The organism is Macrococcus sp. CoH-51_TC_04 (genome assembly GCF_058188655.1).
On record NZ_JBVGOY010000002.1, the window covers coordinates 1 to 49,059 of the forward strand.

Below are 49,059 nucleotides of genomic sequence, written 5' to 3' on the forward strand. Positions count from 1 at the left end.
AGACTCCTGTAGAATACAGAAATCTTGCTTTAATGAAAGTAGCTTAATAAAAAGTTCAACTTTTTGGGTTCACTACAAATTTATGCAGTTTTTTAATTTTAGTAATATTTTATTTTTTAAAGATACATATAAAGTATCAGTCCTCCAAGACATATCAAAATCCATATTGCAGAAATTCTCCAGACAAATTTCAGCCACTTATTATATGGAATACCAGCGACTGCTAATAAGCCCATAAGACTGGCACTTGTCGGAATGATATTGTTGCTGATTGCATCCCCATATTGGAATGCCATAACGGCAACCTGTCGATTAATCCCCAGAAGGTCACTGATAGGCACCATAATCGGCATTGTAGTCATCGCCTGGCCTGAACCAGAAGGGATAAAGAAGTTCAATATAAGCTGTGTCAGGAACATTGCGACTACTGAAAAGGCAGCGGGTAGATGGTCTATAAAATCTGTCATATGAAAAACAATTGTATCAATAATCTTACCAGAAGTGAGTACGACAACAATAGCCTTAGCAAAACCGACAATCATGGCACCAAACAGAATATCCTTCATACCTTCAAGCAATGCATCGAATGTCCCGTTAACCCCGAGTCCTCCAATGATTCCGACAACAATACCCATAATTAGAAAGTTTGCACTCATCTGTGTTAAAAACCAGCCAAACTTGAATATACCATAAACATTGATAATTATCGTTGCAGCTAGAATCACTAAGATAACAGCATGACGCTTTTTAAAAGAATCAAATTTAGTATCGAGCACATCATCACTCATTGTTCTTCTCTCTTCTACGTTCACATCATATAATAAACTTTTTTCGGGATGCGCCTTAACTTTCTTAGCATAATGCATTACATAAAGAATGCCAGTAAATAAGACAAGTAGATAGATCAAAGTACGATAGCCCCAACCAGAAAATAACGGTACTTCCGCTATACTTTGTGCGATTCCGACCGTGAATGGATTAATCATGCCACCTAAGAATCCAATCCCTGCACCTAGAGCGATCATTGCAGCTCCAACCATGGCATCATATCCTAGTGCTGTCGCTAATGCAATTCCAATGGGTACAAATATAATTGTCTCTTCACTAAGACCAATTGAAAACCCAAGAATACTAAACATAGTCATCGTAATCGGAATCAGCCATCTTCCATGACGACCGACACGTTCCATTAATGCGTTAACGCCAGTAGTAATGGCATCGGTGCGATGGATAATACCGAAAGCTCCACCGACGATAAATATATAGAAGATAATCTCTCCACCTTCTATTAGACCGTTCGGAATAGACCTAAATATCTCAATTGGTGCAACTGGTGATTGCGTTACATGATGATAGGAACCATTGATAACTTCTGTTCGGTCTTCTACTTTCTGACGTTCAAATTCTCCAGCAGGTATGATATATGTCATGAAAGCTGCGAGACAGACAATTATAAGCAGTAGTAAATATGTATGCGGCATCTTTAATTTAAAATTCATACAATTCCCCCTTTTTGTTAGCATTCCCTAATTTATAAAGTACATTCAAAAATTTCAGATTTTAAATGCATTTATTCTTCAGAATACAAAAAACTTTCGGCAATGTACGAATCTCTTAATTCCTACATTTTCCGAAAGTTTATTTTTTTAACAAAATTTATTGTCTTAATTTATCTTTAACGGCACTAATAAAATACAGGCTTCCTGTTACAAGCAGTACATCACCTTCATAGTTTCTGATAAAATCTGCGTAATCTTTTACCTTAATTCGTTTATCATGTTCGACATGTTCATATAAAGTGTCGAGCGGCAGCGCTTTAGGAAAATCAAATGTTGTCACATAGAAATGCTCGCTTATTTCTTCAAGCGACTTTAACATGCGACCGATTGGTTTTCCATCGATTGCGGAGAACAACACATCAATCTTATGACCTGCATAATGAGATTTCATCGTATCGACTAATACTTCAATTGATTCAAGATTATGTGCGCCATCCAATATAATTGTCGGATCCTCCTGAATTTTCTCTATACGACCAGTCCACGTTGTATCTTCAATGGCTTGAATCATTTTATTAAAGTCCAGAAGAAGCATACCTCTATCGTACATTTCAAGCAATGTAGCAATCGCGAGCGCTGCATTTTCCTGCTGATGCGCGCCGATCATCTTCAGTTCAATCGCCTCAAGTTCGTAAGATTTATATCGGAATGTAAATTCATTTCCATTTTGAATGAGTTGAATGTCACAACCAAGCTTAATCCCTTTGATATGCTTTTCAGCGACGACACCATCGATATACTCCTGTGCATCTTCATTCTTTGCCGCATAGACTAACGGTACGCCAACTTTAATGACACCCGCTTTTTCTTTAGCGATATCTAAATAAGTATCTCCGATGATATTTGTATGATCTAACCCAATCGATGTTAATATCGACATGACCGGTGTAAATACATTTGTAGAGTCATTCTTTGCTCCCAGTCCTGCTTCAACAATTACAAAGTCTACAGGATGAACTTCACCAAAATAGACAAACATCATCATCGTAATAATCTCGAATTCTGTTGCAGTACCAAGATCTGTTTCTACTTCCAGCTGTTCGCTTACTGGCTTCACAATGTCAACGAGTTGCACGATTTCCTCATCAGATATCGGCTGACCGTTTAAACTGATACGCTCGTTAAACGTTTCAATATATGGACTTGTAAATGTACCGACTTCATAATGGTTAGCTATAAGTGCATCTTTAAGATAGCTTACAGTCGACCCTTTTCCATTCGTACCTACAACATGAATACCTTTTATCTTGTGCTGAGGATTATCGAGTTTGTCGAGCATCCATTCCATTCGTTTTACACCAGGTTTAATACCGAATTTATAGCGTTCATGTATCCAATATAAACTCTCTAAATAATTCATAGTCATTACTTCCTATTCAATTGGTTTAGACGTTCCTGAACACTATTATATTTCTCTGTATATAGTGCCTGCTTTTCTTTTTCTTCATTGATAATTTTCTCTGGCGCTTTAGCGACAAACTTTTCATTACTTAGCTTCTTATCGACACGTTCTAGTTCTTTCTGCCATTTTTCAAGTTCTTTTTCAAGGCGTGCAATTTCTTTTTCCATATCAATCAGACCTTCTAATGGCAGAATGACAGAACCTCCTGTCACCGCAGTTGTGATTACTTCTTCTGGAATTTCTACATCCGTTGAAATCGTTAATGTAGATGGATTACAGAATCGCTCAATAAATGGACGTTCTGTTTCTAGACGATTTGAAATGGCTTCAGAATTTGTCTTAATCATCATCGGAATTTGTTTACTCATCGGCGTATTCACTTCGCTACGCGTATTACGCACAGCACGAATAATTTCCATCAACTGCTCCATATCACGTTTAGATTGTTCATTTGATAGTTCAGGTTTCACCACTGGCCAGCTTGCAGTAACAATTGAATCACCTGTTACCGGTAAGTTCTGCCAGATATGTTCAGTTACAAACGGCATAAACGGATGTAACATACGCATGATTGAATCTAACGTATATGCTAATACTGATCGCGTCATTTGTTTTTGTACTTCATCCTCACCGTTCATCGGAATCTTACTCATTTCGATGTACCAGTCACAGAATTCATCCCAGATAAAGTTATACAGTACACGACCTACTTCACCGAATTCATACTTCTCAGCAAGACGCGTAACGTCTGCAATAGTTTCATTTAAGCGTGTTAAAATCCACTCATCAGCTAGTGATTTCTTACCAGATAAGTCAATATGTTCAGCTTTAAAATCATCACCAATATTCATTAAGCTAAAGCGTGAAGCATTCCAGATTTTGTTGATGAAGTTCCATGCCGCTTCAACCTTTTCAGTTGAGTAACGTAAATCTTGTCCTGGTGAAGAACCTGTCGCTAAGAAATAACGTAAGCTATCTGCACCGTACTGATCGATAACATCCATTGGATCAACGCCATTACCTAGAGACTTACTCATTTTGCGACCATCTTCTGCACGTACTAATCCATGGATTAACACATCATCAAATGGACGTTTTCCTGTGAATTCTAATCCTTGGAAGATCATACGTGCTACCCAGAAGAATATAATATCATATCCCGTTACGAGGACATTCGTCGGATAAAACGTTTTATAGTCAATCGTCTCAGTATCTGGCCAGCCAAGTGTTGAAAATGGCCAAAGCGCACTTGAGAACCATGTATCTAGTACGTCTTCATCCTGTGTCCAGTTCTCTATGTCTGCAGGCGCTTCTTTACCTACGTAAAGTTCACCTGTTTCTTTATGATACCATGCTGGAATTTGATGTCCCCACCATAACTGACGAGAAATACACCAATCATGAATGCCTTCCATCCAGCGGTTAAATGTGCCTTCGAAACGATTCGGAACGAATTCAATGCGTCCCTCTGTTTTCTGGTTGTTTAATGCCTGCTCAGCAAGCGGTGCCATCTTAACAAACCATTGCGTTGAAAGATAAGGCTCTACAACTGCGCCACTACGTTCAGAATGGCCGACTTGATGCATATGACGTTCCACTTTCACAAGTTCTCCGCTTTCCTTCAAGTCAGCGATAAGCTGTTTGCGGCATTCGAAACGGTCCAATCCTTCATATTTACCACCTAACTTATTAATCGAGCCATCAGTATTCATCACATTGATGCGCTCTAAATTATGGCGGTTCCCGATCTCAAAGTCATTTGGATCATGTGCAGGGGTAACTTTCATTGCTCCAGTACCAAAGTCCATCTCAACATACTCATCTGCAAGTACAGGAATTTCTCGATTCATAATCGGTAAGATTACATTTTTACCAATCATTTCTTTATAACGTTCATCTTCTGGATGTACCACAACCGCAGTATCACCTAACATCGTCTCAGGACGTGTCGTCGCAATTTCGATAAATCCTGAACCATCAGCTAAAGGATAGTTAATATGATAGAACGCACCTTCAACTTCTTCATGAATAACTTCAATATCACTTAATGCTGTACGTGCTGCAGGGTCCCAGTTAATGATACGTTCCCCACGATAGATTAAACCTTTTTCGTACATCTTAACGAACACTTCTTTAACCGCTTCACTTAATCCTTCGTCTAATGTAAAGCGCTCACGTGAATAGTCTAGTCCAAGACCGAGCTTTGCCCACTGTTGACGAATAAATCCTGCATATTCTTCCTTCCATTCCATCGTATGCTCTAAAAATTTAGTACGTCCGATGTCGTGACGACTGACACCTTCTTCACGTAATTTTGCTTCTACCTTCGCCTGCGTCGCAATACCGGCATGGTCCATTCCAGGTAAATATAACGTATTATAACCTTGCATACGTTTCATACGTGTAATGATATCCTGTAATGTTGTATCCCACGCGTGTCCGATATGTAGTTTTCCTGTTACGTTTGGTGGTGGAATCACAATTGTATACGGTTTTTTGTCGCTTTTACTTTCTGCTTTAAATAATTCTTTCTCAACCCACTCTTTATATCTACCTGTTTCAACTGTATTTGGATTATATTTCGTTTCCATTATTATACCTCCACTCAATAATTTCAAATAAAAAAATCCATCCTATAACTATAGGACGGATTTACCGCGGTACCACCTAAATTCAGTATTGCTACTGCACTCAAAAGATTAACGCTCTTACACGTATTAACCTACTTTATTCAGCAAATAAACGCTCCAGGCTACCTTCACAAAATTGCATTATGCATTCTCACCAACCATGCACTCTCTATAAATACGCATCCGCTACTCTTCCTGATATAATATGAACTTAAAATAATTGTATTAGATTCATGATATATTGTCAATTTATATTCAAATATGACGTGCTCTATATTTAAGGTAGATGGATAGTAATGGTGTTACCACCAGCAAAATAATAAAAATCCTAAAAATATGATAACTTGAAATCATCGCTACGTTCGCTCCTGTTTCCAGTCCGACAATAATAATCTGAGCCATACCGCCTGGCGCTGCACTTAAAAAAAGATCATTAAAACTCTCATGCATAAAAAGATTCATTAAATACACAATTATAAATGTCCCTATAATCAATAGTAAATTCTGAATCAGCACGCCAATAAATAGCTGTCGATTAATTTGATAAGAAAGGTCATAGAGCTGTAATCCAATACGAATGCCAAAAAACATTTGAGCCAGAATAATTAGCGGTGTAGGAATCATGAAATTTATTCCGGTCGTTAAATTCCAGATCATCAGGACAGTTATCGGACCCATCATATCCGGTACAGGAAAATGTATGCGTCTATAAAGATAACCTGCAATTACCATCGCACCTATTAACAACAACATGGTTTGCAGATTTATAGCCTCCATCATGGAAGGCGTCTGGGATATTGTCGCATGATGCCCGCCTTCTGGAAGCAAAGAAGAAATGAAAGGTACAATCAACACAACAATCAGTATTCGCGAAGTCTGTGCTAATGTGACGACCAATAGATTGGCATGTTTATTCTCTTCTGCCATCACGATCATTTGATTAAGTGCACCTGGTATCGACGCTAAAATTGCTGTTTCGAGAGAACAGTTTAAAAAATGCTTTAACACAAAAGATATCATTATAGCTAACAAAATAACGAAGATACTTATTAATATGATGTACATTAATTCATCGTGAATATCAGCTACAATTTCTTTCGTAAAAGATGCTCCAATCTGAGCTCCTAGAATATATAGTCCGATTTCGCTTAACCACTTCGGCCATTGATATTCTCTTGAAGTAAACTTTCTCAGTAGCACTGTGGCAATAATCGGACCGAATAACCATGGTAAAATAAGATGAACAGTACTTAGGATCAGCCCCATGAGTAAGCTCACGATAAAAATAATGATGTAATTCAAAGGATCACCTGCCTTCTTCATACAAATCATACCATATTTAGGTATAATAATTATACTAACACGCTCAAAAAAAGTCTAAGACATATGTCTTAGACTTTAAGCAACATTTTTAAGCTACTAAATCAAAGTTGACGATTGATGCTAAATCAAATGATTTTACTTGTGCATCAGACGTTTTTTCTTCTGTAGCTTTTTCTGTTGTAGGAGCTTCAGTTGTTGCTTTTTCTTCTGTCTTTACATCTTCTTCAGCATCTTTATTATCATTACAGAACTTAAATAATAAAGGTATTAAAATCAGAAGAAGTAATAAAGGTAAGATCCATTTCAACGGATTACTTTTCTTCTCATGGTCTACATTATCTCGGTCTCCAATCACTTTATCGTGATGTTCACCTTCACGAACTTTTTGACCGTTTTTGTATGTATCTCCATCTGCTTGATGGGTTACATTTTCATGTCTATTCTTAGATGAATCATAGATGACTTCATTTTCTTTGTCGTTGCTGTTGCTGTTTTTGTTGTTTGTCATAATAACGACCTCCAGATTAGATTATGCAGCTTATTTCATCTACATATCAATCTATATCCTATTAATCACAACTCGAAACATTATTTTAATTTTTATTTTATAAAATGACAGTTAAAGATTTATCAAAAGCATTGATTGTTCTCTGAATATCTTCTTCAGTATGTTCAGTCGACAGGAACATCCCTTCGAATTGTGAAGGAGGTAGGAACACACCATTATTGGCCATCTCTTTGTACATAGCTGCAAATAGTTTTAAGTCAGACTTAGAAGCAATTTCAAAATTTGTCACTTTTTCTTCATTTAAGAAAAATCCTATCATACTACCAGCACGATTAATCGTGATCGGTACGTTATGTTTTGCAAATACATCCGTTAAGCCTGCTTCTAACATATCCCCTAAATGGTTAAAGTATTCATAACTTTCAGGTGTTAGTTGACTTAATGTATAGTAACCACCAGTCATCGCAAGCGGATTTCCACTTAATGTTCCTGCCTGATATACCGGACCACTTGGCGCAATACGTTCCATAATGTCTTTGCGCCCACCAAATGCACCTACTGGTAATCCACCACCGATAACTTTACCTAAACACGTTAAATCCGGAGTAACGCCGAAGTAACCTTGAGCACAGTTATAACCTACACGGAAACCTGTCATTACTTCATCAAATATTAATAATGCACCGTATTCAGATGTAATCTCACGTAAACCTTCTAAAAACCCTTCAACTGGAGGTACTACTCCCATATTGCCAGCCACAGGTTCTACAATGACACCAGCGATATCATCACCAAATTGTTCAAATGCAAGCTTAACAGCATCTAAATCATTATAGTGAACCGTAATCGTGTTCTCTGCAGTACCTTTAGGAACTCCAGGAGAATCTGGTAATCCTAACGTAGCCACACCACTCCCTGCTTTTATTAATAATGAGTCACTATGCCCGTGGTAACATCCGATGAATTTTAAAATTTTATTCTTACCTGTAAATCCTCTTGCTAAGCGAAGTGCTGCTAGTGTTGCCTCAGTACCACTTGAAACCATACGAACCATTTCAATTGAAGGTACACGTTCAATTACAAGTTCTGCCATTTTGTTCTCAAGTTCTGTAGGCGCACCAAAGCTTGTACCATTTAGTACAGCTTTATTTAACGCGCCCGTTACAGTGTCGTTTGCATGACCTAAAATTAACGGCCCCCAGCTTAGAACGTAATCGATGTATTCATTGCCATCAATATCATATATTTTAGAACCTTTCCCACGCTCCATAAATATAGGATCCATGTCTACACTTTTGAATGCGCGAACCGGACTATTTACACCACCTGGCATCAAATTGACTGCTTCATTAAATGCTTGCTTTGATTTTGAATAATCCATTAGTATTCTCCTTCGTCTAAGTATTTACAAATGTCTTTTGCAAAGTACGTTATAATCATATCTGCACCTGCACGCTTCATAGAAAGCATCTGTTCCATTACGATACGCTCTTCATCAACCCAGCCATTCATACTAGCTGCTTTTGTCATTGAATATTCACCACTAACATTATATGCTACAATCGGTACATTTGAGTTGTTACGCACATCACGAATAATATCTAAATAAGATAGTGCGGGCTTAACGATCATCATATCGCAGCCTTCTTTTAAATCACTTTCAAGTTCAAGCATTGCTTCAAGACGATTCGCCGGATCCATTTGATAGCTCTTACGGTCACCATGACTCGGTGCACTTTCTGCTGCATCACGGAAAGGTCCATAGAATGCTGAAGCGTACTTAATACCATAACTCATAATTGGGACATTAACAAAACCTGCCTCATCTAATCCTTTACGTATTTCTGTAACAAAGCCATCCATCATGTTGCTTGGTGCAATAATATCGGCACCCGCTTTTGCTTGAGAAACTGCAGTTTGAACGAGTAATGGTAGCGTTTCATCATTGATGACATCATGTGTATGTTCATCTAATACACCACAATGACCATGATCTGTGTATTCACATAGACATGTATCAGCAAGTACAAGCATATCTGGATATAGAGATTTTACCTTACGGGTTGCTTTTTGAATGATTCCTTCATCATCATAAGCACCTGTTCCGCATGCATCCTTACGGTTAGGAATACCAAACAGAATAACAGCGCGGATTCCGAGCTTGTATGCTTCGTGCACTTCTTCATCCATAATATTAAGGCTCAGTTGATAGATACCTGGCATAGACGAGATTTCTTTCTTTACATCATCTTTTTCTATTACAAATATCGGATAAATAAGGTCACGTTTATGTAACGCTGTTTCTCTAACCATATTACGCATATTGACTGAGCTTCTTAATCTTCTGTGACGATCAAAATTCATTATTTATACCTGCCTTTAATTTAATTTTTTAATTGTTTCATACATAGCGTACAATGTTTCTTGCTCACTAATTACGTGGGACACATTGTACTTTTGTAACGCTTCACTCGTAACTTGTCCAATCGCCATAACACGTACATCTTCCGATAAAGAAAAGTGCTGAAAATATGCATGAACAGATGATGGACTTAAAAACAATATCCAGTCGATAGTTCTGCTACGAATCATCTGATGAACACACATGACATTATCAAGATGCGGCTGTGGTTCATATAATTCTATTTTATCGACAGTAGCGATATTTTTCAAAGTTTCAAACATCAAGGGCCTTGCTTTTTTTGAAATGGGTAGACAAACTGTTTTATCTTGAAAGCGCGTGTCCATATCTTCTAAGAAATATTCCTGCTGAAAGCGACTCGGAACATAATCTACCTTAATATTCAGATTGGAAAGAGCCTCTTCTGTTTTCGTCCCTATCGCTGCAACTTGTTTATATTTTATATATGGATACATTTCAAAGAATAAAGTAACCGCATTTTTACTCGTAAAAATAAGCCAGTCATATTGTGCACGGATCGTTTCATCTAAAGGCAGCGCACAAATTTTAATCAATGGTTTATGCAGTACTGTCAATCCTTTATATGTTTCATTACGACTTCCTGTGTTCAATACAACCGGCTTCATTTTAATCAATCCTTTTTATACGTCTTGATTCAAAGTTTCAATAATTGCTTTTGCTCCGTTTTGTTCCATCGCTTTTGCCACCTGGGTACCGATTTCTACCGGATTACTGCCACTATGTGTAACTTTGTATTTTTCTTTCCCGTCTGGACTCATGATAAGACCTGTAAATTCAATTGACTCGCCAACCATCGTTGCATGACCTGCAATTGGTACTTGGCAACTACCATCCATCAATCTCAAGAATGTTCTTTCAGCTTCTGTGCAGATTTCAGTCTCTTCATCATGCACTGATTTTAATAATGCTAAAACTTCTGCATCATCACTTCTGCATTCAATACCTAATGCACCTTGGCCAATCGCAGGTAACATCAGTTCAGGATTTAGATATTCAGTAACAATCGACTTATCCCATCCCATTCGGTTAAGTCCTGCTGCAGCTAAAATAATTGCATCATAGTCTTCATCACGAAGTTTTGCAAGGCGTGTATCAATATTGCCTCTTATCCATTTAATTTCTAGATGTGGATATTGATCTAACAATTGGGCACCACGTCTTAAAGAAGATGTCCCTACAATACTTCCCGGCTTTAATTCATGTAACGGAATATGGTTCTTTGCAATATATGCATCACGCGCATCTTCTCGTACTGGAATACAGCCTAGTGTTAACCCTTCAGGTAACACACTTGGAACATCTTTCAGTGAATGAATCGCAAAATCGATTGTACCATCATAAAGTGCCTGTTCAATTTCTTTAACGAACAAACCTTTACCTCCAACTTTAGAGAGCTGAACATTCACAATCTGATCTCCTTTAGTCACAATCTCCTTAATCTCTATTTCAAGATTCGGATGCTTGCGCTTTAACTGATCAATAAATTGCTGACTTTGTGTCAGTGCTAGTTTACTTCTTCTTGAACCCACAATAATTTTTCTCATAACTGCCTCCTAATAGAATAGCTGATGAAAACCAGAAAATCTTGAAGCGACCATATAATTGATTAGCAACATCAAAAAAAGCATAACATTGATGTCCATCAGCAAGCGCATCTGCAGGAGTGTTTGCTGATGGAGATAAATATAGATAAAGTATCCAGTCAGTAATATAAGAGAGCCGATCACTTTCGAATCATACCATATGGCATTACCTTCAAAGGATAACCCCCAGTAGATGCCTAATATTAAAGAAATCAGCAAAAGGACCGAACCAATAATTGCAAACAAAAACGCCAGTTGGCTTAGGCTTGAAAGATCACTAATTCTAAAGAATTTCTGATTAAACTTCTTCTTCTTTAAATAGTTCATCTGCACAATATATAGTACTGCATGTAAAGATGAAACTAAAAACATTACATAGCTGATAATTGCAAGCGTGACATGTATCCATAAGAGTTCATTCATCATATGTGAGACCGTCGTATCTTGATAGAATTCAGCTGGATGAAACGTATGGATCATCATAAAGATAAAACCAATTAAGTTCATCATAAACACAAAAAATTCCGTTTTGATGAAACGTGAAAGTATGATAGAAAGTAATATAATCAGCCACGTGTAAAAATAAAAACCTTCTGTTAAAGTTTCAAAAGGCATCCGCCCTACGACGACTCTAAACAATAAAATTGAGCCTGTTTGCAGGACGAATACTAGCCATAAAAGTATGTAGCCTATTTGTTTAATCCGATTTGATTTCTGGACGAAATCAAGGAAATAACAAGCAATACTTATCATATAGATGATAAGTATTGCTTCGTGCATACGCATTAATAGTAATTCACTCATTCCATCACCTATTGCTCGGGATTAAAGACAAAACTGTTTTTTGAACGACGAACTTCCGGTTCATTGTTCTTTATACTTTCAACTTCATTCGTAATATTGAAAATCTCCTGGAAGAACTGCAGTTCCGCTGCTCTGTTCTCAGAACCACTCACTTCTTTTGCCTGTGAAATTGGATCTTTAAGAATCTGGTTAATTATACTCTTCATATGCTTTGAGATTACCTTACGATCGCGCTCAGAAAGGTCAGGCATCTTACGGTCGATACTCTCCATCGTTGTTTCCTGAATTCTTAATGCTTTCTCACGTAAAGCAGTAATAACAGGTACGACACCCAGCATATTGATCCAGTCTACAAAAGACATCACTTGTTTATCAATCATCGTATAGATTACTTGCGCTGCACGTTCACGTTCTGCTAGATTGGCATCGACTAGACCCTTTAGGTCATCTACATCATAATTAAAGATAAGATCGATATCATTTACTTTAGGATCAATATCACGTGGTACTGCGATATCAATTAAGACGAGCGACTTATTCTTACGTAACTTCATAATATCCTGCATCATCGGTTTCGTGATAATAAATTCCTGTGAACTCGTTGAAGAGATGACGATATCACTTTCAATAAGCGCACATTGAAGTTCTTGCAACGATACTTGACGACCGCCATACTGATCTGCAAGTGATTTCGCTTTCTCAGCTGTACGGTTGATGACCGTAATATCTGTTGCTCCCGAGCCGACTAAGTTTTGTAGTGCCAGCTCAGCCATTTCACCCGCACCAACAATCAATATTTTCTTATTTTCAAGCTTACCTAATATTTTCTTACTTAATTCCACAGCTGCATAACTTACCGATACTGCTTTTGAAGAAATATCTGTCTCAGCATGTGCACGCTTTGCAAGCGTAATTGCATCTTTAAATAACTTATTAAAAACAGTTCCGGTCGTACCTTCACTTTGTGCAAGCAGAAAACTATCTCGAATTTGTCCAAGAATCTGTGTTTCACCAAGTACAATTGAATCCAGTCCTGTGATCACTTTGAAAAGGTGATGGATTGCTTCATTGCCAACCTTTACATCCGTCACAGACTTAATCGTTTCGATATCAACATCAAACCATTCAGACATAAATGATTTTACGTAGTATCTACCTGTATGAACCTGGTCAGTAACAGCATAGATTTCTGTGCGGTTACATGTAGAAAGAATGACACCTTCTAGTATTGATTTTTGATTAATCAAAGCAGATAATGCCTGCTGAATTGATGATTCACTAAATGCCAGCTTCTCCCTCAAGCTGACATCTGCTGTCTTGTGATTAACACTCACAACAACAATATGCATATTAACGCCCCCATTTTTGCCATTGTTACTATTATAACATTTCGTTCCCTTTATGCTTTAATTCTGCCCGATTTCATAAAAAATTCACATTTATAGATATTTCTCGATTGCATTAAAAATCATCGGATTTTTATCTTTACTTAAAGCTGTATAGCTGATTAACGTATCTGATGGATCCATATCGAGATCCTGTTTGATTACCTTTAGATGTTTTTGAATTTTACCTTTAGGTATTTTATCTTCTTTAGTCGCAATGACGATTGTCGGTATATCATAATGCTTCAAAAAGTCATACATCAAACGATCATCTTCAGTAGGATTATGACGTATATCCACAAGCTGTATCACACATGCAAGATTATCACGAGTAGTAATATACGTCTCGATCATCTTGCCCCAGCGTTCTCTTTCCGTTTTAGAAACTTTGGCATAACCATACCCTGGTACATCTACAAAAACAAGTTGTTCATCAATATTAAAGAAGTTTAACGTCTGAGTCTTACCAGGCTTTGAAGAAATTCTCGCCATACTCTTTCGACCGATCATCGTATTGATAAACGATGACTTCCCAACATTTGAGCGTCCCGCTAATGCAACCTCTTTCAATCCTGTATCAGGATATTGGTCAGGTTTCACCGCACTAATAATTATTTCTACATTATTTGGATTTATATTCATTGTCGTCTCCTCTTCTTTCATCTCATCTATTATACATGAAATCATACAAAAAAGAGAATGTACTGTTTACATTCTCTTCATTGTTTATGCTGACGTAACTTCGATATTTATAAGTTCATCTTCAGTATTATAAAGTTCTGGAGACGCGCCATCTTCTATTGTCTCTTTAGTAATAACTACTTTTTTGACATCTGTTCTTGACGGAATACTGAACATAACTTCAAGCATACTTTCTTCGATAATCGATCTTAAACCACGTGCACCAGTCTTACGCTCGATTGCAAGTTCGCTGATTGCAGTTAATGCTTCATCTGTAAACTCCAGGGAAACCCCATCAATTTCAAGCATCTTCTTATATTGTTTGACTAATGCATTTTTAGGCTGAGTCAATATATTCTTCAGTGCATCAACATCTAACTGCTCTAGATTCGCAACAACTGGTATACGACCAATGAACTCCGGAATAAGACCATAGCTTTGTAAGTCTTCAGGTTTTATCTGTGATAACAGCGTCGCCTCGTCAATACCTTGTTCTTTAATACCAGTAAAACCAATTACTTTTTCCCCTAAGCGACGCTTAATCACTTCGTCGATACCATCAAATGCGCCACCTAAAATAAACAGAATATTCGTTGTATCAATTTGTATGAACTCCTGATTTGGATGCTTTCTTCCACCTTGTGGCGGTACACTTGCAACAGTACCTTCTAAAATTTTCAGCAATGCTTGTTGTACCCCTTCACCACTGACATCACGTGTGATGGATGTATTTTCAGATTTACGGGCAATCTTATCGATCTCATCGACATAGATAATACCTTTTTCTGCGCGTTCAACATCAAAGTCAGCTGCCTGAATTAAGCGCAGTAAGATGTTCTCTACATCTTCACCTACATAACCTGCTTCTGTAAGACTGGTTGCATCTGCAATTGCAAATGGTACATTAAGAGAACGTGCTAGCGTTTGAGCAAGTAAAGTCTTTCCGCTACCTGTTGGTCCGATTAATGCGATATTACTCTTTTGTATTTCCACACCATCTTCATCATTCAATGGATTAAATATACGTTTGTAATGATTATAAACCGCCACTGCCAGGGCTTTTTTCGCTTTGTCTTGTCCAATAACATAAGCATCCAGTAACGCCATCATTTCGTGTGGTTTTGGAATTTCAGTAATCTCTTCGTGTTCAACAGTCTTTAGCTCTTCAGCTACAATCTCTGAGCATAATTCAATACATTCATTACATATATATACGCCACTTCCTGCGACTAATTTCTTAACCTGATCTTGATCTTTTCCGCAGAAAGAACATTTTAAGTTTTCTTCTTCATTATTATACACTCTTAACACCCCTATTCTTAAAAGAATATACTAAACATTTACAATGATTGCAAATGATTAAACTAAAATTAAAAAACACGGACGAAATTCCTTAAAAGCAGGAGTCGCCGTGTCTTTTAACGGTAATGTATCACTTTACAATTTATTTCTCTTTTGATTCTTTAACAAGAACATCGATTGCTTTTTGGATACGTAAGTCGTCTTTTAAAACTTCACCGTTACCAAGAGCAGCTTTAATGTCATCTACTGATAATCCGAACTGTTCGCTCATCTTAGAAAGTTCAGCATCTACATCTGCATCAGATATTTCGATGTTTTCAGCCTTAGCAATTGCTGCTAATGTTAAGTTAGTTTTAACACGTGCTTCAGCATCAGCTTTCATGCTTTCTTTAAGTTGCTCTTCAGTTTGACCTGAGAATTGATAGTAAAGTTCTAAGTTTAAACCTTGTTGCGCAATACGTTGTTCAAACTCCTGCATCATACGGTCTAATTCTGTATTGATCATCGCTTCAGGAATATCAACTTTAGCATTTTCAACAGCTTGAGCAATTAAACTCTCTTTCATGTTGTTTTCTGCTTGTAATGTTTTTTGTTCTTGAAGATCTTTTTTGTATTTCTCTTTGTAAGCATCTACTGAATCAACTGACTCATCTAGTTCTTTCGCCATTTCATCATCTAATTCAGGTACTTCTTTAGATTTTACTTCGTTGATTTTCACTTTAAATACTGCTTCTTTACCAGCTAATTCTTCAGCGTGGTATTCTTCAGGGAACGTTACTGTAACATCTTTTTCGTCACCAACTTTAGTTCCTGCTAATTGTTCTTCAAACCCAGGGATGAATTGACCTGATCCGATTTCAAGATCGTATCCTTCAGCTTTTCCACCTTCAAATGCTTCATCATTAACATAACCATCAAAGTCTAAGTTAACAACGTCGCCTTCAGCAACTTCGCCATCTTCTTTAACGACTAATTCAGCTTTACGTGCTAAATCAGCTTCGATTGCTTTATTTAAATCTTCTTCAGTTACTTCTGTATCTTCTTTTTCCACTTCAAGACCTTTGTAATCTCCAAGTTCTACTTCAGGTTCAACTGTAACTTTAGCAGTAAAGATTAATTCTTTACCCTTTTCCATTTGCTCGATATCGATTTCTGGGCGATCAACCGGGTTGATTCCAGCTTCTTCAACAGCTGCAGCATATGCATCTGGTAAGATGAAATCTAATGCATCCTGGTATAATGCTTCTGCACCGAAACGTTGTTCGAACATTGGACGTGGCATTTTCCCTTTACGGAAACCTGGTACGTTTACTTGTTTAACAACTTTCTTAAATGCTTTATCTAATCCTGCATTAACTTCTTCAGCTGGAACTGTTACTGTTAATACACCTTCGTTACCTTCTTGTTTTTCCCATTTTACTGACATGTGATATTCCTCCACGAATTTCTAATTTTTTCAACTCTCTCATTATAACATAATACATGATAGCTTCAACAATCTACAACTATTATTTTTTATCGGTTATACTTTTCAAGTTGATTTATTTTGTTCATTATATCAATTGTATGTTGATTACCCAAATCATCCGTCTTATTGTCTGTAAACAACTGCAGAAAATAATGCGCATACGTCTGTATAATTAAATCCAGCTGCTGTTTATCAAAATATTCGAATTCCAGTGGGTATAGTAAAAGATGGTGCTGCTTCATTAATAACACTGCATGATCTGCAGCTGATGGCATTTCACGCTGCAGATAAGAATAAACTCCATCGATTACTTCTTGAAATTCTGATGTTTCAAGACGCGGTAGTTTTGATACCTCTATTTGCATGGTGAGGTTAAATTTCGTTATCGTCACATGCTTATCGCACTGCGCCATCAGCAAATACTGCAGAATGAATGAAATGACTTTTGGATGTAATGTATTCGATTCTAATATATGTACAAACGACATCTGATAGGCGAAGTCGCCTTCATCAATCAACTTTAAGATTAATTCACATTGTGCATTGCTATCAGAACTTTGGAACGTCACGATAAAATTTCTGCTCACACGTCTTTTCATTTCTAAAGCTTGGGCTGCTTCATCATACAATGGCATAAGCGTTATCAATAATTTCTGATCGACATTTTCTTGACGGAGCCTCTCTATTAATTCTACAACTGTCTGATATTGCTTATAATACATTAAACTTTCCAAAAAATAAGGAATAATCTCGTTATACGCCTGATGCCCTTGGTTCAGAAGAATACTTGATTCTTCTTTAAGCTCAAGGAAGCTTTCAAGCTGATAGAGACATTCAAGCTTTAACAACTGCTCATCAGCACTCAGTTCAAAGTGCCTTTCGAATGTCATAAATACATCGTATGCATCTTCATAGCGACTACTTTTCATTGCATGACGAATTTGACGGCTTAAATTTTCCTTTAGTTTCGGGAAGATTATGATATCTGACATATTAATGACCTACGTTATAAATAGACTCGATAATTAACCTGGACCATGATTCATATTCTGCGTTCTGCATCAGTGTATGTTCTTTCTTCCAGTCAATTTTAAGGGTATCTGTTTCATTTACAAATACATCAGAAGAAGCAACTTTCAATTTGAACACAAGCCCGATATGCACACGGCCAACTTCTGTGTCATCATCATTAATAAATCCAATGAGCTGCAATACATTTGCTGAAACATCACGAACACCTACTTCTTCCTCCAGTTCACGACCTGCGTTCTCAAGTAGAACATCTTCAATTTGTGCGTTATCGATACGATTCATATGGCCGCCGATTCCGATAGAAGATAGACCGTGGAGTCTCCCTTCGCCCCCACCAGCAAGACGTTCATACACTAAAATTTCATCGTTTTCATTTTCCAGGATACAATATGAAATCAACTGTTTATATCGTTCATCTTCTTCCATATCTCCGCGGCGTTTCACTTCATACTTCGTTAGTGTCTCATATATTTCAAGCGCACGTTGATCTTCCATCGAGATAAAACCATTGAAATGATTCTTCTCATGACTAAATATCGTTTCACGATCAACGACGATTATTTGCTCATCCAATTTATTCATAGTATTTCTCCTCACAACAGATTTATAGGTTACTTTGATTTTATCGAAATCAGACAATGCTTTCAATCGATATTTTCTGTACAAGTGATGATTATAATCTAAATTCATTTATTGTGCAAAGGAGGTAAAACAATATTTTAATATCCGTATTCGAACATGTTAAAATAGAAGAACGACGGATAACAAGGAGTAATTGACAATGGAGAAAATTAGTATGCTTGAAAAAGCAATAAAAAAGAGCGAAAAAATAGTATTTTTCGGAGGTGCAGGAGTATCAACTGAAAGCGGGATCCCTGACTTTAGAAGCGCTGATGGAATCTTCATGCAGGAAACTAGCATTGAACATTCACCAGAAGAAATTATTTCTATTGATTTCTTTAACAAATATCCAAAACAATATTTCAAGTTTCACTTTGATAAACTCGTGTATCCACATGCACAGCCGAATATTGCTCATCGTTTTATCACGAAACTCGAACAACAAGGCAAAGATGTGACCGTCGTAACACAAAATATCGATGGACTACACCAATCAGCCGGCAACAGTAAAGTACTAGAATTGCACGGCAACGTTCAGACAAATTATTGCACACACTGCAAGAAAGTATTTCAATTAGAAGAACTTTCAATGGATAAAGACGGTATACCCAGATGTCCACACGATGATCATATCGTACGCCCTGATATCGTGATGTATGGAGAAGCACTTAAATCATCGGTAATTACAGAAGCAATCACTGTCATACAGAATGCTGATATGATGATTATCGCCGGGACATCGCTAGTCGTATATCCTGCATCAACCTTTGTAGATTTCTTTAATGGTGAAACACTTGCAGTAATCAACAAAACATCGCTACGAACAGTACGCAGCGATGCATTAATCTTTGAAGATTATATTGGAGAAGTCCTCAATGCTATAAAATTATAAAAAGAACATTTAAGTTCTCATCTCATTAGCGTCCTGGGAGGGAATATTGTCACTATTTATATAGAAGAAACTAATACTATTTACGCTAAAAATAAGGAAGTACAACATATCTAAACATATCTAAATAAAACTCATTTGACACATGAGTGACACATAAAAGCACCCTACTTAATGGTAAGGTGCTTTTTAAGTATAAAAAACTTAACTTATAGTAAAATATAGGTATAAACGAAAGAGAGGTTTTGACAATGACTAACAAAAGCGCAAGAGAAATCTTATCTGAGAATTTACAGAACGCACTAAAAAGAAGTGGTATGGATCAAAAAGATTTAGCATTAAAAATTGGGGTTTCTCCAGCATCTGTTACGAATTGGTTAAAAGGAATTAAATATCCAAGAATCGATAAAATTCAAGCGATTGCCGATGCTTTAAATATTAGTCAAAGCGAATTAACCACTGACAAAGATGCAAAAAACGAAATAAAAAATAACATCGAAACACTTGCAACACATATCGATGGTGATGTAACTGATGAAGAAATGAAAGAAATACTAGCATTTATCAAATGTATTAAGGCTAGTAAAAAATAGTTTAATCGAACCCACACCAAAAATCTTATAGTGCAATTAGCGTAAAGGAGGCTGGTATTATAAGCAAACTCGAAGAACTAACACAACTGTCATCTGAATGTTTATTGATTGAGAAGAAAATTCCTAACAAAAAAATTAAAGGCTTATACTTCGACAATATAATAGTCATCGACAAATCTGTTAAAGGTAAAGAATATAATGAGGTTCTCGCAGAAGAAATCGGTCATCATTATACGTCTGTAGGTAATATACTCGATTACAAAAAAGCAAAAAATATTAAGCAAGAAGTAAAAGCGAGATGGTATGGATGCGAACTTATTGTTACGCTTGATGGACTTATTGAAGCCTGGGGACTAGGATTACACAATTTATATGAAGTGGCTGAACATTTCGAAGTTAGACAATCATATGTACTTGATGCCTTGCAACATTACAAAGTCAAGTATAATAACGTTACTATACACGACGGATATAGAATTACATTTGATCCATTGAATGTTATGATTTATCAAGAGATTAAATAAAGGGAATGACAGCATGGCCAGAAAGAAGTTCGAAGAAATAGAAGTAAATGAAATAAACAAAAAATGATTTGATGAAATTGAAGTGTTGCAAGCACAATTGGAAGAAACAGAAGTGCCTAAAGAACGCATAAAGATTGAGAAGTCTATAAATAAATTCAAGAAGATGATAGAGAAGTCGGAATTTTGGGGAAAATTAGCAGAGAAAACAACAACGACAGGCGAGAAACTACAACGCCCAGGTAATTCAATGACTAGAGTGGGACTAAAAACAACCGCCGCTGTATGGACACCTGCTGTGTTCGGCACATATAAAGTCGGCAAAGCATTAAAGGACAAACCGAAAGAGGACGATTTAATCACAGTTATTAAAGAATGGCAGCAAGCGCATAAAGATGGAAAGATTACAGAGGACGAAATGAAGCAGCACATCTTAGAATTTACAAATAATTATTATAAGTAAGGTTACATTTTGGGGTGTTCTGATTCTTAATCGTTAAATAAAGGAGATGGCAAAATGAACTACAAATCGTTAGCAGGACTTACAATCGCATCAACACTATTATTAGGTGCGTGTGGAGAAAAAGAAAATAAAGAAGAAACAAAAACAAAAGAGGAAAAAACTACTACAGAAAAACCAACGACTGAGAAACAAACGACTGAGAAACCAACAACAGAACATCCAACAACAGAAAAGCCTACTACCGAAGCACCAACGACAGAAACACCTACAACAGAAACGCCAGTAACTGCAAACATTAACAACGTAACTTCTAGATCACAATTAGAAAATATTCTGTATAACAATTCTATATCTGAAATAGATAAGATTGCAGCATATAACAGTGCTGTGCGTAATGGAGTTATCCCTCAAGGAAATGTAATGGAAGGTCCAGCTTTAGCCGCATATCAAAGTTCTTTAAGAGTAGAATCTGGTGCAGAAAAATCTGTCTATGAAAAAAACACACAACCTAATACTGATGTTCAAACAAACCAGCAATCAGAGTTTTCTACTGAAGAATCACTAGAAAATGCATATCCATACCCTATCGGAGAATACGATACAAACAGTCCAACTTACGAAGAAGATGAAAACGGGAATTGGGTTGAAGTTAAATAATTGAATAATAAGGGTGTCTTTAACACACTCTTTTTTTGTACATTTCAAGTACAAAAGGCGGAAAGATAAATAATAATTTTATAGGTAAGATAGGTTGTCGTCTATGTCGTAAGAATGCACAGAAAATATTAATGGGGGGGTTTTATGAGAAGATTAACTGCATTAGAGTTATTGGTTATGCATTATATTGATAATAAATCTCAAGGTACTGTATTAAATCAAAATTTTTGGACAGACATTTATTCTACTAATCCAATGAAAATTTTGAGAAAATTGATTGATGATGGAGTTATTGTTGAAAAATCTGATTATAATTTAACTTTATCTAAATTAAAAAACCCAAAATTAAAAGAAATATTAAAAGATAACGGTTTAAAAGTTGCAGGTAATAAGCCTGAACTAGTTAAAAGATTGATTGAAAATAATGTTGACCTATCGGAATTATACCTGCCATCTGTATACATTATTAATGATGATTATAAAGAAATATTTGATGAAACTTCATTTTTAACAGAGTTTGTACATGGATATGATGTTACACTTGATGATGCATATCATTATTATCTTTCTCATCCAAGTAAAGATGAACTAGAAATATTGACTGGTATTTATATAGATAAACTGCAGTCTTTAATGCAGTCTAATAATGAAAGAGCGATATATTCGATTCATTCAGTAAGCGACAGTATCGCAAGATACTACTTTAAGTATCACGAAATAGATAAAGGATTCTATTATTTCAATCTAGCTAATGTTATAAATACAATTTTAGCCTTTAATCATTATCTTAAATACTACGAATATAGCGATATAACTCTTAGAGCCCACATTCCCCCATACGACTTAATAAAATACCGATCTGCGTTAAATAATAATCAGTTTACTATTTCGCAACTTGAAAAAAATTTATATAATACTGCTAATCTTTTAGATTATAGTGAATCTCTTAAAGATAGCGCTGTAAAATTTATGATTGCCTTCATTCAAGATGAGTTTGTTGATCCAAAAATTTTTGTAAATAATCTTCTAAAGACTTAGAAAAAGAAAAAATCTGATTATTTTAATATTCACAACTAAAAAATAAGGGTGTACTCACTATGCCCTTATTTTTTATACCTAAATTGAAAAAAGGAGCTTGAACATAGCTATATTTACAGTATATAAAAGAACGAATAAGAGTGGTTTTTCGTGGCAGTATGATGTGAAAGACCCGTTACTCAAGAATGGTAAAAAACGTAAAGCGGGATTTAAAACTAAAGCAGATGCAACGAATGCAGCACTTGAGTTGATTAAACAGATTGATGATGGCAATCATATTCAGGATAATAAATGCTTTAAAGATTATTACAATGATTGGTTAGAAATCAACGGTAAACTTGATTTGTCAGATAAGCAGGTCTATTGGTATAACCGAGCATTAACTTTATTTTTAGATCATTTCGGAGAAAATATACTTGTTAAGAATATCACTCGTTCAGAGTATCAGAAATTTATCACTAATTACTCAAAAGGTCATGTGACTGAAACAGTACTTAAAGTGAATAACTTGTTAAAAGCATGTCTGCGTGATGCAGTATATGATGGTTATCTGAAAAAAGACCCTACTCATAAAATCAATTTTAAGGGTGCTGTAGAAGCAAAGAAGGAACAGGCGAAGTTATATGTCTATCGAGCAATACGAAGCTGTTATAGACTATCTAAAAGGCAAACATGAAAGAAGTTCAATATCACTTTATATTCTAGCAATCACAGGCACACGATTTTCAGAAGTGAATAATTTAAGTTATGAAGATATTAGCGTTAAAGACAGTACCATTCATCTACATTGCACTAAGACGGAAAATGCAGATAGAGTTGTGGAGATTTCAAAGAATGATGTTATTTTAATCAACAAGCACCTTTTAAAGCATCCTAAAAGGATGGACGGTAAAATCTTCATGTTATCCCATACTGCTGTAAATAAGGTATTTAAAAAGCTAAAAACACATATAGGCATTTCAGATGAGATTCCACCATATGCATTAAGGCATACACACATTTACTTGATGAACATAAAAAATACAGGGTCAACGAGTGAGAGAATTATTCTCTTGACACTCATTTGACACCTGCACTCTTGAAACGTTGTAATATCAACGTATTGGTACGTCCTGGGAGGGATTCGAACCCCCGACCGACGGCTTAGAAGGCCGTTGCTCTATCCAGCTGAGCTACCAGGACAATATTTAACACAAGATTAATTATAATCAACTTTAAGAGGTAAAGTCAACAACAATCGGAAAATAAATTGACTAATAATCACATCAATAATTTCTAATTACACAATAAAAAGATAAATACATTATAAAGCAGAGTCCTATCCAAGTACTCTGCCTTATTCTTTTACAATAAAATGATTTCTTTATCTGTAATTTCATGATTCTGATTATAATACGTTATCATCTGATTCTCTTCTTCAACCGTTAATACTGCATAGGTCTCCGTGTACTCACTTCTTGACTGAGCAATCGATCCAGGGTTGATACATACGACACCTTGCACTGTTTCAATATGCTTGACGTGAGTATGTCCATAGAAAGCAAGGTTACAATTTGCTTCAGCTGCTGCTTCTGCAAGTTTCACAAGACTTCTACCAACATCATATAAATGCCCGTGTGTTACAAAGGCATTTATATGATGCATCTGTATTCGTGTAGAAGATTTGAATTGATGACCATAATCACAGTTGCCTGCGACTCTGATATACGGCTTTAATTCAGGGTCACTATAATCAAATTCAGAATCACCGAGATGGATAAATATATCTGCATCGTCATGAACAGATACAATATCCGTCAAAATGCCTTTCATACGATGATTATCACTTACGATTACCCACTTCATAAGAACACCCCTTATATGATTTGTGAATCAAGTAATTGTTCAATTGCTTTACCACGATGTGAGATTCTTGCTTTTTCTTCACCTGTAAGCTCAGCTGTTGTTTTCCCGAGTTCTGGAACATAGAAGATTGGATCATATCCAAAGCCCTTATTTCCACGACGTTCAGTCAGTAATTCACCTTCAACTTCACCTCTGAAAGTTTTCGTCTTTTCTCCAGGGATGCTCACTGCAATCACGCATACAAAACGTGCCTTTCGATTGTTCTGACCTTCCATCTGCTGCAGAACAAGATCCAGATTTGATTCATCAGTAGCATCTTCTCCAGAATAACGTGCTGAATATATTCCCGGTGCATTATTCAATGCCTCTACTTCTAATCCGGAGTCATCACTTATCACGATCTTGTTCAGTAATTGACAGGCATGTTCTGACTTTAATGCTGCATTCTCTTCAAATGTCGTTCCGGTCTCTTCAACATCAAAATCTTTTATTAATTCTTTAATTCCAATCACTTTATGTGATTTAAAAATATGCTTAAAGTCATTGATCTTTCCTTTGTTTCCAGTAGCGATTACGATTTCTTTCATATATCCTCCAGTTGAATTGATTCGACATGTATATCTGGGTCTTTTAACCATTCTCTTGCAATCTCAGTAAAATGTTCTGCATCACCATTAACAAAGAAACGGTGTGCTGTAGCAGCAGGCTGTGTCACATGATCATTTCTAAACGTAAGAAGCGCACTCACCTCACGTGCCGTTTCTAGTCCTGATGAAATCACTTTCTTCTGATCATTGAAAAATCGATTGATATATTCCTGTAATAACGGATAATGTGTGCAACCGAGAATTACAGTATCACTTTTATGCGTCTTGAATTCCTGCAAAGCCTGAGAGATGATTCGCATACTTTCTGCTTCATCCTTATATCTTCTGCTTTCTACTAATGGTACGAATTCCGGACAACTTTTCCCAGCGACTTCAATATGAGGATTGATCATATGTATCTTCTCTTTATATGCATGCGAGCGTATTGTTCCTTCTGTTCCCAGCACAAGCACGTGATTATTTTCAGTCGTCATAATCGCTGTTCTGGCTCCGGGTTCGATTACACCGATAATCGGTATGTCAAATGTCGCACGCAGAGACTCAAGCGCGGCGGCAGTTGCAGTGTTACAAGCAATGACAAGCATCTTTATATGTTTATTAATAAGGAATTCTGCCAGCTGTACTGTGAATCGTCTTACTTCCTCCTGTGTACGCGGACCATAGGGGCAACGCGCCTCATCACCAAGGTAGTAGATCGTTTCATTTGGAAGCTGTCGCATAATTTCTTTCGCTACAGTTAATCCACCAACGCCTGAATCAATTACTCCTATCGCTTGATTCAATACGTTCACCTTCTTCTGTTTCTTTATATAAAGCATGGGTGTGTTTGTAGTAATCTTTAACACTGTATTCGGACGCTTTAACGAGTGACTGCAGATAACGCTGACGTTTAATAATGACATCGTCAATAAGCTGCTGTCCACGCTCCGTTAGATGAATATTCACTTTACGTTTATCCTCATCATCCTTTCTGCGCACAGCAAACTCTTTCTGAACGAGCTGATCCACTAGTTCTGATGTAGAAGATATAGCGAGATTCAGATGTTTAGACAATGCGCCAATCGTCATCGCGTCCGTCTCTTTAATCCACTGAACAGCTATAAACTGGACATCAGAGATGTTATACGCTATCAATTCTTGCCGACCTTCATTCTTAATGATATCTGCAAGTCTCCTAAGTTCATATTCTAAAGCAATAATATCCTGGTTCATAGGCGTCTCCTTTTACATATATACTCTTATCATAACAAATAATTACCCTAAGTTTCAGTAAATATATAATTCAAATATATTATTTTAAAAAAATAGCTTTCAGAAATTTAAATTTCTGAAAGCTATCATCTTACAAATTATTGAACTTGGTGGTCAGAACCAAAGAATGATTTGAACATCTGGAATGTTGTTTCACGGTTCATTGCCGCGATAGATGTTGTTAAAGGAATACCTTTAGGGCATGCTGTCACACAGTTTTGTGAGTTTCCACATTCAGCAAGACCACCTTCTCCCATCAGTGCATGGAGTCTCTCATCCTTGTTCATACTTCCTGTTGGATGTAAGTTAAACAAACGCACCTGAGAAATTGGCTGAGCACCCATAAACTTAGAATTTTTGTTCACATTAGGACATACTTCTAAGCAGACACCACACGTCATACATTTCGATAATTCATATGCAGTTTGACGTTTCTTTTCTGGCATACGCGGCCCAGCACCTAAGTCGTATGTGCCGTCAATCGGTACCCAAGCTTTTACACGTTTCAAGTTGTCGAACATCTTTGTACGGTCAACCTGTAAGTCACGAATAATCGGGAATGTAGCCATTGGTTCTAAACGAATTGGCTGCTCCAGCGTATCAATAATCGCTGAACATGATTGACGTGCTTTCCCATTAATCACCATAGAGCATGCGCCACACACTTCCTCAAGACAATTCATATCCCAGGTTACCGGCGTTGTCTTTTCACCTTTGTCATTGATTGGATTACGCTGAATTTCCATTAATGCAGCAATCACATTCATATTCGGGCGATAAGGAATCACGAAAGTTTCATCATAAGGTGCACTATTTGCATCTTTTTGACGTTTAATAATCAGTTTGATTGATTTTTCTGCCATGATTATTTACCTCCTTTACTTGATTTAGAGTAGTCACGAACACGTGGCGGGATTAAAGATACGTCCACTGGCTCATATGAAAATTCGGGCGCCTCTTTCGGACCCCTGTACTTCGCCATCGTTGTCTTTAACCACTCTTCATCGTTACGCTCAGGGAATTCCGGTTTATAATGGGCGCCACGAGATTCATTACGATTGTATGCACCAATGGTCATGACACGTGCTAACACTAACATATTCCAAAGCTGGCGCGTAAAGAAGACAGCCTGGTTGCTCCACAATGCTGTATCCTCCATATCAATATCATGATAACGTCCCATAAGCTCAACGATCTTCTTATCTGTTTCAAGCAGACGATCGTTATGACGCACTACAGTAACGTTGGCCGTCATGATTTCTCCAAGTTCTTTGTGCAGTTTATACGCATTTTCAGTTCCTTTCATATTCAGCAATGCATCAAAGCGTTTCTGTTCTTTTTCAACATGCTGCGTATAAATTTCTTCTGATACGTCTTCATATGATTTTTCTAGACCTTTAATATATTTAATTGCGTTAGGTCCGGCAACCATACCGCCGTAAATTGCAGATAGTAATGAGTTCGCACCTAAACGGTTACCCCCGTGCTGTGAGTAATCACATTCACCAGCTGCAAATAATCCAGGAATGTTGGTCATCTGATCGTAGTCGACCCATAATCCACCCATTGAGTAATGTACTGCCGGGAAGATCTTCATTGGCACTTTGCGTGGATCATCCCCTGTAAATTTCTCATAAATCTCAATAATACCACCAAGTTTAACATCAAGTTCATGAGCATCCTTATGTGATAGATCAAGGTACACCATATTTTCTCCGTTAATACCAAGCTTCTGGTTGACACATACGTCGAAGATTTCACGCGTTGCGATATCACGAGGTACTAAGTTGCCATAGTCAGGATATTTTTCTTCTAAGAAGTACCAAGGTTTACCATCTTTATACGTCCATACACGTCCACCTTCACCACGAGCTGATTCACTCATCAGACGTAGTTTATCGTCTCCAGGAATCGCTGTTGGATGAATCTGGATGAATTCGCCATTTGCGTAGATTGCACCTTGCTGATAAACAACAGACGCCGCTGAACCTGTGTTGATCATAGAGTTTGTTGATTTACCAAAGATAATTCCAGGACCACCTGTCGCCATAATTACAGCATCAGATTTGAATGACTTAATTTCAGATGTTGTTAAGTTCTGCGCAATGATACCACGCGCAGCACCTTCATCATCAATAACCGCACCAAGGAATTCCCATCCTTCATACTTCGTAACTAAACCTTCTACTTCAAATTTACGTACTTGTTCATCTAATGCATATAATAATTGCTGACCAGTTGTCGCACCTGCATATGCAGTACGGTGGTGTAAAGTGCCACCGAAACGACGGAAATCAAGTAGGCCTTCAGGTGTTCTGTTGAACATCACACCCATACGGTCTAATAAATGAATGATTCCAGGTGCCGCTTCTGTCATTGCTTTAACTGGAGGTTGATTCGCTAAGAAATCCCCTCCGTAAACTGTATCGTCAAAGTGAATATATGGTGAGTCACCTTCACCTTTTGTATTAACTGCCCCATTAATACCGCCTTGTGCACAAACAGAGTGTGAACGCTTCACCGGTACAAGTGAGAATAGATCAACCGGTGTACCTGATTCTGCCGCTTTAATTGTTGCCATAAGACCGGCTAGTCCCCCACCGACAACGATAACGTTACTTTTTGCCATTGATATGTCACTCCCCTAAATATCTATAAATTATACGAATGCGAATAACGCTCTTAAACCGATAAACGTAACGACGATAAACACTAATAATGACACGTATGCCATAACGTTCTGTGACTTCTGAGATTGTGTAATACCCCAGCTCACTGCAAACGACCATAGTCCATTAGCAAAGTGGAAGATTACGCTTACAATTCCAATTACATATAAGATTAACGTAATCGGATTACTAAATAAATCCGCCATCATATCATAATTAACATGATGTCCAAGTGCTGCCTGAACACGCGTCTGCCAAACGTGTACCGCGATAAAGATAAATGCAATAACCCCCGTTACACGCTGCAATAAAAACATCCAATTACGGAATGTTGAATAACGCTGTACATTATTTTTCGCAGTAAAAGCAATGAAAACACCATAAATTGCATGGAATAGAATCGGTAAATAGATTACCAAAGTTTCTAATACAATCTTAAATGGTAAATTCCACATAAAGTCAGAAGCTTTATTGAAACTTTCCGGCCCTGCTACTGCAAAATGGTTGATGACTAAATGCTGAATCAAAAAGACACCGAGCGGAATTACACCAAGTAATGAATGTAGTCTGCGTAGTGCAAAAGATTTGTCTGAACTTGCCAAGTGAGGTCCCCCCTATAAACTATTAGTAATTTCACAAATTCAATAATACGCCTCTTATGTATCGAAATCAAGAAACCGATTACATTTAATATTAAAAAAAAGTTTGTGAAATCAATTGTTGTTCTTATTGTATCATTTATTCATACGTTTTGGGATATGAAAATGATTCTCAATTATATGATTTCACAAACATTTAAAACGATTTATTCAAGATTTAATTTTGTCTTTACTTCAATTGCAAGCTTCTCCGGCAATCCAGCAGCACTAATTTCTTCAACCGAAGCTTCTTTGATGCGCTTAACAGAACCGAAATGTTTCATCAGCTTCTGCTTGCGTTTTGGACCCATACCTTCTATTTGATCGAGCTGTGAAGATAGGCCTGTCTTACGTCTAGTATTGCGATGAAAACTGATTGCAAAACGATGCACTTCATCTTGAATACGCTGTAGTAAATAGAAGCTCTGACTCTTCTTATTCAGTGGAATGATATTAAAATCATCACCATAGATGAGTTCACTTGTCATATGTTTATCATTCTTCTTAAGACCTGCAACTGGAATATCAAGATTAAGCTCATTGATAAGAACATCCTGAACACTTGTCATATGGCCTTTCCCGCCATCGACGATAATCAAGTCTGGTAACGGCAGATTTTCTTTAAGCACCCTCGTGTAACGACGTCGGACAACTTCTCGCATACTTGCATAATCATCTGGTCCGGACACCGTCTTAATCTTATACTTACGATAATCACGTTTACTTGGTCTGCCATCAACAAAAGTAATCATCGCCGCAACGGGATCCACACCTTGAATATTTGAGTTATCGAAAGCTTCAATTCTAATCGGTGTTTCAATACCCATTGCATTCCCAAGCTCTTCTATCGCTTTTATCGTTCTAGATTCGTCACGCTCGATTATGTCAAATTTATTTGCCAATGCAATTGTCGCATTTTTCACTGCCAGGTCGACCATCTCTTTTTTCTTGCCTTTTTTAGGCTGAATCACTTTGGTGTCTACAACTGAGCGGACCATCTCTATATCCAATCCCAGGGGTATATGCACTTCACCTGGCAATATATTCTCTTCTAATTGGTAGAACTGTCCAATAAAATTATAAAAGTGACTCTTCGCGTCATCCATCAACGGAATCATCTGCACCTTACGCTCAATTAAGTTTCCTTGACGGATAAAGAATACTTGTACACACATCCAGCCTTTATCTACATTGAAACCGAATATATCACGTGTCGTCATATCACTGGTCATCATCTTCTGTTTAAACATCAATGATTCTACATGCTGTATGAGATCCCGATATTCTTTTGCCTCTTCAAACTCAAGATTTTCTGCTTTCTCATTCATCTTCTCTTTAAGTTCTTCGACAATGGTCGTATCCTGTCCGTTTAAAAAATTAGTAACAATCTGTATGTATCTCTGATATTCTGCTTGATCAACATCATACACGCACGGACCGAGGCACTGACCGATATGGTAATATAGACACAATTTATCAGGCAGGTGCGTGCATTTTCTAAACGGAATAATTCTATCCAGCAGCTTCTTCGTTTCATGAGCAGCATACGCATTTGGATACGGACCGAAATATTTTCCGCTATTTTTCTTTACTGTTCTTGTAACAAGAAGTCTCGGATGCTTTTCATTTGTAATCTTGATAAATGGGTAACTCTTATCATCTTTCAGTAAGATATTATATCTTGGATAGTGCTTTTTAATGAGTGTCAGTTCGAGCAATAATGACTCAATCTCTGTACTAGTCACAATATATTCAAAATCACGTATTTCCATTACAAGACGCGTCGTCTTCTCATCGTGACTCCCCGTAAAATAACTGCGTACACGGTTTCTTAAGTTCTTTGCCTTGCCGACATAGATGACTTGGTTATTCCTGTCTTTCATCAAGTAACATCCAGGTTCAGATGGTAACACGGATAATTTATTCTTTATTTGTATTTCATAATCTTCCACGACATTCACCACACATTCATTCAGTCATAAAAAAAAGGGCAGAGACTAGAGTCCCGCCCGCAAGTATTATTGATTAGTAATGTTTCGCAAGCACAGCTTGTAATTGTTCTTTAGGTTGGAACCCTACAACTTTGTCTACTGCTTGACCATCTTTAAATACGATTAAAGTTGGGATGCTCATCACTTCAAATTTAGCTGCTGTTGCCTGGTTTTCATCAACATCAACTTTAACGATGTTTGCTTTACCTTCGATGTCTTTTGCTAAATCTTCTAATACAGGTGCAATCATTTTACAAGGCCCACACCATGGTGCCCAGAAGTCTACTAAAGTCACACCTTCTTTAATATTATCTTCAAAGTTACTATCAGTTGCATTAATTAAAGCCATAATTTATTCCTCCATATCTATTTCATTTATAAAAGGAGTATATCAAATAAATATCTGATGGTCATTCCTTTTGCTCATTTATTAAACTACAAATAAATAAATGATGCCACCTAAAAGCATCAGTACTGAAATTACAATCAGCACCTTTGCGAGCTTATACATATCGAAATTATCCATAGCTCCTCCTTACTTCAGTTCAGCAACTGTAACGCCAAATCCACCTTCTGAAGGTGTACCTCCACGGAAACTTGATACAGCTTTTGAACGTCTTAAATATTGTTGCACTCCTTTTTGAAGGGCACCGGTCCCTTTACCGTGAATGATTGTCACCTGTTCATAATTACTGAGAAGCGCCTGATCCAGATATTGCTCTAGTTTTATTAGTGCATCTTCATAGCGTTCACCGCGCAGGTCCAGTTCCATCTTAATTGTCTGACGATTACTTCGCGGTACTACACGAATCTTATCCTCTTTAGGCGGTGCTTCTTTTTCGAGTTCATCAAGCGGTAATTTCATCTTGATAATTCCCATCTGTACAATTGCTTCCTTGCCATCTACGTCAAGAATGACTCCTTTTTGACCGTAGCTTAACACTTTTACGTGGTCACCTTTTTCTATCACTTCATTCTTCGTTGATTTTTTATCTGCTTTAATCTTTGTTTCATGATACATTTTACCGAGTTTTGAACGTTTTTCAATCAATTCGTTTTCTTTTATATCTGCATTTGATTTTAAGTTACGTAATGTTTTTAATAGTTCATCCGCTTCTTTTTCAGCATCTTTAACAATCTTATTCGCATCTTGTTTCGCACGTTCAATTAAGTTTTCTTTTTGTGCTAAATAACTATCAAAGTTCTTCTTTAAGTCACTATGCAATGACTGAACTTCTAACTTCAGCTGTTCTGTGAAGATGCGATCATCTTCCATCTGCTTTGCATTACTTTCTAAGCTTTTGATCATATTATCTATCTCAACATCATCCATTTGAATCATTTGTCGTGCATGCTTTATGATCGAAGGACTCAGTCCTAACTTCTTCGCGATATCAAACGCATTACTTTTACCTGGTACTCCCATCAGCAAGCGATAAGTTGGACTTAATGTTTCAATGTCAAACTCCACGCTCGCATTCATAACACGATCACGATTATAACTATAAGCTTTGAGTTCTGGATAATGCGTTGTCGCCATCGTCATAATGTTCTGCTCGAGACACTTATCTAATATACTCATCGCCAGTGCTGCACCTTCACTCGGATCTGTTCCTGCACCAAGTTCATCAAACATAACGAAACTGTTACTTGTCATATCTGTTAATATCGATACAATATTTGTCATATGGCTTGAGAACGTTGACAGTGACTGCTCAATTGACTGTTCATCTCCGATATCACAGAATACTTCATCAAAGATACTGATCGCTGCACCTTCAGCAGCAGGTATCATCATACCACTTTGTGTCATCAAGATAATCAGCCCAGTTGTTTTTAATGTTACTGTCTTACCACCTGTATTTGGTCCAGTAATGATGACGGTCTGTGTGTCACCGATAAAACTAATATTATTTTTTACGACCGTATCAGCTGGTAATAATGGATGCCATGCCCCTGGTAAATCTACAGTACGTGCTTTTACAACATTCGGCATGACCATCTTGTTACGGTTTCCATATTTCGCTTTAGCCATAAGTACGTCTAAATCAGATAACACATCCGTCGAATATGTCAGTGCATTATCATATTCTGCGACTTCATTCATCAGTTCATACAGAATACGCTCAACTTCTTCTTGTTCACGATGCGTTACTGCACTCAGTTCTGTTGATAACTGTACAATACTGTTAGGTTCAATGTAAAATGTCTGGCCGCTACTCGATGTATCATGAACGATACCAGGAAAATCCTGTTTATATTCACTGCGCACCGGAATTACTTGTCGTCCATTACGAATCGTCACAATCGCATCTGATAACTTCTTCTGGTTATTCGAGCTGCGAACGATGCTTTCTAATCGCTCTTTTATACGACGGTTGATACGGTTCATCTCTTGACGTATCTCCGAGAGTTTTGGAGACGCATGGTCAAACAATGTCGTTTCATCACACTTAGACTGTATACTTTCAGCAAGTTCCGTCACTTGAGGTAACTTTTGGAACTTATGATATGTCACCGGAATTTCCAGTTCACGCTCTTCATATAAGTTCGCGATATATGTTTTATAACGATTGACGACTTTAATATTGTTCTTAATTTTATTTAATTCAACAACCGAAAGTACTGATCCGATTACTGCACGGCGTACGAGCGACTGAATATCGCTCAGCATACTCATGCCAGGTTCTGTTTGTGTCATTTCTATTAGACGTGCTTCTTCAAGATGTGCAAGCATGCTATCTATTTCAGCTTTGTCGCTGATAGGTTGTGTCATCCTCACTTTTTGGCTTGAAAGTTCATTTTGAGTAAATGCGTCAACACGCTCAATAATTTTGTTATATTCTAATATATTTAATGCTTTTTTATTCATATGATTACTTCCCATTCTGTATCCAAGATTTAAAGGCTTCACGTGGCAAAGTATTTATTACCTGTTCTTTTTTCACATAGCCTTTTATTGCTGTACTCACACCATATTTCATTAAATCAAGCTGATCGATTGCATGCGCGTCTGTATTGATCACAAGTTTAATATCTGAGTATTGCTTTAATACGTCACTCGATAAGTCAAGACGCATCGGATGCGCGTTAATTTCAAGGATGGTATTTGTCTTCTGTGCAGTTTCGATGAGCTTTGACATGTTTACATGATAACCATTACGGCGACCAATCAACCTGCCCGTTGGATGAGCAATATGTCTGACGTATGGGTTGTTACAGGCATTGATCAGGCGTTTCATAATCTCATCTTCACTTTGATTCAACGACTGATGAATAGCACCGATACAATAGTCAAGCTGTGCTAGTACATCATTGCTGTAATCCATTTCACCATCTGCTAGTATATCCATCTCAACGCCTGAATAAATATCAATTTCTGAATATTGTTCATTCAAGGCTTTAATACGTGCATGCTGTTCTAACAAACGTTCTTCTGACAATCCATTTGCGACATGTAAACTTTTCGAGTGATCCGTAATCATCATATATTCGTATCCTTTAGCGATACATGCTTCGATCATCTGTTCTAACGTATGCGCACCATCACTATATGTAGTATGCATATGTATATCACCACGAATGTCTTCAGGCTGAATAATCTCACCAAATTCTTTAAATTCAAATTCGGAACCGTCCTGGCGCATTTCAGGAGGAATAAATGTTTGATCAAAATGTTGATAAATTTCAGCTTCTGATTGCATCTGAATCAGATTTCCATCATCAGTTGTAATGCCATATTCACTTATCTTCTCATTTCTTTCTTTTGCAAGCTGACGAATTCTAATGTTATGTTCCTTACTCCCAGTGAAATGCTGTAACATATGCGCATAGCCGTCGGAATCTGTAAACCTGAAATCAACCGTCGTAATTAAATCTTCTCTTTCAGCCTGTATCGTAACTTTCTCATCACCAGCAAGTTCAACTTTCTTGATAAAAGGTAGTGCTGTTAACTGTGCTTTTACAGTTTCACGATCACTTGTTTCAACAATATAGTCAATATCCTTCGAAAATTCATTGCGGCGTCTAAAGCTGCCAGCTACACTGAAACGGTTGATTTCCTCAATTTGAGCGAGCGCTGCATCAATCATCTGCGTAAACTGATGCACTTGATAAATACTGAGTTTCTCTGTCATCGTTAACATTTCTTCTATACCTGACAGTATATTCTCTTCAGACTTTTTACCAAATCCCGCAAGGGCACTGATTTCATTATTCAGACACGCCGCTTTTAATTCATCGACAGTTGTAATTCCAAGAGCATCATTAATCTTCACAATCTTTTTAGCACCTAGATTACGAATCTTCAGCATCTGTATAAATCCTTCAGGAACTTGTTCCTTTAACGTTTTAAGTAGCGATGATTCATGATGAGCTCTAATATCTTCCAGCACTTCAGCAACACCTTTACCGATGCCTTTAATTTGTGTGAAATCAGATACTGCGTTGATGTCGTCTTCGAATGTCTCTAGATTCGCTGCTGCTTTACGATATGCAGAAACTTTGAATGGATTCTCAGCTGAAAGTTCAAGTAATGTCGCAATACGTTCTAACTGCTTTATATAATCTTTTTTTGTAATACTCATAATACCCTCCAAAATAAAAGCCATAGACAAGTAGCCTATGACTTTATTAAATGATAAACCCTGCATATTCAAACAGATGTTTCGCAAAATTACTTAATACCGGGGTATGGTTCGCAATTAAATTTGCAATAATGCTTCCTTCTAATTTCGTTTGTATTGCTGTTATCGGAATCATTGACAATAGAAATAGCACGATAAATATGAGAAGATGCGACTCAATAAATCCTAATATCGCTCCAAACAAACGATTGAACTGTTTCAGTAATGGTAGCTGTGCAATATAATCAAAAACAGTTGCAATAAATTGAAGGATTACCTTACTCAATAAAAATAATATTACAAAACTTACAACGTTATAAAATGTCATTTCATTAGTGATCATATTCAAAAACTTCGACTCATAATTTCCTTCTGTCGATGGAAACGGAATCATAAGCACGAGCTTTTGTGCCAGGTCCTTATAAAATAGCTGTGCAATAATGAACGATCCGAGTGTACCGATCAAATGTAGTGATTGTAAGATCAATCCTCTTCTAAAACCGATAATCGTTCCTAGACACAAAAAGAATATCAATAAAATATTAATCATGACTGTTATTACCCTCTAGACGATTCAACTTATCTAACAGTAAATCGTGTTCTTCCTTTAGTTTCACATAATCATCCATCACGTTAACTGCTGCAAGCACAGCCTTTCGTGAAGTGTCGAGACCTGCATTGTACTTCGCAATCTCCCGAATACGTTCATCAACAAGACTCGCAACGTGACGGATATGGCTCGGCTCTTCTTCGCCGAGAATAGTATAGAACTGATCATATATGTTTACAGTAATACGATTCTTAAACTCTCCCATATCAACACTCCGACATCGTCATTTATTTTAGTTTATGTTACCATTTTTATAGGATAATTAACAATAAAAACATACTATTATGTAAGAAAGCAGGCAAAAATGAGCAATAAAGTATACCTATTAAATGCTGAACAAGCAAAAAGAATAGAAGATATATTACCTGTATCCAGTACTACAAGCCTTCCACAAGGTACGAAATATCGAACAAAACTATCCGGTCATACAGTAACACTCTACAACTCCAATAAGTTGATGATTCAAGGTTCAAATAGTGAAGTAATCGGTGAACAAATTCTTTCTAAAGCTGGTATTCAACTCACTCAGCAACTTCCAGACAGTAATTCTACCTCTAAGCATAACGTATCCATTGAAAGTATCCAGTATGATCATTTCAACTGTATCGGTAGCGATGAAGCAGGTTCTGGGGATTACTTCGGACCGATGACCGTTGTCGCGAGCTATGTATCAAAGAAAAATGCTGAAATTCTGAAAGTGCTTGGTGTCATGGACTCTAAGAATCTCAAAGACAGACAAATTATAGAACTTGCAGAACAAATCATCCCGATAATCCCACATTCACTGCTCGTCCTAGATAACATCAAATATAATGAACGTAAACAGATGGGCTGGTCACAAGTTAAGATGAAGGCGGTGCTGCATAATGAAGCGATTAAAAACGTGCTGAACAAAATAGATGAACCTGTGGATTACATTGTAATCGACCAGTTTGCAGTTCAAGGTGTATATGAAAATTATGCACTCGGCGCAATACCTGAGCGCAATAAAACTAAGTTCGAAACGAAAGGCGAATCCAAAGCGATTGCCATCGCCGCAAGCTCCATTATTGCAAGATATGCGTTTGTAAAACATTTCGAACAAATAATTAAAGAAACCGGCATCTCAATCACAAAAGGAGCAGGCGCTAAAGTAGATGCTGAAGCTGCAAAAATTATTAAACTTAGAGGCATTGATTATTTAGATACGATAACGAAAAAAGACTTTAAAAACAGAGAAAAAGCATTGAAGCTCATAAAAAAATAAGCTGACGATTGTCAGCTTATTTTTTAACCTCTAAGTTTAGCGCCAATTGACTCTAATCTTTCAATAACCGCATCGTATATCGGTTTAATCTCTTCATCTGTCAGCGTCTGTTCCGGATTCAGGAATTCCATTCGAATCGCTACCGATTTCTTATCCTGTGCAATATGCTCACCTTTGTATACGTCGAATACTTCAGCTGACTTCAAGTACTTAGAATCCACTTTAAGAATTTCTGCAATCAGTTCGCCCGTATCCTGTTTACGTTCAACTTCAAGTGCGATATCACGGCTAGTTCCAGGGAACTTCGGAATCATATTGTAGATAATCTGACCTTGCTGAATTGAAAGCAAGACTTTTAAATCTAATTCAAACACATACGTTTCCTTTAAGTCATTTGCTTTCTCTACTGTCGGGTGCAATTGACCAATGATGCCGATCTTCGTTTCATTCACATAGATATCTGCACTGCGACCAGGATGCAACATCGACTCATCACTTCTAACATATCGGAACACTAGACCTAATCTTTCACTTAACGCCTCCACTATCCCTTTCACATGGAAAAAGTCAACTTGCTCCTTTTTCCCTTGATGCATCGTTGGTGTGACAAGTCCAGTAATAATCCCAGCAACATGTTCTTCTTCTGAAGGTAATAAGTCTTCTTGTTTAAAGAATGTATTTCCAATTTCATAGAACGCGACATCTTTCATTTGACGTGCATTATTATAGCTTACGACATCAATTAAGTGAGGCAATAATGATTGACGTAGCACTGCATGATCTTCACTCATCGGCATTAAGAGCGCTGTCGTTTCAGCTTCTTTTAGTGCGAACTGTTTCGATTTTTCATTTGAGACAAGTGCATAGGTGATTGCCTGATTTAATCCTAACCCTTGAAGCAACGCCTTCACTGCACGACGTTTCGCCTGATAATCAGTCAGTCCTACTTGTTTGTTCGTCTTCGTTTCTGGTAATGTCGCAGGTAGTGCATCATAACCATAAATACGCGCAACTTCTTCGACTAAATCTTCTTTAATAGTAATGTCACCACGACGAGATGGTACGATGACGTTGAATGAATCACCATCTATCTTCGTTTCAAAGCCAAGACGTTCGAATATGTTTTTAATTTCTGTATTAGAGATATCAAATCCAATCAATCGATTAATATCATCCGTTGTAATTTGAACGTTCGTTGTAAACTCTGGTAATGCCCCAGCTGAAGCAACACCACTTAATACTTCTCCTTGCGCATTTTCCTGCAGGAGATATGCTGCACGGTCTAATGCATCAAGTACAAATTCTGCTGCAACACCTTTTTCAAAGCGACTTGATGATTCAGAGCGCAAGTTCAGACGGTTCGCAGTTTTACGTATGTTTAGCGGCGCAAACATCGCAGACTCAATCAGTACATTCACTGTACTATCCGTTACTTCAGAGAAATCTCCTCCCATCACCCCAGCAAGCGCTACTGGTGTTGTACCGTTTGTAATCACGATATCTTCTGCAGTTAATGTGCGCTCTTTATCGTCTAATGTTGTCATCTTTTCGCCATCAGTTGCTGGACGAACTTTAATTGTTGTGCTGCCAATCTTATCATAGTCAAACATATGCAGCGGCTGTCCATATTCCAGCATAACGTAATTCGATACGTCAACAACGTTATTAATCGGGCGGATACCCGCTTTAATTAAGCGGCCTTGAATATGTGCAGGTGAAGGTCCGATCTTTACGTTCTTCACGATACGTGCAGCATAATACGGTGATAACGTCGCTTCTTCAATTTCAATACTGATTAAGTCTGATACTTGTTCACTCATTTCATTAATATGCGTTGCAGGTAGCTTCAATGGTTCTTCATATAATGCACTTGTCTCAAATGCAGAACCAATCATGCTCATACAGTCGCTTCGATTAGGTGTTAGACCGAATTCCATCACGGCATCATCTAGCGATAATGCAGCAAGTGCATCTGTACCTGGCGCGATAGCTTCTTCAAATACGTATATCCCTTTTTCGTACGCTTCTGGAATCAAGTTTGAAGAGATACCTAGTTCACCTAACGAACAAATCATACCGTTAGATTCTACTCCGCGTAGTTTCGCTTTTTTTATCTTAACACCACCAGGCAGACGTCCACCAGGTAAGCAGACGATTACTGTCTGACCAGCTGCGACGTTCGGTGCACCACAGACAATTTGTTTCACTTCTTCGCCAACATTCACCTGGCAGACATTTAATTTATCTGCATCAGGATGCTTCTCGATCGATTCTACATGTCCAACCACTAAGTTCTTAATATCTTTTGTATAATCGATAATTTCTTCAATCTCAATTCCGCTTCTTGTAATCTTCTCAGCAAGCGCTTCTACCGAAACATCAACTTTTACATATTCATCTAACCATTCTTTACTTACTAACATTCGGTTCTCCTCCATCTTCTAAACGTAAAAACTGACGAATAAATCTTAGATCATTCGTATAGAAATGACGAATATCTTCAATACCATACTTTAACATCGCAATACGATCTGGTCCCATACCGAATGCGAATCCAGAATATTTATTAGAATCAAAACCAGCCATCTCTAAAACATTCGGATGTACCATACCGGCACCGAGAATTTCAATCCATCCTGTCCCTTTACAAACGTTGCAGCCTTTACCTTTACATTTGAAGCATGAAATATCCACTTCTACAGAAGGCTCAGTAAACGGGAAGAAACTTGGACGCAGACGAATCTCACGATCTTCACCGAACATCTTCTTCGCAAAGTATTCAAGCGTTCCTTTAAGGTCGCTCATTTTAATATTCTCATCAACAACTAATCCTTCGATTTGTGTAAACTGATGTGAATGCGTCGCATCATCAGAATCACGACGGTAGACTTTACCTGGACAAATAATTTTTACAGGTCCTTCACCTTTACGTGATTCCAACGTACGAGCTTGAACAGGAGATGTATGCGTACGCATTAATACTTCTTCAGAAATGTAGAAACTATCCTGCATATCACGTGCAGGATGAGATTTTGGAAGATTTAACGCTTCAAAGTTATAATGATCGCTTTCTACTTCGAATCCTTCTACAATTTCATAGCCCAAACCGATGAATAAATCTTCAATATCCTCAACGATACGGTCGAGCGGATGACTGCTCCCTGAACTTAACTTTTTACCTGGTAAAGTAATATCTATTGTTTCACTTTCAAGTCGTTTGTTCACAAGTTCCGCTTCAATACGAACTTCAACTTCTGCAATTGCACTTTCTACGGTTTGTTTGGCATCATTAACAAGCTGACCAAACATCGGTTTCTCTTCGTTTGGCAGAGATTTCATCTCTTTCATCAGACCAGTGATCACACCTTTTTTACCGATGTAAGAAACTTTGATATCTTGTAATGCTTTCTTATCTGTAATCTGACTTACTTTGTCCACTGCCTCAGACTTTAACGCCTGTAATCTTTCTTTAAGTTCCATGTTCTTCCTCCTTAATTTTAAACAATAAAAAAAGCCTTCATTCCCTATACAAGGGACGAAAGACTCCGCGGTACCACCCAAATTTGTGCATATGCACACAGCTCATTAAGCGATAACGGAACAACCGGTCTAACTTCTTATTAGACTGCCTGTCAGCTGAAAAGATAAGCATCTGAAGATTTCACTCTCACCAATGTGAAACTCTCTTGACAACACATACATATCCCGGCTGATAAACGGCGATGTATTTCATTATTTTAATTATATAGAATGTATGCACGTTATTCAAGTCCATAGATCATAGTATGTATATACATAAATCAATATATCAGAAAAACTTTAAGTAAAAATATAGATAAAAATTGTCATATGTATTATCATTTAAATTAAGTACCTTATTATTATTTATTATACTAAAATATATTAACTAAGGAGTCTTATCATGAAAAATAAAAAAATTTTGACGATGGTATTTGCAACTTCCTTCTTTATCGTTCCTGCACAAGCATTTGCTAATACATCCGAAACTTCAAAAATCGATTTAATTAAGCCTCAAATCGAATCAAGCAAAAGCGAAATTAAGGAGAATGTTAATACAATAACTGAGGAAGCTAAAATAAAAAAAGAAGAGATCCAAACCTTAAGAGATGATGCAGCAGAAGTACGTGATAAAGTGACTGAGAAAACTAAAATAAAAAAAGAAGAGATTCAAACCTTAAGAGATGACTCAGCAAAAGTGCGTGATACAATTTCAACTCAACTTCAGGAAGTTAAATCATCAGAAAGTGCAGTAAACTTTAATGAAGCGCCTAAAAATAGTGTAACAGCACCTTTAGATGATACCGAAAAGAGCAGCGCCGAGAAACAACACATCAATCTAAATAATATTTCACCTGAAATAGACGGGAAAGCAATCTCTCTTTCTGATAAATGGCTGAACAAAGAAAATATCGATACACTATTAAAATTAGAAACTTTAAAGTATAAACAGGAAATCAGCGAGTTAGAATATAAAACCAAAGTACTTAAAATACTTAATGAGACACTAAGCAACTATCTGAATCAGACAGATCGCTTACATTTTAACTTTGACGACCTGCTGGCACATGATTTTAACACAGATGAGCTTACTCAGAAATATCAATCAAGATTAAATGATCTCTCATCTTTAAAAGATGCCGGCCAATTTACACAGCATGAATATAACGGAAAAGTTTTCGACCTCCTTCACGACCATCTTCAGGAAGGAAATCAAAAACTCGCCACACTCAATAATAAAATTGGAACTAATGATATTAAGGACTCGCTTGCTAGCGGATTTGTCGACAACTTATCAGCTCCTGTAAAAGCAGAACCTATGAGCATGAAATCAAGCACAAACACGCTACCTGAATCAGGTGAAGCAGCTAGCAAACCCTTGATGGTAGCTGCAATTGTTGTACTCATTGTTGGTGCATTGATACTATATCGTTCACGTAAAAGAAAATAACTCAAATAATAAAACACATCATTAAATTGATGTGTTTTATTACTGTAAAAAAAAACGAAAGCATTTTTACGAGAAACTTTTACTATGACAATCTCACTATTACGTTTTCTCCGTTTGTTAATCACTTCAAAAATTACTTTACGACCCATTTAATTGCAATAAAAAAGTAGAACCGATTACCCGGTTCTACTTCACAAAATGATACATCAATATTCCTGCACAAACGGCAACGTTCAGACTTTCAGCGCTACCATAAATGGGTATATATAAATTTTCATCTGTAGCGGATAGTATTTCAGGGTTCACACCTTGCCCTTCATTTCCTAATACAATCATAAAATTATCACTTGGTATGACTTCTTTATAATCACGTGCCTTCTCTAAACTCGTACCATAGATTGTACCGTTAGACTTTGAGCTTGCTTCATCAAAATCCATCTCAATGACCGGTATATGAAACACACTACCTTGAGATGCACGCAGAACTTTGTCGTTATAAATATCAACAGTCCCTTTTGCTATAATAACGGCGTCCAATCCTGCTGCATCAGCTGTACGAATAATCGTTCCAACGTTCCCAGGATCCTGAATACGGTCTAAATAAATAACACGGTTCAGTTCAGCGTCTTTCCCATCTTTCATATTGCATACGGCGTATATTCCTTGAGGTGCTTCTGTCTGAGATAACTTCTCAGCAACTTTAAAAGTGATTTCATACTGTTGTTTGCTACCTGCAACCATAGCTTCTGTCAATTTATCCGGATTAACAGTAAGGATCATTTCAATATCAACATTACTGTTTACTGCCTCTTCAACGAGATGTTCTCCTTCAATTATAAACTGCTGCATTTTCTTTCTATCTTTCCTGTTATGCAGTTTAGCTATCTGTTTGATCTTCTGATTTTGTATTGATTCAATTATTTCCATTATTGTCCCTCTTCCTTTATCAATGAGAATCCTGGTCTCATTTCTGCTAATGACTCCATCACATCAATCCACTGGTTGCCAGCTTCTTTAAAAGTTGTTTCAAATAGATGACGCTGTGCTTCGTTTAACGTATCTATCAGCTGTATCCCTTGATCAGTAGGATAGAGTTCTTTCAGACGTTTATCCTGGGGTGATGGTTGTTCAGTAATCAGCGCTTTTTCTTTTAATACTTTCAGTGTACTTTGTGAACCTTGCTTAGAAATCTCAAGTACTGTCAGCAATTCTTTCATAGTTATCCCTGGTTTCTTACAAATAAAAAACAGAAATCGATGATGCTGTCTTAACATACCGTGTTGTTCAATAATTTCATCTGCTGCTCCAATGAACGTCTTATATGCAAAGTAAAATAACATATGTTCATAGTCTTTATCCATATACATTGTCTCTATCCCTTCAACGTATTACTTATATTATACAGTGAAAAATTAAGATTACAACAAATAGGTCAATGCAGTTGACTTAATATTATTTTAGCTATATATTTAAATTGTTACTAAAGAAAGGATGAGAGATATGAAACAAAGAATCGGTCAATACTTAATCGATGCACTTCATGTTAACGGTGTCGATAAAATTTTTGGAGTACCAGGTGACTTTACGTTAGCATTCCTTGACGATGTCATTCGTCATGACAGTGTCGAATGGATAGGCAATACAAATGAACTCAATGCAGCCTATGCTGCTGACGGCTATGCGAGAGTTAACGGACTTGCAGCAGTAAGTACAACATTTGGCGTAGGAGAACTAAGTGCCGTAAACGGAATTGCTGGAAGTTATGCTGAACGTGTGCCTGTCATAAAAATTTCGGGCGGTCCTTCATCTGTCGCTCAACAAGAGGGACGCTACGTCCATCATTCACTTGGTGAAGGTATTTTCGATTCCTATTCGAAAATGTATGCACATATCACTGCGACGACAACAATACTTTCTGTCGACAATGCAGTGGGTGAGATTGACCGTGTCATTCATAGCGCGCTCAAAGAAAAGCGTCCTGTACACATACACCTACCAATAGATGTTGCTTTGACAGAAATTGAGATTCCCCATGCACCTAAAGTATATACACATAAGTCACAAAATGTTGATGCATATATCCAGGCGGTAGAGGAGAAGCTCATGTCTGCAAAACAACCTGTAATTATAGCGGGACATGAGATCAACAGCTTTAAACTACATGAACAGCTAGAGCAGTTCGTAAATCAAACAAATATACCTGTTGCACAGCTTTCTCTTGGTAAATCTGCATTTAATGAAGAAAATGAGCATTACCTAGGGATTTATGACGGTAAGATTGCGAAAGAAAATGTGCGTGAGTATGTGGATAATGCAGATGTCATCTTAAATATCGGTGCAAAACTGACAGACTCTGCAACAGCAGGTTTCTCATACAAATTCGATACTAATAATATTATCTATATTAACCATAATGACTTTAAAGCTGAGGATGTGATAAGCGATAATGTCTCGCTGATTGATCTAGTAAACGGATTGAACTGCATCGACTACAAGAATGAAACACACTACCTATCATATCAACGTTCGGATATGAAGTATGAGTTGAACGACGCACCTTTAACACAAAGCAACTACTTCAAAATGATGAATGCATTCTTAGAAAAAGATGATATTTTACTTGCAGAGCAAGGCACATCATTCTTTGGTGCTTATGATCTATCTTTATATAAAGGGAATCAATTTATCGGTCAGCCGTTATGGGGATCTATCGGCTATACATTCCCATCTCTATTAGGTTCCCAGCTTGCTGATGTGAATAGACGTAATATTCTGCTCATCGGTGACGGTTCATTACAATTAACTGTTCAGGCCCTATCTACGATGATCAGAAAAGACATTAAGCCGATTATCTTCGTAATCAATAACGATGGCTATACTGTTGAACGTCTGATACATGGTATGGAAGAACCATACAATGACATCCAGATGTGGAACTACAAACAGTTACCAGAAGTATTTGGTGGTAAAGACACCGTTAAAGTCCACGATGCTAAGACTTCAAATGAATTAAAGACAGTTATGGACAGCGTTAAAGCAGACAAAGACCACATGCACTTTATTGAAGTACATATGGCTGTAGAAGATGCTCCGAAGAAATTAATCGATATCGCAAAAGCTTTCTCTGATGCGAATAAATAGTATATTTATTGTAGCCAGGACACATTACGTTGTTCCTGGCTCTTTTATAGTGAATGATATTTCATAATAATTTGAATTTTTGATATAATTATTATGAAATATCATTTAGGAGTGATCTCATTAATACTGAAATTATTATTTTAATTCTTGGTTTGCTACTTTTTACTGCAGTCATGACCACAACATTATCCAGTAAACTCGGACTTCCCTCATTAATCGTCTTTCTCGCTGTAGGTATGGCACTGAATTCATTCATTATGTTTGATAATGCTTTCCTCGCACAACTTATTGGAACAATCGCACTTGTCATCATTCTGTTCGATGGTGGTATTCAAACAACTAAATTAACGGTGAAAAATGCAATCTCTTATGCATCTATACTAGCAACAATCGGTGTTCTCATTACAAGTTTCATTGTAGGTGTAGCCACAGTTTTTATATTAGATTTATCCTGGAAACAGGGGCTGTTATTTGGAGCCATTGTCGGATCTACGGATGCTGCCGCTGTATTCAGTATTCTTGGTAACAAGCAAATTAAACAGAAGATTAAAAGCATACTTGAGGTTGAATCTGGAACAAATGACCCTATGGCGTTATTTTTAACTGTTACGATGATCAATCTACTAACAATGCCAGATGCATCACTTCTAACAAGTGCATTACTATTTGTATGGCAAATGGTAGGCGGCGCATTACTAGGCCTGCTCATCGGATATATTACAGTTAAACTCATAAACTTTGTAGAGCTTGAAGCGACTGGACTCTATCCTATCCTTGCACTTACTTTAGCCTTTCTTACATACGGACTATCTTCTCCACTGAAAGTCAGTGGACTCCTTGCTGTATATGTCTTTGCATTATATTTAGGTAACCATCCGCTCAGCTACCGTGCAAATATCATCAGATTCGGCGAAAGCTTTGCATGGATGGCTCAGATGACAATGTTTATACTATTAGGATTACTCGTATTCCCTAGTCAGCTGCCAGGCATAATGATTCAAGGATTACTCATCGCAATCGTCCTGATGTTCGTGGCAAGGCCTATAAGTGTCTGGCTAACACTCTTCTGGACGGATCTATCGAAGAAAGAACTTACCTTTATCTCATGGGCAGGATTACGGGGTGCAGTACCAATTATTCTTGCAACATATGCACTGTTAGCAGAAGTTGAAAATTCAGAAATCATCTTTAACGTCGTCTTCTTTGTCGTGTTACTAAGCGCATTACTGCAAGGTATGACACTTGTCCCTCTTGCGAATAAACTCGGACTTAATAAAGGAGAGGCACATACAAGTCCTTACCACTTTGATATGGTTGCAAGCGAAGTTACAGAAGTTGATATACGTGAATACCTTGTAAAATTAGGATCACCATGGGCAAATAAAAAAATACATGAACTTGGTCTACCGAGACAATCCAATATTAATGCGGTTGTAAGAGACGACAAGTTGTACGTGCCTGATGGTAATTTTGAGATACAGACAAACGACATATTATATATCATCGCAAGTAAGAAACTACATCTGAGCATTCAGAAAGAACTTGCGAAATTAAAAGCGAAAAAAGAACGCCCTGTCAAATAGACAAGGCGTTTTATTATTCCTTCACAGCTTTAAAGATGACAAATGACGGGCGATGATTAATTTTTTCGATATCGACATGGCTCATATATTCATTGGATAACTCGGTATTTCCGGTTTCGATGATACGCTCTAATTTAAATCCTGCTTCAAGTAATGTATTCAGCAGCTCCTCCATCGTTCGATGATATTTTATTACGTCTTGCTGCAACCATCTTGTACTACGCATACCACTCTCGAAGTAATGATCTAGCTTATAATGATCATACATATCAGGCACATGTGACCATAAATCGTCTGAACGTGTTGCAGTTGCTACAGGATGCTCAATTGAGAAGATAAACACACCAGTATTTTTCAAATGATTATAAACCTTTTGAACAGCATCTTTATAATCTTCAATATAGTGAAATGCAAGGGATGAAACGATAACATCATAATCCGCGACAGAATCAAATTCCATAAAATCAGTATTCAAGAAAGTAACATGCTGATCCTGTATATTTTCCTTTGCTTCCTGTATCATGTTGCTAGAAATATCGATGCCCGTGATCTGAATCGGAGACTGCTCAAGCATATACTGGACGAGCTGTCCCATTCCACAACCGATATCGAGTATTGTCTTATTATACAGATTCGGCAGAAGTTCTTTGATTCTCGGTACTTCTATCATTTCGTTATAACTCGTTGGATTTAATCTGACTTCTTTATAACGATTAAAGAAGTCGTGGTTATCATAAATGTTGTGCATATGGATTCTCCTCTTAGTGTAAGGAATACAGTACGTTTCATAGGTGGCGTACTTTAAGATAGTTCGACACATACATCTCGAATCTCACTATCTCAACGCTCTAGGTGGCGTACTTCAACATAGTTCGACACATACATCTCAAATTTCACTATCTCAACGCTCTAGGTGGCGTACTTCAACATAGTTCGACACATACATCTCGAATCTCACTATCTCAACGCTCTAGGTGGCGT

At 37.2% G+C, this 49,059-nt stretch carries 45 protein-coding genes, 1 tRNA gene, 1 pseudogene and 1 other annotated feature; of the genes and pseudogenes, 12 read left to right on the top strand and 35 right to left on the bottom strand.

The features are described from left to right. Positions 1-116: 116 nt before the first annotated feature. The 16 genes from ACZ2V4_RS02940 to ACZ2V4_RS03015 all read right to left on the bottom strand — a co-directional run bounded on the left by ACZ2V4_RS02940 (position 117) and on the right by ACZ2V4_RS03015 (position 18,702). Positions 117-1,499, bottom strand: coding sequence for a YfcC family protein (locus ACZ2V4_RS02940; protein ID WP_219492363.1), 1,383 nt, complete (start codon positions 1,497-1,499; stop codon positions 117-119). Positions 1,500-1,656: 157 nt separating this feature from the next. Next, positions 1,657-2,919: a bifunctional folylpolyglutamate synthase/dihydrofolate synthase gene (locus ACZ2V4_RS02945; RefSeq protein WP_420496067.1), complete on the bottom strand. Its 1,263-nt coding sequence runs from the start codon at positions 2,917-2,919 to the stop codon at positions 1,657-1,659. A 5-nt stretch (positions 2,920-2,924) separates the two neighbouring features. Next, a complete protein-coding gene (locus ACZ2V4_RS02950; protein ID WP_420496618.1) occupies positions 2,925-5,558 on the bottom strand; it encodes a valine--tRNA ligase in 2,634 nt (877 codons plus the stop codon). 42 nt (positions 5,559-5,600) lie between these two features. Continuing rightward, positions 5,601-5,804: a binding site (T-box leader), on the bottom strand. Between the two features lie 42 nt (positions 5,805-5,846). Continuing rightward, a complete protein-coding gene (locus ACZ2V4_RS02955; RefSeq protein ID WP_419895012.1) occupies positions 5,847-6,914 on the bottom strand; it encodes an AbrB family transcriptional regulator in 1,068 nt (355 codons plus the stop codon). A gap of 88 nt (positions 6,915-7,002) precedes the next feature. Then, the gene (locus ACZ2V4_RS02960; RefSeq protein WP_419895013.1) at positions 7,003-7,422 is read right to left on the bottom strand and encodes a hypothetical protein; all 420 of its coding nucleotides are present in this window, start codon (positions 7,420-7,422) and stop codon (positions 7,003-7,005) included. A gap of 97 nt (positions 7,423-7,519) precedes the next feature. Further along, positions 7,520-8,803 carry a glutamate-1-semialdehyde 2,1-aminomutase gene (gene hemL / locus ACZ2V4_RS02965; protein ID WP_419895014.1) on the bottom strand — a complete coding sequence of 428 codons (1,284 nt, stop codon included), beginning with the start codon at positions 8,801-8,803 and terminating at the stop codon, positions 7,520-7,522. Further along, positions 8,803-9,786 (bottom strand): porphobilinogen synthase, encoded by a 984-nt coding sequence (hemB, locus tag ACZ2V4_RS02970; RefSeq protein ID WP_219492376.1) that lies wholly within the window; start codon positions 9,784-9,786, stop codon positions 8,803-8,805. Before hemB ends, hemL begins: the two co-directional genes overlap by 1 nt. A 15-nt stretch (positions 9,787-9,801) precedes the next feature. Further along, positions 9,802-10,470: a uroporphyrinogen-III synthase gene (locus ACZ2V4_RS02975; protein WP_420493805.1), complete on the bottom strand. Its 669-nt coding sequence runs from the start codon at positions 10,468-10,470 to the stop codon at positions 9,802-9,804. Positions 10,471-10,485: 15 nt separating this feature from the next. Continuing rightward, on the bottom strand, positions 10,486-11,409 hold the full coding sequence (gene hemC / locus ACZ2V4_RS02980; protein WP_219492379.1) for a hydroxymethylbilane synthase: 924 nt from the start codon (positions 11,407-11,409) through the stop codon (positions 10,486-10,488). A gap of 9 nt (positions 11,410-11,418) precedes the next feature. Further along, complete coding sequence (gene ccsA / locus ACZ2V4_RS02985; RefSeq protein ID WP_219492382.1) at positions 11,419-12,252, bottom strand: cytochrome c biogenesis protein CcsA; 834 nt, start codon at positions 12,250-12,252, stop codon at positions 11,419-11,421. A gap of 8 nt (positions 12,253-12,260) precedes the next feature. Next, a complete protein-coding gene (gene hemA / locus ACZ2V4_RS02990; protein ID WP_219492384.1) occupies positions 12,261-13,601 on the bottom strand; it encodes a glutamyl-tRNA reductase in 1,341 nt (446 codons plus the stop codon). Between the two features lie 90 nt (positions 13,602-13,691). Then, positions 13,692-14,279, bottom strand: a complete 588-nt coding sequence (gene yihA / locus ACZ2V4_RS02995) for a ribosome biogenesis GTP-binding protein YihA/YsxC (RefSeq protein ID WP_219492388.1) — start codon at positions 14,277-14,279, stop codon at positions 13,692-13,694. A gap of 84 nt (positions 14,280-14,363) precedes the next feature. Next, positions 14,364-15,620, bottom strand: a complete 1,257-nt coding sequence (gene clpX / locus ACZ2V4_RS03000; protein ID WP_413474865.1) for an ATP-dependent Clp protease ATP-binding subunit ClpX — start codon at positions 15,618-15,620, stop codon at positions 14,364-14,366. A 142-nt stretch (positions 15,621-15,762) separates the two neighbouring features. Next, the gene (tig, locus tag ACZ2V4_RS03005) at positions 15,763-17,046 is read right to left on the bottom strand and encodes a trigger factor (RefSeq protein WP_219492393.1); all 1,284 of its coding nucleotides are present in this window, start codon (positions 17,044-17,046) and stop codon (positions 15,763-15,765) included. An 89-nt stretch (positions 17,047-17,135) separates the two neighbouring features. Further along, positions 17,136-18,080 (bottom strand): hypothetical protein, encoded by a 945-nt coding sequence (locus ACZ2V4_RS03010; protein WP_420493806.1) that lies wholly within the window; start codon positions 18,078-18,080, stop codon positions 17,136-17,138. Position 18,081: 1 nt separating this feature from the next. Then, positions 18,082-18,702, bottom strand: coding sequence for an NUDIX domain-containing protein (locus tag ACZ2V4_RS03015; RefSeq protein ID WP_219492399.1), 621 nt, complete (start codon positions 18,700-18,702; stop codon positions 18,082-18,084). 199 nt (positions 18,703-18,901) lie between these two features. Between ACZ2V4_RS03015 and ACZ2V4_RS03020 the strand changes: the two genes are divergently transcribed. From ACZ2V4_RS03020 to ACZ2V4_RS03055, 8 genes are all read left to right on the top strand, one after another. Continuing rightward, the gene (locus ACZ2V4_RS03020) at positions 18,902-19,633 is read left to right on the top strand and encodes an NAD-dependent protein deacylase (protein WP_490514490.1); all 732 of its coding nucleotides are present in this window, start codon (positions 18,902-18,904) and stop codon (positions 19,631-19,633) included. 248 nt (positions 19,634-19,881) lie between these two features. Further along, positions 19,882-20,223 carry a helix-turn-helix domain-containing protein gene (locus tag ACZ2V4_RS03025; RefSeq protein ID WP_420493807.1) on the top strand — a complete coding sequence of 114 codons (342 nt, stop codon included), beginning with the start codon at positions 19,882-19,884 and terminating at the stop codon, positions 20,221-20,223. Between the two features lie 104 nt (positions 20,224-20,327). Beyond that, positions 20,328-20,747, top strand: a complete 420-nt coding sequence (locus ACZ2V4_RS03030; protein ID WP_490514491.1) for an ImmA/IrrE family metallo-endopeptidase — start codon at positions 20,328-20,330, stop codon at positions 20,745-20,747. 82 nt (positions 20,748-20,829) lie between these two features. After that, positions 20,830-21,207 (top strand): hypothetical protein, encoded by a 378-nt coding sequence (locus tag ACZ2V4_RS03035; protein WP_490514492.1) that lies wholly within the window; start codon positions 20,830-20,832, stop codon positions 21,205-21,207. Between the two features lie 54 nt (positions 21,208-21,261). After that, positions 21,262-21,864 carry a hypothetical protein gene (locus tag ACZ2V4_RS03040; protein WP_490514493.1) on the top strand — a complete coding sequence of 201 codons (603 nt, stop codon included), beginning with the start codon at positions 21,262-21,264 and terminating at the stop codon, positions 21,862-21,864. A gap of 144 nt (positions 21,865-22,008) precedes the next feature. Further along, positions 22,009-22,902: an SAP domain-containing protein gene (locus tag ACZ2V4_RS03045; RefSeq protein WP_490514494.1), complete on the top strand. Its 894-nt coding sequence runs from the start codon at positions 22,009-22,011 to the stop codon at positions 22,900-22,902. A gap of 97 nt (positions 22,903-22,999) precedes the next feature. Then, positions 23,000-23,578, top strand: a complete 579-nt coding sequence (locus ACZ2V4_RS03050) for a hypothetical protein (RefSeq protein ID WP_490514495.1) — start codon at positions 23,000-23,002, stop codon at positions 23,576-23,578. After that, a complete protein-coding gene (locus ACZ2V4_RS03055) occupies positions 23,526-23,969 on the top strand; it encodes a tyrosine-type recombinase/integrase (RefSeq protein ID WP_490514496.1) in 444 nt (147 codons plus the stop codon). Before ACZ2V4_RS03050 ends, ACZ2V4_RS03055 begins: the two co-directional genes overlap by 53 nt. Before the next feature lie 41 nt (positions 23,970-24,010). Here the strand turns inward: ACZ2V4_RS03055 and ACZ2V4_RS03060 are convergent. The 14 genes from ACZ2V4_RS03060 to zapA form a co-directional block, all read right to left on the bottom strand. Further along, positions 24,011-24,084, bottom strand: a tRNA-Arg gene (locus ACZ2V4_RS03060). 162 nt (positions 24,085-24,246) lie between these two features. Next, positions 24,247-24,747 (bottom strand): metallophosphoesterase family protein, encoded by a 501-nt coding sequence (locus ACZ2V4_RS03065; RefSeq protein ID WP_490514497.1) that lies wholly within the window; start codon positions 24,745-24,747, stop codon positions 24,247-24,249. A gap of 11 nt (positions 24,748-24,758) precedes the next feature. Further along, positions 24,759-25,334, bottom strand: coding sequence for an XTP/dITP diphosphatase (locus ACZ2V4_RS03070; protein ID WP_419895018.1), 576 nt, complete (start codon positions 25,332-25,334; stop codon positions 24,759-24,761). Then, positions 25,331-26,137: a glutamate racemase gene (racE, locus tag ACZ2V4_RS03075; protein ID WP_420493811.1), complete on the bottom strand. Its 807-nt coding sequence runs from the start codon at positions 26,135-26,137 to the stop codon at positions 25,331-25,333. Before racE ends, ACZ2V4_RS03070 begins: the two co-directional genes overlap by 4 nt. Further along, positions 26,112-26,567: a MarR family winged helix-turn-helix transcriptional regulator gene (locus ACZ2V4_RS03080; protein WP_012657221.1), complete on the bottom strand. Its 456-nt coding sequence runs from the start codon at positions 26,565-26,567 to the stop codon at positions 26,112-26,114. Before ACZ2V4_RS03080 ends, racE begins: the two co-directional genes overlap by 26 nt. A 137-nt stretch (positions 26,568-26,704) precedes the next feature. After that, positions 26,705-27,469: a succinate dehydrogenase iron-sulfur subunit gene (gene sdhB, locus ACZ2V4_RS03085; RefSeq protein ID WP_219492412.1), complete on the bottom strand. Its 765-nt coding sequence runs from the start codon at positions 27,467-27,469 to the stop codon at positions 26,705-26,707. A 2-nt stretch (positions 27,470-27,471) separates the two neighbouring features. After that, a complete protein-coding gene (sdhA, locus tag ACZ2V4_RS03090; RefSeq protein WP_219492413.1) occupies positions 27,472-29,235 on the bottom strand; it encodes a succinate dehydrogenase flavoprotein subunit in 1,764 nt (587 codons plus the stop codon). Positions 29,236-29,265: 30 nt separating this feature from the next. Further along, entirely contained in the window at positions 29,266-29,877 is a 612-nt protein-coding gene (locus tag ACZ2V4_RS03095; protein WP_099482861.1) for a succinate dehydrogenase cytochrome b558 subunit, read from the bottom strand. Between the two features lie 203 nt (positions 29,878-30,080). Next, the gene (gene uvrC, locus ACZ2V4_RS03100) at positions 30,081-31,865 is read right to left on the bottom strand and encodes an excinuclease ABC subunit UvrC (RefSeq protein ID WP_219492416.1); all 1,785 of its coding nucleotides are present in this window, start codon (positions 31,863-31,865) and stop codon (positions 30,081-30,083) included. A gap of 73 nt (positions 31,866-31,938) precedes the next feature. Next, on the bottom strand, positions 31,939-32,253 hold the full coding sequence (gene trxA / locus ACZ2V4_RS03105; protein ID WP_012657226.1) for a thioredoxin: 315 nt from the start codon (positions 32,251-32,253) through the stop codon (positions 31,939-31,941). 186 nt (positions 32,254-32,439) lie between these two features. Continuing rightward, positions 32,440-34,776, bottom strand: coding sequence for an endonuclease MutS2 (locus ACZ2V4_RS03110; protein WP_458620074.1), 2,337 nt, complete (start codon positions 34,774-34,776; stop codon positions 32,440-32,442). 4 nt (positions 34,777-34,780) lie between these two features. Further along, the gene (gene polX / locus ACZ2V4_RS03115; RefSeq protein WP_241427517.1) at positions 34,781-36,484 is read right to left on the bottom strand and encodes a DNA polymerase/3'-5' exonuclease PolX; all 1,704 of its coding nucleotides are present in this window, start codon (positions 36,482-36,484) and stop codon (positions 34,781-34,783) included. Positions 36,485-36,536: 52 nt separating this feature from the next. Then, positions 36,537-37,079 carry a CvpA family protein gene (locus tag ACZ2V4_RS03120; protein WP_133433088.1) on the bottom strand — a complete coding sequence of 181 codons (543 nt, stop codon included), beginning with the start codon at positions 37,077-37,079 and terminating at the stop codon, positions 36,537-36,539. Beyond that, positions 37,072-37,344, bottom strand: coding sequence for a cell division protein ZapA (zapA, locus tag ACZ2V4_RS03125; protein ID WP_041636060.1), 273 nt, complete (start codon positions 37,342-37,344; stop codon positions 37,072-37,074). Before zapA ends, ACZ2V4_RS03120 begins: the two co-directional genes overlap by 8 nt. Before the next feature lie 99 nt (positions 37,345-37,443). Here zapA and rnhC point away from each other — a divergent pair, with 99 nt between their 5' ends. Next, positions 37,444-38,385: a ribonuclease HIII gene (gene rnhC / locus ACZ2V4_RS03130; RefSeq protein ID WP_490514498.1), complete on the top strand. Its 942-nt coding sequence runs from the start codon at positions 37,444-37,446 to the stop codon at positions 38,383-38,385. Positions 38,386-38,408: 23 nt separating this feature from the next. Here rnhC and pheT read toward each other — a convergent pair whose 3' ends face one another. Further along, positions 38,409-40,808 (bottom strand): phenylalanine--tRNA ligase subunit beta, encoded by a 2,400-nt coding sequence (pheT, locus tag ACZ2V4_RS03135; protein ID WP_490514499.1) that lies wholly within the window; start codon positions 40,806-40,808, stop codon positions 38,409-38,411. Next, a pseudogene (gene pheS / locus ACZ2V4_RS03140) lies at positions 40,795-41,796 on the bottom strand (phenylalanine--tRNA ligase subunit alpha); the annotation flags it as partial. The pseudogene pheS and the gene pheT, both read right to left, overlap by 14 nt. Before the next feature lie 511 nt (positions 41,797-42,307). Here pheS and ACZ2V4_RS03145 point away from each other — a divergent pair. Beyond that, positions 42,308-43,354, top strand: a complete 1,047-nt coding sequence (locus ACZ2V4_RS03145) for an LPXTG cell wall anchor domain-containing protein (RefSeq protein ID WP_458620078.1) — start codon at positions 42,308-42,310, stop codon at positions 43,352-43,354. Between the two features lie 186 nt (positions 43,355-43,540). On the opposite strand, the gene ACZ2V4_RS03150 is transcribed toward ACZ2V4_RS03145, so the two are convergent. Beyond that, positions 43,541-44,281 (bottom strand): TrmH family RNA methyltransferase, encoded by a 741-nt coding sequence (locus ACZ2V4_RS03150; protein ID WP_420496074.1) that lies wholly within the window; start codon positions 44,279-44,281, stop codon positions 43,541-43,543. After that, the gene (locus ACZ2V4_RS03155) at positions 44,281-44,721 is read right to left on the bottom strand and encodes a MarR family winged helix-turn-helix transcriptional regulator (RefSeq protein ID WP_413474851.1); all 441 of its coding nucleotides are present in this window, start codon (positions 44,719-44,721) and stop codon (positions 44,281-44,283) included. Before ACZ2V4_RS03155 ends, ACZ2V4_RS03150 begins: the two co-directional genes overlap by 1 nt. 133 nt (positions 44,722-44,854) lie before the next feature. Here ACZ2V4_RS03155 and ACZ2V4_RS03160 point away from each other — a divergent pair, with 133 nt between their 5' ends. Both ACZ2V4_RS03160 and ACZ2V4_RS03165 read left to right on the top strand, forming a co-directional pair. Next, a complete protein-coding gene (locus ACZ2V4_RS03160; protein ID WP_490514500.1) occupies positions 44,855-46,495 on the top strand; it encodes an alpha-keto acid decarboxylase family protein in 1,641 nt (546 codons plus the stop codon). Positions 46,496-46,629: 134 nt separating this feature from the next. After that, a complete protein-coding gene (locus ACZ2V4_RS03165) occupies positions 46,630-48,078 on the top strand; it encodes a potassium/proton antiporter (protein ID WP_308317268.1) in 1,449 nt (482 codons plus the stop codon). Between the two features lie 13 nt (positions 48,079-48,091). Here the strand turns inward: ACZ2V4_RS03165 and ACZ2V4_RS03170 are convergent, their stop codons facing one another. Further along, entirely contained in the window at positions 48,092-48,826 is a 735-nt protein-coding gene (locus tag ACZ2V4_RS03170) for a class I SAM-dependent methyltransferase (RefSeq protein WP_490514501.1), read from the bottom strand. Positions 48,827-49,059: the final 233 nt, after the last annotated feature.

Excerpts from the sequence above, each read along its gene's own strand:
- tig (WP_219492393.1), bottom strand. The coding sequence starts at position 17,046 with ATGTCAGTAAAATGGGAAAAACAAGAAGGTAACGAAGGTGTATTAACA.
- trxA (WP_012657226.1), bottom strand. The coding sequence starts at position 32,253 with ATGGCTTTAATTAATGCAACTGATAGTAACTTTGAAGATAATATTAAA.
- ACZ2V4_RS03055 (WP_490514496.1), top strand. The coding sequence starts at position 23,526 with ATGTCTATCGAGCAATACGAAGCTGTTATAGACTATCTAAAAGGCAAA.
- ACZ2V4_RS03065 (WP_490514497.1), bottom strand. The coding sequence starts at position 24,747 with ATGAAGTGGGTAATCGTAAGTGATAATCATCGTATGAAAGGCATTTTG.
- rnhC (WP_490514498.1), top strand. The coding sequence starts at position 37,444 with ATGAGCAATAAAGTATACCTATTAAATGCTGAACAAGCAAAAAGAATA.
- ACZ2V4_RS03010 (WP_420493806.1), bottom strand. The coding sequence starts at position 18,080 with ATGTCAGATATCATAATCTTCCCGAAACTAAAGGAAAATTTAAGCCGT.
- ACZ2V4_RS03080 (WP_012657221.1), bottom strand. The coding sequence starts at position 26,567 with ATGAACCAGGATATTATTGCTTTAGAATATGAACTTAGGAGACTTGCA.
- ACZ2V4_RS03070 (WP_419895018.1), bottom strand. The coding sequence starts at position 25,334 with ATGAAAGAAATCGTAATCGCTACTGGAAACAAAGGAAAGATCAATGAC.
- hemB (WP_219492376.1), bottom strand. The coding sequence starts at position 9,786 with ATGAATTTTGATCGTCACAGAAGATTAAGAAGCTCAGTCAATATGCGT.
- ACZ2V4_RS02955 (WP_419895012.1), bottom strand. The coding sequence starts at position 6,914 with ATGAAGAAGGCAGGTGATCCTTTGAATTACATCATTATTTTTATCGTG.
- ACZ2V4_RS03025 (WP_420493807.1), top strand. The coding sequence starts at position 19,882 with ATGACTAACAAAAGCGCAAGAGAAATCTTATCTGAGAATTTACAGAAC.
- ACZ2V4_RS03155 (WP_413474851.1), bottom strand. The coding sequence starts at position 44,721 with ATGTATATGGATAAAGACTATGAACATATGTTATTTTACTTTGCATAT.
- ACZ2V4_RS03020 (WP_490514490.1), top strand. The coding sequence starts at position 18,902 with ATGGAGAAAATTAGTATGCTTGAAAAAGCAATAAAAAAGAGCGAAAAA.
- hemC (WP_219492379.1), bottom strand. The coding sequence starts at position 11,409 with ATGAGAAAAATTATTGTGGGTTCAAGAAGAAGTAAACTAGCACTGACA.
- ACZ2V4_RS02940 (WP_219492363.1), bottom strand. The coding sequence starts at position 1,499 with ATGAATTTTAAATTAAAGATGCCGCATACATATTTACTACTGCTTATA.
- sdhA (WP_219492413.1), bottom strand. The coding sequence starts at position 29,235 with ATGGCAAAAAGTAACGTTATCGTTGTCGGTGGGGGACTAGCCGGTCTT.
- ACZ2V4_RS03015 (WP_219492399.1), bottom strand. The coding sequence starts at position 18,702 with ATGAATAAATTGGATGAGCAAATAATCGTCGTTGATCGTGAAACGATA.
- ACZ2V4_RS02960 (WP_419895013.1), bottom strand. The coding sequence starts at position 7,422 with ATGACAAACAACAAAAACAGCAACAGCAACGACAAAGAAAATGAAGTC.
- ACZ2V4_RS03110 (WP_458620074.1), bottom strand. The coding sequence starts at position 34,776 with ATGAATAAAAAAGCATTAAATATATTAGAATATAACAAAATTATTGAG.
- hemL (WP_419895014.1), bottom strand. The coding sequence starts at position 8,803 with ATGGATTATTCAAAATCAAAGCAAGCATTTAATGAAGCAGTCAATTTG.
- ACZ2V4_RS03170 (WP_490514501.1), bottom strand. The coding sequence starts at position 48,826 with ATGCACAACATTTATGATAACCACGACTTCTTTAATCGTTATAAAGAA.
- ACZ2V4_RS03160 (WP_490514500.1), top strand. The coding sequence starts at position 44,855 with ATGAAACAAAGAATCGGTCAATACTTAATCGATGCACTTCATGTTAAC.
- ACZ2V4_RS03120 (WP_133433088.1), bottom strand. The coding sequence starts at position 37,079 with ATGATTAATATTTTATTGATATTCTTTTTGTGTCTAGGAACGATTATC.
- ACZ2V4_RS03045 (WP_490514494.1), top strand. The coding sequence starts at position 22,009 with ATGAGAAGATTAACTGCATTAGAGTTATTGGTTATGCATTATATTGAT.
- ACZ2V4_RS03150 (WP_420496074.1), bottom strand. The coding sequence starts at position 44,281 with ATGGAAATAATTGAATCAATACAAAATCAGAAGATCAAACAGATAGCT.
- ccsA (WP_219492382.1), bottom strand. The coding sequence starts at position 12,252 with ATGAGTGAATTACTATTAATGCGTATGCACGAAGCAATACTTATCATC.
- ACZ2V4_RS02975 (WP_420493805.1), bottom strand. The coding sequence starts at position 10,470 with ATGAAGCCGGTTGTATTGAACACAGGAAGTCGTAATGAAACATATAAA.
- ACZ2V4_RS03145 (WP_458620078.1), top strand. The coding sequence starts at position 42,308 with ATGAAAAATAAAAAAATTTTGACGATGGTATTTGCAACTTCCTTCTTT.
- hemA (WP_219492384.1), bottom strand. The coding sequence starts at position 13,601 with ATGCATATTGTTGTTGTGAGTGTTAATCACAAGACAGCAGATGTCAGC.
- ACZ2V4_RS02945 (WP_420496067.1), bottom strand. The coding sequence starts at position 2,919 with ATGAATTATTTAGAGAGTTTATATTGGATACATGAACGCTATAAATTC.
- yihA (WP_219492388.1), bottom strand. The coding sequence starts at position 14,279 with ATGAATATAAATCCAAATAATGTAGAAATAATTATTAGTGCGGTGAAA.
- zapA (WP_041636060.1), bottom strand. The coding sequence starts at position 37,344 with ATGGGAGAGTTTAAGAATCGTATTACTGTAAACATATATGATCAGTTC.
- sdhB (WP_219492412.1), bottom strand. The coding sequence starts at position 27,469 with ATGGCAGAAAAATCAATCAAACTGATTATTAAACGTCAAAAAGATGCA.
- pheT (WP_490514499.1), bottom strand. The coding sequence starts at position 40,808 with ATGTTAGTAAGTAAAGAATGGTTAGATGAATATGTAAAAGTTGATGTT.
- ACZ2V4_RS03040 (WP_490514493.1), top strand. The coding sequence starts at position 21,262 with ATGAACTACAAATCGTTAGCAGGACTTACAATCGCATCAACACTATTA.